The sequence below is a fragment of the Mycobacterium sp. ACS4331 genome (assembly GCF_001667265.1).
GTDB lineage: Bacteria > Actinomycetota > Actinomycetes > Mycobacteriales > Mycobacteriaceae > Mycobacterium.
Genome location: NZ_LZHW01000054.1, coordinates 1 through 55,655 on the forward strand (window position 1 = coordinate 1; position 55,655 = coordinate 55,655).

The 55,655-nt window shown below is 67.9% G+C and carries 60 protein-coding genes (1 of these 60 running past the window's edge); 28 read left to right on the top strand and 32 right to left on the bottom strand.

All coding sequences use genetic code 11. The annotated features are described in order from the left end of the window. Positions 1-166: 166 nt before the first annotated feature. Positions 167-1,645: a glycine hydroxymethyltransferase gene (locus A5727_RS12895; RefSeq protein ID WP_068249629.1), complete on the bottom strand. Its 1,479-nt coding sequence runs from the start codon at positions 1,643-1,645 to the stop codon at positions 167-169. A gap of 60 nt (positions 1,646-1,705) precedes the next feature. Beyond that, positions 1,706-2,920, bottom strand: coding sequence for a DUF885 domain-containing protein (locus tag A5727_RS12900; RefSeq protein WP_068249631.1), 1,215 nt, complete (start codon positions 2,918-2,920; stop codon positions 1,706-1,708). 57 nt (positions 2,921-2,977) lie between these two features. Here A5727_RS12900 and coaA point away from each other — a divergent pair, with 57 nt between their 5' ends. Continuing rightward, entirely contained in the window at positions 2,978-3,916 is a 939-nt protein-coding gene (gene coaA, locus A5727_RS12905; RefSeq protein WP_068249634.1) for a type I pantothenate kinase, read from the top strand. Positions 3,917-4,024: 108 nt separating this feature from the next. On the opposite strand, the gene A5727_RS12910 is transcribed toward coaA, so the two are convergent. The 3 genes from A5727_RS12910 to A5727_RS12920 all read right to left on the bottom strand — a co-directional run bounded on the left by A5727_RS12910 (position 4,025) and on the right by A5727_RS12920 (position 6,686). Continuing rightward, a complete protein-coding gene (locus A5727_RS12910) occupies positions 4,025-4,432 on the bottom strand; it encodes a hypothetical protein (protein ID WP_068249635.1) in 408 nt (135 codons plus the stop codon). 93 nt (positions 4,433-4,525) lie between these two features. Beyond that, entirely contained in the window at positions 4,526-5,884 is a 1,359-nt protein-coding gene (locus A5727_RS12915; RefSeq protein ID WP_068249638.1) for a hypothetical protein, read from the bottom strand. Between the two features lie 4 nt (positions 5,885-5,888). Beyond that, positions 5,889-6,686, bottom strand: a complete 798-nt coding sequence (locus A5727_RS12920; RefSeq protein ID WP_068249639.1) for a (2Z,6E)-farnesyl diphosphate synthase — start codon at positions 6,684-6,686, stop codon at positions 5,889-5,891. Positions 6,687-6,762: 76 nt separating this feature from the next. Between A5727_RS12920 and trhA the strand changes: the two genes are divergently transcribed. Beyond that, on the top strand, positions 6,763-7,500 hold the full coding sequence (trhA, locus tag A5727_RS12925; protein ID WP_068249641.1) for a PAQR family membrane homeostasis protein TrhA: 738 nt from the start codon (positions 6,763-6,765) through the stop codon (positions 7,498-7,500). A gap of 19 nt (positions 7,501-7,519) precedes the next feature. Here the strand turns inward: trhA and A5727_RS12930 are convergent, their stop codons facing one another. From A5727_RS12930 to mca, 4 genes are read right to left on the bottom strand one after another with little or no spacing between them, the layout of a single operon-like run. Then, positions 7,520-7,888, bottom strand: coding sequence for a nuclear transport factor 2 family protein (locus A5727_RS12930; RefSeq protein ID WP_068249739.1), 369 nt, complete (start codon positions 7,886-7,888; stop codon positions 7,520-7,522). 10 nt (positions 7,889-7,898) lie between these two features. Further along, entirely contained in the window at positions 7,899-9,890 is a 1,992-nt protein-coding gene (locus tag A5727_RS12935) for a thioredoxin domain-containing protein (protein ID WP_231992060.1), read from the bottom strand. Beyond that, a complete protein-coding gene (locus A5727_RS12940; RefSeq protein WP_068249644.1) occupies positions 9,871-10,164 on the bottom strand; it encodes a hypothetical protein in 294 nt (97 codons plus the stop codon). The genes A5727_RS12935 and A5727_RS12940 overlap by 20 nt, the downstream gene beginning before the upstream one ends. Next, on the bottom strand, positions 10,161-11,027 hold the full coding sequence (gene mca, locus A5727_RS12945; protein ID WP_068249646.1) for a mycothiol conjugate amidase Mca: 867 nt from the start codon (positions 11,025-11,027) through the stop codon (positions 10,161-10,163). Before mca ends, A5727_RS12940 begins: the two co-directional genes overlap by 4 nt. Positions 11,028-11,164: 137 nt before the next feature. On the opposite strand from mca, the gene A5727_RS12950 reads away from it, so the two are divergent. Then, on the top strand, positions 11,165-11,617 hold the full coding sequence (locus A5727_RS12950) for a DUF4307 domain-containing protein (RefSeq protein WP_068249648.1): 453 nt from the start codon (positions 11,165-11,167) through the stop codon (positions 11,615-11,617). A gap of 232 nt (positions 11,618-11,849) precedes the next feature. Next, positions 11,850-12,344: a transcription elongation factor GreA gene (gene greA / locus A5727_RS12955; protein WP_068249650.1), complete on the top strand. Its 495-nt coding sequence runs from the start codon at positions 11,850-11,852 to the stop codon at positions 12,342-12,344. A gap of 73 nt (positions 12,345-12,417) precedes the next feature. Here greA and A5727_RS12960 read toward each other — a convergent pair whose 3' ends face one another. From A5727_RS12960 to A5727_RS12980, 5 genes are all read right to left on the bottom strand, one after another. Then, positions 12,418-13,593 carry a cystathionine gamma-synthase gene (locus A5727_RS12960; protein ID WP_068249652.1) on the bottom strand — a complete coding sequence of 392 codons (1,176 nt, stop codon included), beginning with the start codon at positions 13,591-13,593 and terminating at the stop codon, positions 12,418-12,420. A gap of 9 nt (positions 13,594-13,602) precedes the next feature. After that, positions 13,603-14,247 carry an RDD family protein gene (locus A5727_RS12965; protein WP_197507654.1) on the bottom strand — a complete coding sequence of 215 codons (645 nt, stop codon included), beginning with the start codon at positions 14,245-14,247 and terminating at the stop codon, positions 13,603-13,605. A 233-nt stretch (positions 14,248-14,480) separates the two neighbouring features. After that, positions 14,481-15,461 carry a YciC family protein gene (locus tag A5727_RS12970; RefSeq protein WP_068249657.1) on the bottom strand — a complete coding sequence of 327 codons (981 nt, stop codon included), beginning with the start codon at positions 15,459-15,461 and terminating at the stop codon, positions 14,481-14,483. 109 nt (positions 15,462-15,570) lie between these two features. Beyond that, positions 15,571-16,965 (bottom strand): cystathionine beta-synthase, encoded by a 1,395-nt coding sequence (locus tag A5727_RS12975; RefSeq protein WP_068249660.1) that lies wholly within the window; start codon positions 16,963-16,965, stop codon positions 15,571-15,573. A gap of 45 nt (positions 16,966-17,010) precedes the next feature. Further along, positions 17,011-18,063: an alpha/beta hydrolase fold domain-containing protein gene (locus A5727_RS12980; protein ID WP_068249662.1), complete on the bottom strand. Its 1,053-nt coding sequence runs from the start codon at positions 18,061-18,063 to the stop codon at positions 17,011-17,013. Positions 18,064-18,286: 223 nt separating this feature from the next. Here A5727_RS12980 and A5727_RS12985 point away from each other — a divergent pair, with 223 nt between their 5' ends. Next, on the top strand, positions 18,287-19,234 hold the full coding sequence (locus A5727_RS12985; protein ID WP_068249664.1) for an SGNH/GDSL hydrolase family protein: 948 nt from the start codon (positions 18,287-18,289) through the stop codon (positions 19,232-19,234). 50 nt (positions 19,235-19,284) lie between these two features. After that, the gene (locus tag A5727_RS12990; RefSeq protein ID WP_068249666.1) at positions 19,285-20,502 is read left to right on the top strand and encodes an acetyl-CoA C-acetyltransferase; all 1,218 of its coding nucleotides are present in this window, start codon (positions 19,285-19,287) and stop codon (positions 20,500-20,502) included. A gap of 186 nt (positions 20,503-20,688) precedes the next feature. Here A5727_RS12990 and A5727_RS12995 read toward each other — a convergent pair whose 3' ends face one another. Beyond that, a complete protein-coding gene (locus A5727_RS12995; RefSeq protein WP_068249668.1) occupies positions 20,689-21,531 on the bottom strand; it encodes a Bax inhibitor-1/YccA family protein in 843 nt (280 codons plus the stop codon). Between the two features lie 184 nt (positions 21,532-21,715). Here A5727_RS12995 and A5727_RS13000 point away from each other — a divergent pair, with 184 nt between their 5' ends. From A5727_RS13000 to A5727_RS13010, 3 genes are read left to right on the top strand one after another with little or no spacing between them, the layout of a single operon-like run. Further along, positions 21,716-22,759 carry an enoyl-CoA hydratase/isomerase family protein gene (locus A5727_RS13000; RefSeq protein ID WP_068249669.1) on the top strand — a complete coding sequence of 348 codons (1,044 nt, stop codon included), beginning with the start codon at positions 21,716-21,718 and terminating at the stop codon, positions 22,757-22,759. 13 nt (positions 22,760-22,772) lie between these two features. Beyond that, on the top strand, positions 22,773-23,549 hold the full coding sequence (locus A5727_RS13005) for an enoyl-CoA hydratase (protein ID WP_068249670.1): 777 nt from the start codon (positions 22,773-22,775) through the stop codon (positions 23,547-23,549). A 9-nt stretch (positions 23,550-23,558) separates the two neighbouring features. Beyond that, entirely contained in the window at positions 23,559-25,304 is a 1,746-nt protein-coding gene (locus A5727_RS13010) for an alpha/beta hydrolase (RefSeq protein ID WP_068249671.1), read from the top strand. Here A5727_RS13010 and A5727_RS13015 read toward each other — a convergent pair. Both A5727_RS13015 and A5727_RS13020 read right to left on the bottom strand, forming a co-directional pair. Beyond that, positions 25,275-25,679: a rhodanese-like domain-containing protein gene (locus tag A5727_RS13015; RefSeq protein ID WP_068249673.1), complete on the bottom strand. Its 405-nt coding sequence runs from the start codon at positions 25,677-25,679 to the stop codon at positions 25,275-25,277. The genes A5727_RS13010 and A5727_RS13015 overlap by 30 nt on opposite strands. Next, on the bottom strand, positions 25,676-26,242 hold the full coding sequence (locus A5727_RS13020) for a cysteine dioxygenase (protein WP_068249677.1): 567 nt from the start codon (positions 26,240-26,242) through the stop codon (positions 25,676-25,678). The genes A5727_RS13015 and A5727_RS13020 overlap by 4 nt, the downstream gene beginning before the upstream one ends. A 207-nt stretch (positions 26,243-26,449) precedes the next feature. On the opposite strand from A5727_RS13020, the gene A5727_RS13025 reads away from it, so the two are divergent. Both A5727_RS13025 and A5727_RS13030 read left to right on the top strand, forming a co-directional pair. Further along, complete coding sequence (locus A5727_RS13025) at positions 26,450-26,893, top strand: lipoprotein LpqV (protein WP_068249678.1); 444 nt, start codon at positions 26,450-26,452, stop codon at positions 26,891-26,893. A gap of 103 nt (positions 26,894-26,996) precedes the next feature. Further along, on the top strand, positions 26,997-27,968 hold the full coding sequence (locus tag A5727_RS13030) for a patatin-like phospholipase family protein (RefSeq protein ID WP_068249680.1): 972 nt from the start codon (positions 26,997-26,999) through the stop codon (positions 27,966-27,968). On the opposite strand, the gene A5727_RS13035 is transcribed toward A5727_RS13030, so the two are convergent. The 3 genes from A5727_RS13035 to A5727_RS13045 form a co-directional block, all read right to left on the bottom strand. Then, the gene (locus A5727_RS13035; RefSeq protein WP_068249682.1) at positions 27,957-28,814 is read right to left on the bottom strand and encodes a patatin-like phospholipase family protein; all 858 of its coding nucleotides are present in this window, start codon (positions 28,812-28,814) and stop codon (positions 27,957-27,959) included. The genes A5727_RS13030 and A5727_RS13035 overlap by 12 nt on opposite strands. Then, complete coding sequence (locus A5727_RS13040; RefSeq protein ID WP_068249684.1) at positions 28,811-29,869, bottom strand: NAD(P)H-dependent amine dehydrogenase family protein; 1,059 nt, start codon at positions 29,867-29,869, stop codon at positions 28,811-28,813. The genes A5727_RS13035 and A5727_RS13040 overlap by 4 nt, the downstream gene beginning before the upstream one ends. Before the next feature lie 71 nt (positions 29,870-29,940). Next, on the bottom strand, positions 29,941-31,569 hold the full coding sequence (locus A5727_RS13045) for a long-chain fatty acid--CoA ligase (protein WP_068249686.1): 1,629 nt from the start codon (positions 31,567-31,569) through the stop codon (positions 29,941-29,943). Between the two features lie 52 nt (positions 31,570-31,621). On the opposite strand from A5727_RS13045, the gene A5727_RS13050 reads away from it, so the two are divergent. After that, positions 31,622-31,957: a YnfA family protein gene (locus A5727_RS13050; protein WP_068249688.1), complete on the top strand. Its 336-nt coding sequence runs from the start codon at positions 31,622-31,624 to the stop codon at positions 31,955-31,957. A gap of 47 nt (positions 31,958-32,004) precedes the next feature. Beyond that, positions 32,005-32,328 carry a hypothetical protein gene (locus A5727_RS13055; RefSeq protein WP_231992061.1) on the top strand — a complete coding sequence of 108 codons (324 nt, stop codon included), beginning with the start codon at positions 32,005-32,007 and terminating at the stop codon, positions 32,326-32,328. A gap of 10 nt (positions 32,329-32,338) precedes the next feature. Here A5727_RS13055 and A5727_RS13060 read toward each other — a convergent pair whose 3' ends face one another. The 3 genes from A5727_RS13060 to A5727_RS13070 all read right to left on the bottom strand — a co-directional run bounded on the left by A5727_RS13060 (position 32,339) and on the right by A5727_RS13070 (position 36,288). After that, positions 32,339-33,484: a YncE family protein gene (locus tag A5727_RS13060; RefSeq protein WP_157521363.1), complete on the bottom strand. Its 1,146-nt coding sequence runs from the start codon at positions 33,482-33,484 to the stop codon at positions 32,339-32,341. Between the two features lie 558 nt (positions 33,485-34,042). Continuing rightward, entirely contained in the window at positions 34,043-34,816 is a 774-nt protein-coding gene (locus A5727_RS13065) for an amino acid ABC transporter ATP-binding protein (protein ID WP_068249692.1), read from the bottom strand. Beyond that, positions 34,813-36,288: an amino acid ABC transporter substrate-binding protein/permease gene (locus tag A5727_RS13070; RefSeq protein WP_082949777.1), complete on the bottom strand. Its 1,476-nt coding sequence runs from the start codon at positions 36,286-36,288 to the stop codon at positions 34,813-34,815. Before A5727_RS13070 ends, A5727_RS13065 begins: the two co-directional genes overlap by 4 nt. Positions 36,289-36,447: 159 nt before the next feature. Here A5727_RS13070 and A5727_RS13075 point away from each other — a divergent pair, with 159 nt between their 5' ends. From A5727_RS13075 to A5727_RS13090, 4 genes are all read left to right on the top strand, one after another. Next, complete coding sequence (locus A5727_RS13075; protein WP_068249694.1) at positions 36,448-36,765, top strand: hypothetical protein; 318 nt, start codon at positions 36,448-36,450, stop codon at positions 36,763-36,765. Positions 36,766-36,790: 25 nt separating this feature from the next. Further along, entirely contained in the window at positions 36,791-37,432 is a 642-nt protein-coding gene (locus tag A5727_RS13080) for a DUF3060 domain-containing protein (protein WP_082949778.1), read from the top strand. 105 nt (positions 37,433-37,537) lie between these two features. Next, the gene (locus A5727_RS13085) at positions 37,538-38,176 is read left to right on the top strand and encodes a response regulator (protein WP_068249695.1); all 639 of its coding nucleotides are present in this window, start codon (positions 37,538-37,540) and stop codon (positions 38,174-38,176) included. Then, complete coding sequence (locus tag A5727_RS13090) at positions 38,173-39,354, top strand: sensor histidine kinase (protein WP_068249696.1); 1,182 nt, start codon at positions 38,173-38,175, stop codon at positions 39,352-39,354. The genes A5727_RS13085 and A5727_RS13090 overlap by 4 nt, the downstream gene beginning before the upstream one ends. A 59-nt stretch (positions 39,355-39,413) precedes the next feature. Here the strand turns inward: A5727_RS13090 and A5727_RS13095 are convergent, their stop codons facing one another. Next, positions 39,414-39,632 carry a hypothetical protein gene (locus A5727_RS13095; protein WP_068249697.1) on the bottom strand — a complete coding sequence of 73 codons (219 nt, stop codon included), beginning with the start codon at positions 39,630-39,632 and terminating at the stop codon, positions 39,414-39,416. Between the two features lie 243 nt (positions 39,633-39,875). Here A5727_RS13095 and A5727_RS13100 point away from each other — a divergent pair, with 243 nt between their 5' ends. The 8 genes from A5727_RS13100 (at position 39,876) to A5727_RS13135 (ending at position 45,871) form a co-directional block, all read left to right on the top strand. Continuing rightward, positions 39,876-40,310 carry an SRPBCC family protein gene (locus tag A5727_RS13100; protein WP_068249699.1) on the top strand — a complete coding sequence of 145 codons (435 nt, stop codon included), beginning with the start codon at positions 39,876-39,878 and terminating at the stop codon, positions 40,308-40,310. A 99-nt stretch (positions 40,311-40,409) separates the two neighbouring features. Next, positions 40,410-40,706, top strand: coding sequence for a DUF4193 domain-containing protein (locus A5727_RS13105; RefSeq protein WP_068249701.1), 297 nt, complete (start codon positions 40,410-40,412; stop codon positions 40,704-40,706). 123 nt (positions 40,707-40,829) lie between these two features. Continuing rightward, positions 40,830-41,801 carry an ABC transporter substrate-binding protein gene (locus A5727_RS13110; RefSeq protein WP_068249751.1) on the top strand — a complete coding sequence of 324 codons (972 nt, stop codon included), beginning with the start codon at positions 40,830-40,832 and terminating at the stop codon, positions 41,799-41,801. Continuing rightward, positions 41,798-42,673, top strand: coding sequence for an ABC transporter permease (locus A5727_RS13115; RefSeq protein ID WP_068249749.1), 876 nt, complete (start codon positions 41,798-41,800; stop codon positions 42,671-42,673). The genes A5727_RS13110 and A5727_RS13115 overlap by 4 nt, the downstream gene beginning before the upstream one ends. After that, positions 42,670-43,407, top strand: coding sequence for an ABC transporter ATP-binding protein (locus A5727_RS13120; protein ID WP_068249702.1), 738 nt, complete (start codon positions 42,670-42,672; stop codon positions 43,405-43,407). The genes A5727_RS13115 and A5727_RS13120 overlap by 4 nt, the downstream gene beginning before the upstream one ends. Further along, positions 43,391-44,989 (top strand): FAD-binding protein, encoded by a 1,599-nt coding sequence (locus tag A5727_RS13125; protein ID WP_068249704.1) that lies wholly within the window; start codon positions 43,391-43,393, stop codon positions 44,987-44,989. Before A5727_RS13120 ends, A5727_RS13125 begins: the two co-directional genes overlap by 17 nt. Further along, entirely contained in the window at positions 44,986-45,411 is a 426-nt protein-coding gene (locus A5727_RS13130) for a 4Fe-4S dicluster domain-containing protein (protein ID WP_068249706.1), read from the top strand. The genes A5727_RS13125 and A5727_RS13130 overlap by 4 nt, the downstream gene beginning before the upstream one ends. A gap of 106 nt (positions 45,412-45,517) precedes the next feature. Further along, entirely contained in the window at positions 45,518-45,871 is a 354-nt protein-coding gene (locus A5727_RS13135; protein ID WP_068249708.1) for a VOC family protein, read from the top strand. 4 nt (positions 45,872-45,875) lie between these two features. On the opposite strand, the gene A5727_RS13140 is transcribed toward A5727_RS13135, so the two are convergent. Continuing rightward, positions 45,876-46,430, bottom strand: a complete 555-nt coding sequence (locus A5727_RS13140; protein WP_068249710.1) for a hypothetical protein — start codon at positions 46,428-46,430, stop codon at positions 45,876-45,878. Between the two features lie 196 nt (positions 46,431-46,626). On the opposite strand from A5727_RS13140, the gene A5727_RS13145 reads away from it, so the two are divergent. Continuing rightward, positions 46,627-47,415 (top strand): DUF427 domain-containing protein, encoded by a 789-nt coding sequence (locus A5727_RS13145; RefSeq protein ID WP_068249712.1) that lies wholly within the window; start codon positions 46,627-46,629, stop codon positions 47,413-47,415. 74 nt (positions 47,416-47,489) lie between these two features. On the opposite strand, the gene A5727_RS13150 is transcribed toward A5727_RS13145, so the two are convergent. Continuing rightward, on the bottom strand, positions 47,490-48,302 hold the full coding sequence (locus A5727_RS13150) for a GntR family transcriptional regulator (RefSeq protein ID WP_068249714.1): 813 nt from the start codon (positions 48,300-48,302) through the stop codon (positions 47,490-47,492). A gap of 126 nt (positions 48,303-48,428) precedes the next feature. Between A5727_RS13150 and A5727_RS13155 the strand changes: the two genes are divergently transcribed. Continuing rightward, positions 48,429-48,800: a sigma factor-like helix-turn-helix DNA-binding protein gene (locus tag A5727_RS13155; RefSeq protein ID WP_157521364.1), complete on the top strand. Its 372-nt coding sequence runs from the start codon at positions 48,429-48,431 to the stop codon at positions 48,798-48,800. Between the two features lie 9 nt (positions 48,801-48,809). Here A5727_RS13155 and A5727_RS13160 read toward each other — a convergent pair whose 3' ends face one another. Next, complete coding sequence (locus A5727_RS13160) at positions 48,810-49,562, bottom strand: hypothetical protein (protein WP_068249718.1); 753 nt, start codon at positions 49,560-49,562, stop codon at positions 48,810-48,812. 170 nt (positions 49,563-49,732) lie between these two features. Beyond that, positions 49,733-50,758, bottom strand: coding sequence for an NADP-dependent oxidoreductase (locus tag A5727_RS13165; RefSeq protein WP_068249720.1), 1,026 nt, complete (start codon positions 50,756-50,758; stop codon positions 49,733-49,735). 81 nt (positions 50,759-50,839) lie between these two features. Here A5727_RS13165 and A5727_RS13170 point away from each other — a divergent pair, with 81 nt between their 5' ends. Next, positions 50,840-51,358, top strand: coding sequence for an AMIN-like domain-containing (lipo)protein (locus tag A5727_RS13170; RefSeq protein WP_082949779.1), 519 nt, complete (start codon positions 50,840-50,842; stop codon positions 51,356-51,358). 93 nt (positions 51,359-51,451) lie between these two features. On the opposite strand, the gene A5727_RS13175 is transcribed toward A5727_RS13170, so the two are convergent. From A5727_RS13175 to A5727_RS13190, 4 genes are all read right to left on the bottom strand, one after another. Further along, positions 51,452-51,991 (bottom strand): hypothetical protein, encoded by a 540-nt coding sequence (locus A5727_RS13175; RefSeq protein ID WP_082949780.1) that lies wholly within the window; start codon positions 51,989-51,991, stop codon positions 51,452-51,454. A 1,760-nt stretch (positions 51,992-53,751) separates the two neighbouring features. After that, the gene (locus A5727_RS28380; RefSeq protein WP_286150099.1) at positions 53,752-53,880 is read right to left on the bottom strand and encodes a hypothetical protein; all 129 of its coding nucleotides are present in this window, start codon (positions 53,878-53,880) and stop codon (positions 53,752-53,754) included. Positions 53,881-53,937: 57 nt separating this feature from the next. Further along, positions 53,938-54,840 carry an endonuclease I family protein gene (locus tag A5727_RS13185; protein WP_068249724.1) on the bottom strand — a complete coding sequence of 301 codons (903 nt, stop codon included), beginning with the start codon at positions 54,838-54,840 and terminating at the stop codon, positions 53,938-53,940. A 294-nt stretch (positions 54,841-55,134) separates the two neighbouring features. Next, a protein-coding gene (locus A5727_RS13190) for a S41 family peptidase (RefSeq protein ID WP_197507655.1) crosses the window boundary here: on the bottom strand, positions 55,135-55,655 show its 3' end. Its footprint extends 1,354 nt past the window's final position; 521 of the gene's 1,875 nt are visible here — the last part of the coding sequence; its start codon lies beyond the right edge, outside the window — the gene reads right to left on this strand; its stop codon occupies positions 55,135-55,137.

Consider the following 55,655-nt stretch of genomic DNA (forward strand, 5'->3'; position numbering starts at 1 on the left):
CGCCATGAAACTAACTGTAACCCGGGTTCACACGTTCCTTGAAATCGGGTCCGGGGTGTCGGGGCATTGGTGACCAAAGTCCCACCCAGGTCGCCCCAAACCCACGTTTGGGCCGCGAAAACGGCCCAATTCTGCGCCCAAACGTTCGTTTGGGCGCAGAAAGAGGTCAGAGCGTCAGGCCCGGGTACAGCGGGTTGGCGGCCAGCAGTTCGGCGCTGGCGGCGTGCACGCGGTCGGCGGTGCCGTCGGCCAGCGTGTACTTGGCCTTGGAGGGGCCGTTCGAGGCCGCGGTGGGCTGCGTGTTGGACAGCACCTCGACCACGAGTTCCGCGACGCGGTCGAAGTCGTCGGCGCCGAAGCCCCGCGTGGTAAGCGCCGGGGTGCCGAACCGGATGCCGGACGTGTACCAGGCGCCGTTGGGGTCGTTCGGGATGGCGTTGCGGTTGGTGACGATGCCTGCGTCCAGCAGCGCGGACTCGGCCTGCCGGCCGGTCAGGCCGAACGACGTCACGTCCAGCAGCACCAGGTGGTTGTCGGTGCCGCCGGTGACCAGCTGGCCCCCGCGCTTGAGGAAGCCTTCGGCCAGCGCCTTGGCGTTGTCGGCGACGGCCTGCGCATAGTCCCGGAACGCGGGCTGGCGCGCCTCCGCCAGCGCGACGGCCTTGGCGGCCATGACGTGCGACAGCGGGCCGCCGAGCACCATCGGGCAGCCCTTGTCGACCGCGGGTGCGTACTCCTCGGTGGCCAACACCAGACCACCGCGCGGACCGCGCAGCGACTTGTGCGTCGTCGTGGTCGTGACGTGGGCGTGCGGCACCGGATCCTCGTCGCCCGTGAAGACCTTGCCGGCCACCAGACCCGCGAAGTGCGCCATGTCGACCATCAGCGTCGCGCCGACCTCGTCGGCGATCTCGCGCATCTTGGCGAAGTTGATCCGGCGCGGGTAGGCCGAGTAGCCGGCGACGAGCACCAGCGGCTTGAACTCCCGGGCGGCCGCTGCCACGACGTCGTAGTCGATCAGGCCGGTCAACGGGTCGGTCCCGTACTGGCGCTGGTGGAACATCTTGCCGGAGATGTTGGGCCGGAAGCCGTGCGTGAGGTGGCCGCCGGTGTCCAGCGACATGCCCAGCAGTCGCTGGTTTCCGAGCTTGGCGCGCAGCTTCTCCCAGTCCGCCTCGGACAGGTCGTTGACGTGCTTGGCGCCCAGTTCGGCCAGGCCCGGCGCCTCGACGCGGGTGGCCAGGATCGCCCAGTAGGCGACCAGGTTGGCGTCGATACCCGAGTGCGGCTGCGCATAGGCGTACGGCGCACCGAACAGTTCCCGCGCGTGCTCGGCGGCCAGCGCCTCGACGGTGTCGACGTTCTGGCAGGCGGCGTAGAACCGGTGTCCCACGGTGCCCTCGGCGTACTTGTCGGAGAACCAGGTGCCCATCGTCAGCAGCACCGCCGGCGAGGCGTAGTTCTCGCTGGCGATCAGCTTGAGCGAATCGCGCTGATCGGCCAGCTCCTTGCGGGTCGCCGCGGCAACCCGCGGTTCCACGGACTCGATGACCTCCAGCGCGGCTCGGTAGGCCGCGCTCGCCGTCTCGGCGTACTCGGCGCCGGGGGCTGCGGAGGAGGCGGTCGCGGTGGAGTCTGCAGTCATGCCTGTCAGCCTAATCCGCGAGCCTGGCAGGCCAAACTCCGCGTTCGTCCTGTCCTGCCGTCAGGCGGCGGCCCGCAGCGACGATGGGATCAGCGGTTCGTCGAGGAGACGGCCGAACCGCTCGGTCAGGCTCTGTCCGGCCGGCCGATTGTCCAGCCACGGCCGCAGCAGGCGGTAGCCCTCGACGTAGGTGCTGGTGTACGCGCGCCACAGCGGCGACGACAGGAATCGCATCATCTGCCGGGCCCTGGTGTCGTCCACCAGCAGCCAGCGCCGCACGAAGGCCACCACGTCGTCGACGTCGCGGTGCTCGTCGTGCAACATCAACGCCGCGTCCTGGCGCACGTCGGCCAGCGTCGCCCGGGCCGCGGAGATCGCCTGAGCACGCTCGCCGTCGAACCGCAGACCGAGGTCGGCGTAGATCTCGGCGGCCCAGCCGCCCCATTCCGGACCGATCGCGGCATACAGCGCGAGGTCGGCCAGTCCCTCGGCCATGAGGCACTGCGGGGTGTTGACCAGAAAGATCGTCTGTTCCTGCTGACCGAGCCCCTCGACCAGGCCGGCCTCCTTGCGGCAGTGCTCGGTGTGATGACCCGGGTAGGACTCGTGGGCCACCAGCGACGGCAGGTTCGACATCTGCTGGCGCAGGTCGGCGTTGACGGCGACGGTCGAGCGGTAGTCGCCCTGGTAGTAGTTGAACCCCGACCAGGGCTTGTCGGTGACGATCTCGTAGACCACGGTCTCGGCCTCGGGCAGCGGGAACTCCGCACGGACCCGATCCCGCAGTGCGCTGGAGAACGCCTCGATGCACTCGCCGAGGCGCTCGGGCGGGATCTCGTCGTTGCGACGGTCGGCCTCCATGCGCTCGGCCAGCGGCCCCGCGCCGCCGAGCACCTCGTCGAGCCGGGCGTGGGCCTCGCGGTAGCGGTCCTCGTCGCCCCTGCTGATCTCCACGTCGAAATAGTCGCGGACCTCGTCGACGAAGCCGACGTCCTCGCCGGCGAACTTGCGTCCCGCACATGCCAATGCGCGCAGATGCGCACCCACATACGCCGCGCGGGTCTCGTCGAATCCGTCCTGACGTGGGACGTCCGGCAGCGCGTCGAGCAGGCGCTGGGCCTGTCTGGTCAGCTCGGCGGGGGCGGGTGCGGCCTCGTCGGCGACGATGCGACGCAGCGCCGCATCACCGGTGAACGAGTCGACGTAGCCCTCTTCGATGCGATCGAACCGCAGTCCCAGCAGGAGGTACTCGCGGATCAGCGTGGCGGGTTCCATGACGTTCAACGCTACCCACACGGCGACCGCGCAGCGCGTGCTGTAAGACTGAACGCCATGTCGCGGCTGAGCGAGCCGAGCCCGTATGTGGAGTTCGACCGAACGCAATGGCGGGCGCTGCGTATGTCCACGCCGCTGAAGCTGACCGAGGAAGAGGTCGTCGGGCTGCGCGGCCTCGGTGAGCAGCTGGATCTGCTCGAGGTCGAAGAGGTCTATCTGCCGCTCGCGCGGTTGATCCACCTGCAGGTCGCCGCGCGCCAGCGCCTGTTCGCGGCCACCGCGGAGTTCCTCGGCGAACCACAGCAGAATCCCGACCGCCCGATGCCGTTCATCATCGGCGTGGCCGGCAGTGTCGCGGTGGGCAAGTCGACCACCGCGCGTGTGCTGCAGGCCCTGCTGGCCCGATGGGAACCGCACCGACGGGTGGACCTGGTCACCACCGACGGATTCCTCTACCCCAACGCCGAGCTGTCCCGGCGGAACATCATGCACCGCAAGGGCTTTCCGGAAAGCTACGACCGCCGCGCCCTGATGCGCTTCGTCACCACGGTGAAGTCGGGTGCCGAAGTGGCCTGCGCGCCGGTGTACTCGCACCTGATCTACGACATCGTGCCGGGCGAGATGCACACGGTGCGCCACCCCGACATCCTCATCCTGGAGGGCCTCAACGTCCTGCAGACCGGCCCGACGCTGATGGTCTCGGATCTGTTCGACTTCTCGGTCTACGTCGACGCCCGCATCGAGGACATCGAGCAGTGGTACATCTCGCGGTTCCTGTCGATGCGGGCCGGCGCGTTCGCCGATCCGCAGTCGCACTTCCACAGCTACGCCACGCTGACCGACGAGCAGGCCGTGTTCGCCGCGCGCGACATCTGGCATTCGATCAACCGCCCCAACCTGATCGAGAACATCCTGCCGACCCGTCCGCGCGCGACTCTGGTGCTGCGCAAGGACTCCAATCACTCGATCAACCGCCTCCGCCTGCGCAAACTCTGAAGCGACCTGCGCCCAGCGCCGGTCAGACTGCAGAAATCGCAGAAACCGGTGCGGGGGTGCAGCGCCGTAACCTCTTGCGGCGGCACACCCCGCACCGGGCGGAGGGAGTCACGCCAGACGGCGCACTCCGATGTACTGCAGCACCGCGAAGAACGCGGTGTAGGCCGCCGACGCCAGCGCCACCGCGACGCCCACCCCGGTCAGCGGTGCCAGTCCCTCGACCACGACCAGGACCGCGCCCACGGTGCAGACGAGGTTCGCGATGATCACCCCGATACCCGCGGTGCGCAGTTCACGCAGGCCGGCGAGGGCGTAGACCACCACTCCGTAGAGCACCAGTGCCGCGCCGACGACGTAGGCGACTGTCGACGTCAGCCCGGTCAGGTTCGCGAGGGGACCGGCGAACGCCGCCACCGCCAGCCCGCAGACGCCGGTCAGGGTGGCGTCCAGTCGCAGGGCCAAGCGCAGCAGGGAGTCGGTCTGGTCCGGGGTGGTCCTGGCAGTGGTGGCAGTCATGGCGATCTCCTGTGATCGTGGGTTGCTTACAGGAGAAATGCTGCTCAGCGGCCACTGCCAGATCGACCCCCGGCACTGCCAACCACTGCCAGATCACTCACTGAAGGCGGGCGCCCGCAGGTCCGCCGCGATCACCCGGGCCGCGGCGTTCTGCCAGTTGTGCAGCGAGCGCTGCGGCACCTCGGTGACCATCCACTGCCACGCCTGCCGCGCGACGGGATCCAGACCCGCCGCCGTCGCGTTCTGGGCGTACGCGCGCACCCCGACGACGTACGGGAAGTACAGCGAGTTGTAGTACCGCCACTCCTCGGTGGTGCCGAAGTCCCGGCCGTCGCGCGGTTTGAGTGCGGCGATCCGGTCGGCGAGCACGGCCTTGAGTTCGTTGGCGCGCTCGAGCGGCTGGTCGGGTGCGCCGCGGGCGGCCAGGCGCTCACCGATCTCCGGCAGCGCGGTCAACGGGCTGGCCACCAGCTTGCTCAGATCTCCGTAGTGGCCGAGGGCCCGGCGCGTCAGGCGCACGAAGGTGTCGTCGTCGAGGCCGGCGAGGGGGCTCTCGGAGCGCAGGGGCAGCGCGGCCTCGGTGCGGCGCAGCGCCGCCCGGTCGGCCCGCAGCGCGGGCGACCTCGAGAACGCCAACCGGTCCAGCATTCCGGCCAGCGGATCGGCCAGCACGTTGATGGCGATCGCGACGGCCAGGCTCGTGAACAGCAGCACGGTCACCACAGTGCGCCCGTCCTCGGGGATCACCGCGAGGCTCAGCAGCGCCTGACTGCCGAAGAGTGCGGCCACCAGGATCGTGCCGACGAACGAGCGCAGCATGTCCGCCCGCAGCGCCTGCCCCTCGTCGAATGCGTCCCACACCGCCACCGCGACGCCGAGCAGCAGCACGTCGAATCCGGTGGACGCCAGCGCGATCCAACTGGGAACGAGTCCCAGCGGAATCACCAGAATCGCGTTGGCCAGCGCGAAGAACAGCGTCGCGATGACGACGACACCCACCACCGAACCCGGGCGCGGCCGGTGCCGAACCGCGATGACCATGGCCGCCAAAGCGGCGGCCGAGATCGCGATGAACATCAGCCAGTGTCCGGCCCGCAGCGGCCCCTCGACCCCGCCAGCCCAGGCCGCACCGGCCAGCGCCGCGAACGCGACCACCGCCAGCGCAGCACCCTGGCCCATTCGGCTGCGCCAGCGCTCACCCGAGCGCGCCAGCTCGAGAAGCACCGCAGACCACGCGATGCCCGGCAGCGCCACGAGGTGGATCTCGATCCGGCCCAGCAGTTCGGCGTGGTGGTCGGCGGTGAGCCGGATCGCGTCGAGGGCCACGACGAGCGCGAAGCTGCACAGTCCCGCGGCCGCGAGCACCAGCACGGGTTTGCGCGGATTGCGCGCCAGGAGGTACAGACCCAGCCACCAACTCAGCGTGAACACCACCGCCGAGAGCGCAGCCATGGGGTCAGATCCCGAACCGTCGATGTCGTGCGCTGTAGTCGCGCAGGGCACGCAGGAAGTCCACCCGCCGGAACTCCGGCCAGTGCGCCTCGGTGAACCACATCTCCGAGTACGCGCTCTGCCACAGCAGGAACCCCGACAGCCGCTGCTCCCCCGACGTCCGGATCACCAGATCGGGATCGGGTTGGCCGGAGGTGTAGAGGTTCTCCGAGATCCCCTCGACCGAGACCGCGTCGATCAGCTGCTCGGCCGTCGCACCGTTGGCCAGTTCCTTCGACAGCAGCGCGCGTACGGCGTCGACGATCTCCTGCCGGCCGCCGTAGCCGACCGCGACGTTGACGTGGAACGCCCCGGCGGAGTCCTCCGACGGCGTGGACTCAACGGCCTGCCGCAGCCTGCGGGCCGTCTCCTCACCGAGCAGTTCGAGGTCTCCGACGGTGCGCACACTCCACTTGTTGGCCGGCGCGCAGATCTCCTCGACCACTTCGGTGATGATCTCGATCAGGGCCGCCAGTTCGTCGGGATCGCGGCGCAGGTTCTCTGTCGACAACAGGTAGACGGTGGTCATCTCGATTCCCGCGGCCTGACACCAGCGCAGCATCTCGGCGATCTTGGCCGCACCCATCCGGTAGCCGACGCTGACGTCGTCGTACCCCGCATCCCGTGCCCAGCGCCGGTTTCCGTCGCACAGCACGGCGATGTGGCGGGGCAGCTGTGAGCGGGATCGCGTCAGGTCGTGGCGCAGCCGCATCTCATAGAGCCGATAGATGGGCTCTTTGAGTCGCGGGGGAATGATGTCCACAACAATGGAGACTACTGTGATGCGGGGTGAACCCCGAACGATCCGAGCAGTACCAGCGGACCACGGAGAACAGCCGATGAGTGCCCCCACAAGTGGCAAGCGCGAGATCACCCAGATCGACCTCGCCGAAGCCGAAGACTTCCCGCAGGCCGTCGTCGATGGTGTGGCCGAATTCCTCGGCAAGCCACGCGCCCGCGGCTGGATTCACGTCTACTCCGCCATTGTGGCGTTCATCGCAGGCGCCGCACTGGTTTCGGTGTCGTGGTCACTCGAATCGACGCGCGCCGGCCTGGCCACCCTGCTCTACACCTTCACGATCGTGGCGATGTTCGCCGTCAGCGGCACCTACCACCGGGTGAACTGGCGTTCGGCGACCGCGCGCAAATGGATGAAGCGTCTCGACCACTCGATGATCTTCATCTTCATCGCCGGCAGCTACACGCCCTTCGCGCTGCTGGCACTGCCGTCACGCAGCGGCATGGTGCTGTTCTGGATCGTGTGGGGCGGCGCCATCGCGGGCGTGCTGCTCAAGATGTTCTGGCCGTCGGCGCCCCGCTGGCTCGGGGTGCCGCTCTACATCCTGCTGGGCTGGGTCGCGGCCTGGTTCATCGGCCCGATCATGAACGGCGCGGGAGTGGCCGCGGTCGTGCTGCTGATCGTCGGCGGCGCGCTCTACAGCATCGGCGGCGTGCTGTACGCGCTCAAATGGCCGAACCCGTGGCCCACCACGTTCGGCCATCACGAGTTCTTCCACGCCTGCACCGCGGTCGCGGCGATCTGCCACTACATCGCGATGTGGTTCGCGGTCTTCTAGACGCGGATGTTGCCGACCGTCACAGCTGCGTGACGTCGGCCGGACTCCAATACGCCTTCATCGACGTGATCAGACCCTCGCTGTTGAACGTCATCACCTCGATGGGCTCGATGCGCATCGTGCCGCCCACCGTGATCGCGAACTGGAACGCGGCCTCGCTGCCACCCGGGCGGAAGCTGTGCAGTTCTGTCTTGAGCTCGACCCCGGCCAGATTCTTGTAGAAACCCGCGATGGCCTGTCGGCCGATGTGCACTTCACCGCAACCCACCGGGTCCTCGACGGTGGCGTCCTCGGCGTACAGCGCCGCGACGTCATCGGGCGTACCGCTGACCACGGTGTCGAGATAGCGGTTCACGAAGGCTTTCAGGGCATCCGGCTCAAAACTCATGTGCGGCACGCTACACGGGCACCTTCAGTGCGACAGCCAGATCCCCGACGTCCGTGACGGGCAGATCGCACACCGTGCCGCGGCACACATAAGCCGCGTCCGCGCCGTCGACGCGATCACGGCTGATCAGCAGCGGCGAGGAGTCGACGGCTCCCCCGACGACGACGGTGCCGCCCGGCGCCAGCCTGCGGGCCTGGGCGAGCAACGCCGAGTCGGGGCCGTCACAGGCCACCGCAATCTGCAGGGGGCCACGCACCGCGGCTTCGGCCACCGCCAGCCAGTGCCCGGCTGACCGGGCCGCGCGCGCCAGCACCGGGGTGTGCGCGAGCAGGGTCTGTGCGGCCGCCTCGGCATATGTCGAGGCCCGGTCGACATCGACGAGATGCGCTGCGGTCAAGAGGGCCTCGGCGATCGTGGACGCTCCCGACGGAGTGGCGCCGTCGATCGGGTCGGCCGGGCGAACCATCAACTGCTCGGCGTCGTCGGCCGTGTCGAACCAGCGACCCGGCCGGGCCGGATCGGTGAAGTGCGCCAGCGCGGTGTCGATCAGCGCGGTGGCCGCCGTGACCCATTCGGCCGCACCGGTCAATTGATGCAGCGTCAGCAGGCCGGTGGCCAGGGTGGCGTAGTCCTCGAGGATGGCGGCACTGTCGCCGACCCGGCCACCGAGGCTGGCCCGGCGCAATCTTCCGTCGACCACATGGAGGTCCAACAGTGCACGCGCACAACGGATTGCGGCATCCAGGAGATCAGGTCGCTCCAATGCCACGCTGGCCTCGCCGAGGGCGGTGATCGCCAGGCCGTTCCACGTCGCGATCACCTTGTCGTCGCGGCCGGGCTGAATCCGCTGCGCCCGCTCGGACAGCAGGGCGGCGCTGACCCGGCGCAACCGCTCTGGGTCATCCGGATCGGACAGCAGTTGCAGCACCGAAGTGCCGTGCTCGAACGTGCCAGCAGCGGTGACTTCGAAAACCTCTGCGGCCCAGAGTCCGTCGTCATCGCCGAGAACGTCGCGCAGCTGCTCCGGCGTCCACACATACGTGGAACCCTCGACGCCGTCGGCGTCGGCGTCCAGCGATGAGATGAACATGTCGCCTGCCGACAGGTCACGCAGCAGGAAGTCGGCGGTCTGCCCCGTCACCCGCACGGCCAACGGGTCGCCGGTACGCCGTGCCCAGTGCGCGTACGCCCGCAGCAGCAGCGCGTTGTCGTACAGCATCTTCTCGAAATGCGGTACCACCCAGTCGTTGTCGACGCTGTAGCGGGCGAAGCCCCCGGCCAACTGGTCGTAGATGCCCCCACGTGCCATCGCCGAACCCGTGCGCGCCACCGCCGCCAGCACCTCGGTGGATCCGGTGCGCTCGTAGTTGCGCAGCAGCCCCTCCAGCAGGGCCGAAGGCGGAAACTTGGGCGCGCCGCCGAAGCCGCCCCGGACGGTGTCCTCCTCGCGCAGCACCACAGCCACGGCGTGGTCGCACAGCTCGGCCGAGACGGGCACCCCGCCGTCGGGCAGGCCGGAGGCCATCCTGCGCAACTCAGCGGTGATGTGGTCCGAGGCCTGTTCGACTTCGTCACGCCTGCCCCGCCAGGTGTCCTCGACGGCCGCGAGGAGCTGCAGGAACTGGGGCTTGGGGTAGTACGTCCCGCAGAAGAAGGGACGCCCATCCGGCGTCAGGAAACACGTCATCGGCCAACCGCCCTGACCGGTCAGCGCGACGGTCGCGTTCATGTAGACCGCATCCAGATCCGGGCGTTCCTCACGGTCCACCTTGATGCACACGAATCCGGCGTTCATCGCCGCCGCAACCTCGTCGTCCTCGAACGACTCATGCGCCATCACGTGACACCAATGGCAGGCCGCGTACCCGATCGACAACAGGATCGGGACATCGCGGCGCGCGGCCTCGGCCAACGCCTCCGGCGTCCACTCCCACCAGTGCACCGGATTGTCCGCGTGCTGGCGCAGGTAGGGGCTCGTGGCCTCACCCAGACGGTTGACCACCGGTCTCCCGTGAAGTCGAGGTGGGGTTCGGATCGTCGGGTCCGACGGTGGTGCCCTCATCGACCGCCTGGTCGGGTTCGGGATGCTCCGGGTCGAACGATTCCGGCAGGTTCTTCAGGTGCCGGTTCATCGACCACACCAGCCCGAAGGTGCCGACCAGCAGGAGCACCACGATCAGCAGGCCGACGGGGCTGGCCTTGCCGAAGTCCGGGCCGGTGTTGCGCGGCCCCTCCTCGGCGAGCACGGTCAATCCGACAAGCAGCAGTTCGTTCATCGTTCGATTCCCGCGAAGAGGTCTGTTTCGGGCAACGACACCGGCACCCGGGAGCGTGCCAGTTCGAACTCCTCGGTGGGCCACAACCGCTGCTGCCACTCGATCGGCGCGGTGAAGAAGTCGCCGGTGGGATCGATCTGCGTGGCATGGGCCCGCAGCGCGTCGTCACGTCGCTCGAAATACGCCGAGCACTCCACCCGGGTCGTCACGCGGTCCGCGAAGATGTCATGGTCGGGATCCCAATTCTGCAGCCATTTCTCGAATGGTCCGGTGCGACCGTGCTTGGCGAACTCGTCCTGCAGCATCTGCATCCGCTGCCGCAGGAATCCGTGGTTGTAGTACAGCTTCGACACGGCCCACGGACGCCCCGCGTCCGGGAAGCGCCGGTGGTCGGCGGCCGCCTCGTAGGCCGCGACCGACACCTCATGGCATCGAATGTGATCGGGATGGGGGTAGCCGCCGTTCTCGTCGTAGGTCGTCATCACGTGCGGACGGAACTCCCTGATGAGCCGCACCAGACGCTCGACCGGTTCGTCGAGCGGGACCAGCGCGAAGCATCCCTCGGGCAGCGGCGGCGGCGGGTCACCCTCGGGAAGGCCCGAGTCCACGAACCCCAGCCAGGTGTGCTCCACACCCAGGATCTCGGCCGCCCTGGCCATCTCGTCGCGACGGATCTCGGCGATGCGACCGTGCACGTCAGGCAGGTCCATGGCGGGATTGAGAATGCTCCCGCGCTCCCCGCCCGTCAGCGACACGACCATCACGCGGTGCCCCTCGTCGACATAACGGGCAGTCGTCGCCGCACCCTTGCTGGACTCGTCGTCCGGGTGGGCGTGCACCGCCATCAGCCGCAGTTGGGTCACCGTGCGCCTTCGCTCGCTCGTAGTCGTCGTCGCCCCGTGCGGGGCAGGCCTTATTCTCAAGTACCCGCCGCAATCTTTTCATCCCGACGAATGTGGCCCCACACCCGATCCCCCACCAGAGACGCGCACCACACACTATGACCGACACCTCCAACACCGACGCCACGCCGGCGCGACCCGAGTCCCGCTACGGGAAACCGCAGCGCGGGCCCAGCCGCATGGTCATCGCCGCGCTGACGGTGCTGGTCATCGCGATCGGGATCGTGGTCGCGACCGTCGCCTATCAGCGCTGGGGCAGCGGGGACGTCAAGGGGGAGCTCGCCAGTTATCGCCTGATCGACGATCAGACCGTGGAGGTGACGGTCAGCGTGACGCGTGCCGACCCGTCGCAACCCGTCGTGTGCATCGTGCGCGGGCGGTCCAAGGACGGCAGCGAAACGGGCAGGCGCGAGCTTCTCGTTCCCCCGTCCACCGAGTCGACGGTGCAGGTGACGGGCCTGGTCAAGACCTCGAAGCCACCCGTGGTCGGTGACGTCTACGGGTGCGGCGCCGATGTGCCCGGCTACCTCGTGGAGGAACCCCGCGGGTGACCGTCAGGCCAACCCAGGGGTGCACAATCATGACGGCCGGTTAACGATCCAGTGGTATGATTCACACATACACGGTTCCTGCTGGGGCCGTGTATTGCTTCTTAGCGCGAAACGCCGCGGCACCGAGATGCAATACGACGCGGACTCCGCGTGCCCCGGCAGCAGCCCCACAGGCCCAGACTGCCGAGCGCAGATCACAGCGCAAGCCGAACAACGAGGGAGCGCGAACGACATGACTGACACCCAGGTGACCTGGCTGACCCAGGAGTCCTATGACCGGCTCAAGGCCGAACTGGACCAACTGATTGCCAACCGTCCCGTCATCGCCGCGGAGATCAACGACCGCCGCGAGGAGGGCGACCTGCGGGAGAACGGTGGCTACCACGCCGCGCGCGAGGAGCAGGGGCAGCAGGAGGCCCGTATCCGTCAACTGCAGGAGCTGCTGAACAACGCCAAGGTGGGCGAGGCCCCCAAGCAGTCCGGTGTGGCACTGCCCGGTTCGGTGGTGACGGTCTACTACGACGGTGACAAGTCGGACACCGAGACGTTCCTCATCGGCACCCGCGAGCAGGGCGTCAACGGCGGCAACCTCGAGGTCTACTCCCCCAACTCTCCGCTGGGCGGCGCACTGCTCGACGCGAAGGTGGGCGACACCCGCAGCTACACGGTCCCCAACGGCAGCACCGTTGAGGTGACCCTGGTCTCGGCCGAGCCCTACCAGGGCTGACGTCGTCTCCTGGCTCTTCACAACTGCGCGGATCTGTCTGGAACTCAGACGGATCCGCGCAGTTGTCTTCTGGTCAGGACTCCAGCGCCTGCTGCAGATCGCCGATGAGGTCGGTGACGTCCTCGATGCCCACCGACAGCCGCACCAGATCCGCAGGCACCTCCAACTGCGAACCCGCGGTCGACGCGTGCGTCATGGCGCCGGGATGCTCGATCAACGACTCCACGCCGCCCAAAGATTCAGCGAGAATGAAAATGTCGGTCTTCGAGCACAATTGGCGCGCAGCCTCGATTCCGCCCCGCATGCGGACCGAGATCATGCCGCCGAATCCGCTCATCTGACGGGCGGCGACGTCATGGCCCGGGTGGTGCGGCAGGCCCGGGTACAGAACCTGACTCACGGCCGGATGGCCGTCGAGGAACTCGGCCACGGCGGCCGCGTTCTCCGAATGCCGCTGCATCCGGACCACCAGGGTTTTGAGCCCGCGCATGGTCAGATACGCGTCGAACGGACCCGGCACGGCGCCGGCGCCGTTCTGCAGGAACGCGAACGCGGTGTCGAGTTCCTCGTCATCGGTCACCAGCGCGCCGCCCACCACATCGGAGTGCCCGCCGATGTACTTCGTGGTCGAGTGCAGGACGATGTCGGCGCCCAGCGACAACGGCTGCTGCAGTGCGGGTGAGGCAAAGGTGTTGTCCACCAACACCTTGACCCCGCGCTCGGTGCCGATCGCCGAAATCGCCTCGATGTCCGCGATGGACAGCAGCGGGTTGGTCGGCGTCTCGACCCAGATCAACCTGGTGTTGTCCGTCAGCGCGGCCCGCACCGCGTCGACGTCCGACAGCGCCACCGGGGTGTGGGTCACGCCCCACTGACTGAACACCTTGTCGATGAGGCGGAAGGTCCCGCCGTAGGCATCGTCGGGGATCACGATGTGGTCGCCGGGGCGCAGCAGCGCGCGCAGTGCGCAGTCGGTTGCGGCCATGCCCGATCCGAACGCGCGCCCGAATGTTCCGCCCTCGACGGCGGCCAGCGACGCCTCCAGGGCAGCGCGGGTGGGGTTTCCGGTCCGGGCGTACTCGAAGCCGCCGCGCAGGCCGCCCACGCCGTCCTGGGCGAACGTCGAGCTGGCGTAGATCGGGGCGTTGACCGCGCCGGTTGCGGGATCGGGTCGGTAACCGGCATGGATCGCGCGGGTGGCCAGACCCTGCCAGGAGTGCGCATCGGCACGGCTTCGTTGCTCGCTCATTCGCAAAGCCTATCGGGCCGGCAGACCCGCCCTCTGCACCACGAAGTCCTTGGCCAGCTGGTCATGCCAGCCCTTGAGCCGGCCGGTGCCGTCGAACAGCGGAGACAGATAGATGACCAGCGCCGCGATCGGCAGCACCCAGTTCGCGAGGGCTGGGAACAGCACGCGCAGCAGCGATCTGCCGAGTCCGATCGGTTGCGCGCTGACCTCGTCCACGACGACGATGCTCATCGCCATCTTCCCGGGCGTCGCGCCCCGGTATGCGATGAACAGCCACTCGTAGAGGACGCCGAGCACGAATGCGAAGGCGATCGACAGCAGCAGCATCGCGATCCCGCCCGCCGTCGGTTCACGGGATGTGGCTCCCCACGCATCGACGGTGTCGTGCGAGCTGGCGATCAGCGCCGCCACGCCGGCTCCGACGATCACGGCGATGGCCAGCACGGTGATGACGCCGTCGATGAGTCTGGCCGCGAACCGCTGCCCGAACGATGCGACCGGCACGGTGCCCACCCCCGGAAAGAACACCACTCCGCGCGGCGGAGGCGGGTATCCGTAAGGCTGCTGACCGTACGACGGGTAGCCATAGGCCGCTGCCGCTCCGTATCCGGGCGGTGGCGGGGAGTTGTAGGGCCACGGCGGGGGCTGCGTCACGACAACGTCCTCTCTCGCGAAAGACCGGCACGCACACCGTACCCGCGGTCGCTCGCCGACCTCGGATCGACGTGAATTCGGTTCGGAGTGAAGCGATTCTTGAGCGCCATTCCCAATGACGTCGAGTCGTCAAACGAATGGTGCGAGCTTCAAAGTCAGCCTGCCCACCGAATGGCTCAACAAAACGATTGGGGCGGCACCGAAGTGCCGCCCCAATCATCACCACTTCCGTCTCAGGGGGTGGCTGGCGCGACGTCCGCGCCACTGAGCTTGCGGAACGCGTAGATCTCGAACAGCAGCGCCAGCGGAGCCGCCACCAGAAGACCGACACCGCACAGCAGGAGACCGACCAGAACGATCACGAAGCTCACCAACCACACCAGGAATGCCTGCCCGAAGTTGTTCTTCACCAGGTTGAAGCTCGCCTTGATGGCGTCGACCGGCGTCAGATTGCGGTCCAGCAGGGCGACGGTCGAGAAGAACAGGAACAGGCTGGCGATCAGGCCCGGCAGGAAGCACAGCGCGAAGCCGATGCCCGTGATGAGTCCGACGATCAGGCCCAGCACGATGTAGGCGCCGATTCGGCGCGGCTTGAAGAACGACCCGAAGGTCACCGGCACACCGTTGGCGATGTCCAGGGCCCCGCCGATGTAGGCCGAGCCGATCGCGGCGGCCACCACGGTGACCACCAGATAACCGAGGATCAGCACGAACACGCCGGCCGGGCTGTACTCGACGCCGGTCGCGAACATGAAGCCGGAGTCGAATTCGTCATAGGAGGTCACCCGGTCCGGCGACACCGCCGTGGCGACGGCCTGGAAGATGCTTGAGATCAGGCTCACCGCGACCGTGAGCACCAGTGTTGCGACGATCAGCGGGCCGGCGTTCTTGCTGAACTTGTTCCACGCCCAACTGAACGCATCACCGACGCTGAACGCAGTCCCCGGTCCGCCGTAGCCGACCGGTGGCGGCGGGGCGTATCCGCCCTGCGCGGGCGGAGGCGGCGGGTAGCCGCCCTGCGGAGGCGGCGGGTAGCCACCCTGCGGAGGCGACGGGTAACCACCCTGCGGAGGCGACGGGTAGCCACCCTGCGGAGGCGGTGGGTAGCCACCCTGCGGGGGCGGCGGGAACGCTGCGGGCCCACCCGGCGGAGGCGGCGGGTAGTCCCCGGGCGGCGGAGTACTGCCGGACGGCGGTGGCGGGTTCTCGGTCATGTTCGCCTTCTACGGTGGAATGCTGCTGATTGCGCGGCGAACACTACCGGAGATGCATAACAAAACGGTGAAATACGCCCACCGAGATCTGTCCGCGGATTTCGCCGGATCAGCGGTGCGTATTACCTTCCGACAGGAATCCCAACAGGTCGCTGCGGGTGATGACACCGACCGGTTTTCCGTCCTCGACCACCATCACGGCATCGCATTCACGCAGTGCCTTGGCTGCCGAACTCGCCGGCTCCCCAGCACCGATCAACGGCATCGCCGGGCTCATGTGCTGAGACACCGCATCCGCGAGGTGGGCGCGCCCCTCGAAGACGGCCGAGAGCAGTTCGCGCTCGGATACGCTGCCGGCCACCTCACCTGCCATGACCGGTGGCTCGGCACCGACCACGGGCATCTGCGAGACGCCGTACTCCTGCAGGATTCCGATCGCATCACGGATCGTCTCGGACGGATGGGTGTGCACCAGGTCAGGCAGTGACCCGGACTTGCCGCGCAGCACGTCTCCGACCGTCGGCTCGCTGGTCGACCCGTCGAGCCGGCTCCGCAGGAATCCGTAGGACGACATCCACGAGTCGTTGAAGATCTTCGACAGGTAGCCGCGCCCACCGTCCGGCAGCAGCACCACCACCAACGCATCCGGCCCGGCCTTGACCGCCACCTCGATGGCCGCCACGACCGCCATCCCGCACGATCCCCCGACCAGCAGACCCTCTTCACGGGCCAGCCGGCGAGTCATCTCGAACGAATCGGCGTCGGACACCGCGATGATCTCGTCGGGGATGCTCGGGTCGTAGGCGCTGGGCCAGAAGTCCTCGCCGACGCCCTCGACCAGGTAGGGCCGCCCGGTCCCGCCGGAGTACACCGAGCCCTCGGGGTCGGCGCCGATCACCTTGACCGCGCCGTTGGAGACCTCCTTGAGGTAACGCCCCGCACCGGTGATGGTGCCGCCCGTGCCGACGCCGGCGACGAAGTGCGTCACCTTGCCGTCGGTGTCCGCCCAGATCTCGGGCCCCGTTGTCTCATAATGACTTTCGGGCCCGTTCGGGTTGGAGTACTGATCGGGTTTCCAGGCGCCCTCGATCTCGGTGACGAGTCGGTTGGAGACGCTGTAGTAGCTGTCGGGATGGTCCGGCGGCACCGCCGTCGGGCACACGACCACCTCGGCGCCATAGGCGCGAAGCACGTTGCGCTTGTCCTCGCTGACCTTGTCGGGGCAGACGAAGATGCAGTGGTAGCCACGCTGCTGCGCGACGAGCGCCAGGCCCACCCCGGTGTTGCCCGACGTCGGCTCGACGATCGTGCCGCCGGGTTTGAGTTCTCCGCTGGCTTCGGCGGCGTCGATCATCTTGACCGCGATCCGGTCCTTCGAGCTGCCGCCGGGATTGAGGTATTCGATCTTGGCCACCACGGTGCCGACCCCTTCGGGCACGACCGAGTTCAGTCGAACCAGAGGAGTGTTGCCGATGAGGTCACTGATGTGCCGGGCGATCCGCATACCTCTATCTTGGCCCAGTCGGTGCGGAAGGTCAGCAGCGGTGGGTCAGCCCGTGGCCTCGCGGATGTAATCGCCGATCTGACGCAGCGAACGCTTGGCCTCGGGGATCAACGGTGCCGCCATCTGGAAGTCGTGAATCTGCCCTCGCCAGACCCGCACCTCCGTCGGCACCCCGGCCGCCGCGAGCCGACGAGCAGCCAGCCTCGCGTCATGCAGCAGGACCTCAGATCCGGACACGTGGATCAGCGTGCGGGGAAGCCCGGGTTCGATGTGGTCGAGTGGCTCGTAGACCTGCTCGGGTTCGCCGTCCACGATCCGCTTGGCCGCGGCGCGGGCCACCAGGTCGACCAGTGCGTCGAACGCGCGCGGCGGGAACATGGCGTCGGTCTTGATGTTGGGGTGGGCCTGCTTGGGCTCCTTGGCCAACTGCAGCAGTGGCGAGATCGCCACCAGCGCGGCGGGCGTCTCACCCTCGGCCTGCAGCCGCTGCGCGAGCGTCATCGCCAGGTAGCCGCCGGCCGAATCACCGGCGAGCACAATCTGGCTCGGGTCGTAGCCGCGCAGCCTCAGCCACCGGTAGGCGTCATGACAGTCGTCGACGGCCTGGCCCACCGTGTGTTTGGGGATCATTCGGTAGTTCACCACCAGCACGGGTGTGTCCGCGTACTGCGAGAGCGTGTTGGCAATCCGTCCGTGCGAGTTCACCCCGCACGTCAGGAAGGCACCGCCGTGCAGATAGAGCACGACCCTTCGATTCCCATCGGCCGGCAGCACACCCGGCGCCCGGACCAACAGCGCGGAGGCGTTCGGCAACGTGATGGTGGCTCGAACCGTGCCCGGTGTCGGTGCCAGGGTGCGGGCCAGCTGATCGACGACACCGAACGGCCACGGCAGGTGTGGGACGTAGCTGCCGATGGCCAGAGCAGGCCGAATCGTGGCGCGACAGGTGAGCGCGGCCAGCCTGGCCATCGCACTGATCGACGTCTCGACAATTTCGAGGGGCGCGCCGTCGCTGACCGGAAATTTTCTTGGTCTACGCGGCCCACCTGCACCAATATGCGTGCGAGGAGCGCCTGAGACCTTGCTTGGTGCCGTCATGTCAACACTCCCCTACGTCGGTGTAGCGGCTGTCTGACCGAGCACCACTGAACGTTGTGTTCCCGTTCAGCCAACTCGGATAACTTAGCTTGGCACTTCTTAAGGTATTAACAATCTTTTTGGTCAGATTGATACCTCATCCGAGACACCTCTGTGATCCGCAGCGAACGGCGCACGCCGTCAGCAACCAGATATCCGCCGCCGCGTGCTTAGACTGGGATCCGTGGGCTCACGCGCTTCGCGTCTGACACTCGCCGCGGTCCTGGCCTCCACCGGTGTGGGGGTCGGTGTGGTCAGCGCGCGCAATCTCCTGACCGGTCAGGCCGCCGCGGCCCGCGAGGTGATCCCCAAGGCGTGGGACGTGCCACCGCGCGCGGACGGGGTGTACGCCCCCGGCGGCGGCTCGGTCGAGCGATGGCAGCGCGACGTTCCAGTCGACGTGCATCTGATGATCTTCGGTGATTCAACGGCCACCGGTTACGGCTGCCGCCAGGCCGACGAGGTGCCGGGTGTCCTCCTGGCCCGGGGTCTGGCCGATTCGACCGGGAAGCGGATTCGGTTGAGCACCAAGGCGATAGTGGGTGCGACGTCGAAGGGCCTGTCCGGTCAGGTTGACGCGATGTTCGTCGCCGGGCCACCCCCGGACGCCGCGGTGATCATGATCGGCGCCAACGATCTGACCGCCCTCAACGGCACTGCGGCCTCGGCGCGTCGACTCGGTGACGCCGTCAAACGCCTGCGTGCCAGCGGGGCCGTCGTCGTGGTGGGGACCTGCCCGGACTTCGGCGTCATCACCGCGATCCCGCAGCCGCTGCGGTTCGTGGCCCGCAGTCTCGGCCTGCGCCTGGCCCGGGCCCAGGCTTCCGCCGTTCGGGCGGCCGGCGGCGTGCCGGTGCCGTTCGCCGACCTCCTGGCGCCCGAGTTCCAGAAGGCGCCCGATCTGCTGTTCTCCGACGACCGGTACCACCCATCCGCGGCCGGTTACAAGATCGCGGCCCAGCAGCTGCTTCCGGCACTGCGGTACGCGTTGGGTGAGGCGGCCGGTGAGCTGCCGTGGGAGTCGCGGGGCGCCGAGAACCGGTCGCTGGGCGCCCGGTTGAGGATGCTCGCCCGGATTTGGCCGCACCGGACCACCGGGGTGCCCGCTCCGCTGGTTGTGTCGTCGGGCTAGCGTGAACCCAACCAAGCACTTGTTCAGTTGTTCCCCTCAAGGAGTCCGTCATGCCTGAAGCCGTCATCGTCGCCACTGCCCGTTCCCCCATCGGTCGCGCCGTCAAGGGCTCGTTGGCGACCATGCGTCCCGACGATCTGGCCGTCCAGATGGTCCGGGCCGCGCTGGACAAGGTGCCCGCCCTCGACCCGCGTGAGATCGACGATCTGATGATGGGCTGCGCCCAGCCCGCGGGCGAGGCGGGCTACAACATCGCCCGTTCGGTCGCGGTGCAGTTGGGTTACGACTTCCTGCCCGGCACCACCGTCAACCGCTACTGCTCGTCGTCGCTGCAGACGACCCGGATGGCGTTCCACGCCATCAAGGCCGGCGAAGGCGACGTGTTCATCTCGGCCGGCGTCGAGACGGTGTCGCGCTTCGGCGTCGGTTCCGCCGACGGCGCGCCCAACAGCAAGAACCCCATCTTCGCCGAGGCGCAGGCCCGCACCGCACGTCAGGCCGAAGGCGCCGAGGAGTGGACCGACCCGCGCGAGGCCGGTGAACTGCCCGACGTCTACATCGCGATGGGCCAGACCGCCGAGAACGTCGCCCTGTACTCCGGCATCACCCGCGAGGAGCAGGACCGTTGGGGTGTGCGCAGCCAGAACCGCGCCGAAGAGGCGATCAAGAGCGGGTTCTTCGAGCGTGAGATCTCGCCCGTGACCCTGCCCGACGGCACCGTGGTCACCACCGACGACGGTCCGCGTGCGGGCACGACGTACGAAGGCCTCTCGGGTCTCAAGCCGGTGTTCCGCCCCAACGGCACCGTGACCGCGGGCAACGCCTGCCCGCTCAACGACGGCGCCGCGGCCGTGGTGATCATGAGCGACACCAAGGCCAAGGAACTCGGCCTGACCCCGCTGGCCCGCATCGTCTCCACGGGCGTGTCGGGGCTGTCGCCGGAGATCATGGGCCTCGGCCCGATCGAGGCCATCAAGAAGGCCCTGGGCAACGCCAAGATGGCGCTCTCGGACGTCGACCTCTACGAGATCAACGAGGCGTTCGCGGTGCAGGTCCTGGGTTCGGCCCGCGCGCTGGGCATGGACGAGGACCGCCTCAACGTCTCCGGCGGTGCGATCGCGCTGGGCCATCCGTTCGGCATGACCGGCGCGCGCATCACGGCCACGCTGCTGAACAACCTGACCACGCATGACAAGTCGCTGGGCATCGAGTCGATGTGCGTCGGCGGCGGGCAGGGTATGGCGATGGTGCTGGAGCGCCTCTCCTGAGTCGCTGATTCCCGCCGAGACTGCGGTGAGTGCGATCATCCGGCTTCGCTTTCGCACTCACCGCAGCCTCGCTGTCGCTGGGGGTGCGAAATCTGGGGACCTTCGCATGGTCGGCAGTCTCGGCGAAAAGGGCGAAAAGCAGAAGGCCCGGTGCGTGCTCGCACCGGGCCTTCTGACGAAAGATCGCTAGTCGCTCTGGAAGTAGCTGAGCAGTCGCAGGATCTCGATGTAGAGCCAGACCAGGGTGACGGTCAGGCCCAGGGCGATACCCCAGGCGGCCTTCTCCGGCGCGCCCGCGCGGATCATCTGGTCGGCCGCGTCGAAGTCCAGCAGGAAGCTGAATGCCGCGAGGCCGATGCAGACCAGCGAGAAGACGATCGCCAGCATGCCGCCGTCACGCAGGCCCAGGCCCGCGCCACCGTTGACGTTGAACAGCGACAACACGAGGTTGCCGAGCATGAGCACCAGCACACCGATCATGCCCGCGACGAGCATGCGGGTGAACTTCGGCGTCACCCGGATCGCCCCGGTCTTGTAGACCACGAGCATGCCGAAGAACACGCCGATGGTGCCGAGGATGGCCTGGCCGATCAGCGCGCCCGCTCCGGCGCCCTGAATGTTGAAGGTCAGCAGGAACGAGATCGACCCGAGGAACAGGCCCTCGAGCGCCGCGTAGCTCAGCACGATCGCGGGGTTGTCCTGCTTGCGCCCGAAGGTCGCGATCATGACGAGTGCGAACCCGCCGAGACCGCCGATCGCGGCGAACGGCAGCGCGAGGCCGTTGTTGCCGGCGACCAGGAAATAGGAGACGACCGCCACCGCGGACAGCACGGCGAGCGTGATGCCTGTCTTGGTGACGACGTCATCGATCGTCAGCGGCCGGGAGACCCCGCGCTGCTCCTCGATGTAGGGCTCGTAGCCCTGGTGTACCTGCGCCGCTGCGGCGCCGGCGGCACCGGAGCCGAATGTCGCGTATCCGCCCTGCTGCTTCGGCAGCGAGCGGAATACCGGATTGCTGGTTTCCCGCACCGTCGGTTCCTTCCTGTGAGGTACCTGAAAGTCTTGCATGAACAGAGGGTCAACGAACAGCCCGCCTGCCCAGGTTCCCGATTCGGGGAGAATTTTCCGCGGCGCCTGAGGGGCACTGTCCCGGGCGGCCCCCTAGATACTAGGATGTCCAACTAATATCGGGCACCCTTCTGAGCTGACAGGAATGACACGCGTGACCGCTGACTCCGACGAGATCCTGACCCGCGTCGACAACGGCGTCGGCGTCCTGACGCTGAACCGGCCCAAGGCCATCAACTCGCTCAACCAGACGATGATCGATGTGCTCGCCGAACGCCTGCGCGAGTGGGCCGACGACGACGCCATCCGCACCGTGGTCGTCGACGGTGCGGGCGAACGCGGCCTGTGCGCGGGCGGCGACGTGGTGGCGCTCTATCACAGCGCACGCGCCGACGGCAGCGCCGCGCGGAAGTTCTGGTTCGACGAGTACCGGGTCAACGCCCTGATCGGCAGCTACCCCAAGCCGTACGTCGCGCTGATGGACGGCATCGTGATGGGCGGCGGCGTCGGCATCGGTTCACACGGCAGCGTCCGCGTCGTCACCGACACCACCAAGATGGCGATGCCCGAGGTCGGCATCGGCTTCATCCCCGACGTCGGCGGCACGGATCTGCTGGCGCGCGCGGGCGCACTGGGCCTGCATGCCGCGCTGACCGGTTCGCCGTTCTCCGGGGCCGACGCGATCGCGCTGGGCTTCGCCGATCATTTCGTGCCGCACGACCGGCTGGCCGACTTCACGGCCGAGATCATCGCGACCGACGTCGACACCGCGCTCGGCAAGTACGCGCAGGAACCACCCGCGAGCACCCTGGCGGCGCAACGGCATTGGATCGAGGAGTGCTATCAGGCCGCCACAGTCGCCGACATCGTCGCCGCCCTCCGCGGGCACGACGACGCGGCGGCCAGGGACGCCGCCGAGGTGATCGCCGGCCGGTCCCCCATCGCGCTGGCGGTGACGTTGGAATCAGTCCGTCGCGCAGCGCAGTTGAGCACGCTGGAAGACATCCTGGTCCAGGAGTATCGAGTGAGTTGTGCGAGCCTGCGCAGCCATGACTTCGTCGAGGGCATCCGCGCCCAACTCGTCGACAAGGACCGCAACCCCACGTGGGACCCGTCGTCGCTGGAGCAGGTCAGACCAGCAGACGTCGACGCCTACTTCACCCCCGCCGATCCCGACCTCACCTTCTAGAAGGAGACGCCCCATGGCCACCTGGGAGACCATCATCGTCGAACGCGAAGAGCGCGTCGGCCTCATCACGTTGAACCGCCCCAAGGCGCTCAACGCGCTCAACAGCCAGGTGATGAACGAAGTCACCGCCGCGGCAGCGGAATTCGACAACGACCCGGGCATCGGCGCCATCGTCCTCACCGGCAGCGAGAAGGCCTTCGCCGCGGGCGCCGACATCAAAGAGATGGCCGACCTGTCCTTCGCCGACGTGTTCAGCAGCGACTTCTTCGCCAAGTGGGGCGAATTCGCGGCCGTGCGCACCCCGACGGTCGCCGCGGTCGCGGGTTACGCCCTGGGCGGCGGATGCGAACTGGCGATGATGTGTGACGTGCTGATCGCCGCCGACACCGCGAAATTCGGACAGCCCGAGATCAAACTCGGTGTGCTGCCGGGGATGGGCGGCAGCCAGCGACTGACCCGCGCGATCGGCAAGGCCAAGGCCATGGACCTGATCCTCACCGGCCGCAACATGGATGCCGAGGAGGCCGAGCGGGCCGGTCTGGTCAGCCGCGTCGTCCCCGCCGCTGACCTGCTCACCGAGGCCAAGGCCGTGGCGGCCACCATCTCGCAGATGTCGCTGTCGGCCGCGCGGATGGCCAAGGAGGCCGTCGACCGTGCCTTCGAAACGACTCTGACCGAAGGCCTGCTCTACGAACGCCGCCTCTTCCATTCGGCGTTCGCCACCGACGACCAGACCGAGGGGATGCAGGCCTTCACCGAGAAGCGCCCACCGAATTTCACGCACCGCTAAGGTGCTGGGGTGACTGACACCACCCCGACCGACGAGAAGCCCGAAGAACCGGCGCCCCAGGATGAACCGGCGCCGGCTCCGGTCGACACCCAGACCGAGGCGCGAGTCGATGCGCCGGCCGACGGACCCTGGTGGGCCAGGCACTACACGTTCTTCGGCACGGCCGTCGGGCTGATCTTCGTCTTCCTGTCGCTGACCCCGTCGCTGCTCCCCCGCGGTCCGCTGTTCCAGGGTCTGGTCAGTGGCGCCGCGGGCGCCGTCGGTTATCTGATCGGCGTCTTCGCGGTCTGGCTGGTGCGTTACCTGCGCGGAAAGGACTCCAGCCCAAGGGCTCCCGGCTGGGCATGGCTGACTCTGCTGGTCGTCGGCATCGTCGGCATGGTCGGAATGCAGTTCTACTTCCACAGGTGGCAGGACGCGGTCCGCGACCTCATGGGGGTACCGCGACTGCAGTGGTTCAACTACCCGCAGGCCGCGATCATCGCGGTCGTCGTGCTGTTCATCTTCGTCAAGATCGGCCAACTGGTCCGCAGGCTGGTGCTGTTCCTGGTCGGCCAACTCGAACGCGTTGCGCCTCCCAGGGTGTCGGGGGTCGTCGCGGTCGGCCTCGTGCTCGCACTGTTCGTCGCCCTGCTCAACGGTGTCGTGGTGCGGGTCGGCATGGACTGGCTGAACAAGACCTTCGCGGCGGTGAACGACGAGGACTCTCCCGACATCACCGCGCCCACCACGACGCTGCGTTCCGGTGGGCCGGAGTCGTTGGTGGACTGGGCCTCCCTGGGGCACCAGGGCCGCATCTTCGTCGCCGGCGGGCCCAGCGTCGAACAACTCACCGAGTTCAACGGGGCTCCGGCAACCGAACCGATCCGCGCGTACGCGGGCATGGGGTCGGCCGACAACATCCGGGAGACGGCCGAGATGGCCGCGCGGGAACTGCTGCGCACCGACGGGCTGTCCCGCAAGGTCGTCGCGGTCGCCACGACCACCGGCACCGGCTGGATCAACGAGGCCGAGGCATCGGCGCTGGAGTACATGTACAACGGCGACACCGCGATCGTGTCGATGCAGTACTCGTTCCTGCCGAGTTGGCTGTCGTTCCTGGTCGACAAGGAGAACGCCCGGCAGGCCGGGCAGGCCCTCTTCGAGGCAGTCGACGCCATGATCCGCACGCTGCCCGAGGGCAAGCGGCCCAAGCTCGTGGTCTTCGGCGAGAGCCTGGGCTCGTTCGGCGGCGAGGCGCCGTTCCTGAGCCTGAACAATCTGGTCGCGCGCACCGATGGCGCCCTGTTCTCCGGCCCGACGTTCAACAACACCATCTGGACCGACCTCACCGCCAACCGCGACGAGGGCTCGCCGATGTGGCTGCCCATCTACGACAACGGGGAGAACGTGCGGTTCGTGGCACGTCCCGAGGACCTCACCCGTCCCGCCAAGCCGTGGAGCCAGCCCCGCGTCGTCTACCTCCAGCACGCCTCCGATCCGATCGCGTGGTGGACACCGGATCTGCTGTTCCGGGAACCGGATTGGCTGCGGGAACCGCGCGGTTACGACGTCAGCCCGCAGATGGACTGGATACCCGTGGTGACGTTCCTGCAGGTGTCGGCGGACATGGCGGTCGCGGTCGATGTGCCCGACGGCCACGGGCACCGGTACGTCCGCGATGTGGTCAACGGCTGGGCGCAGGTGCTGGAACCGCCGGGGTGGACCGCGGAGAAGACCGAGCGGCTACGCCCGCTGATGCACGCCGACGGCTGACAGCCGGTCGAGCACGCCGGCGGCCGCGAGCGCGTGGTAGCCGCCGGCGACATCGGTGGCCCGGTGCAGGCCCAGGTCCTGCAGCGCGGCGGCTGCGAGGCTCGAGGTGTAGCCCTCCGAGCACACCACGACCCACTCGACGTCGTCGTCCACGGCTTCGGTGATGCGGGCATCGCTGGTGGGGTCACAGCGCCACTCCAGCACGTTGCGCTCGATCACCAGCGCGGCGGGCACCGAACCCTCGGCGGCCCGCTGGGCGGCCGGTCGGATGTCCACCAGGACTGCTCCGCGCTCCACGGCGCCCGGAACGTCGGATGCCGACAGACGATTCAGGCGCGCCCGCGCGGCCTCCAGGATCGAGTCGATTCGGCTCATGTGTTCCCCTCGGGCTGATCGGTCAGCTCGGTGCGCACGCGCTTGAGGCGACCCTTGCCGGTGACCTCGTAGTAGGACATCGCGGTCAGCGGCGGCGAGTACGCGTGCACACTCAGCGTCGACTGGCGTGGCGCGGACTGCACGACGGTGGGCGCCCACACCACGTCGTGGACCCAGCCCAGCGGGAACGCGGCCTGGTCACCGGCGTCGAGCCGGCGCCGACGCAACTCCTCACCGTCCCAACGGAATTCGTTGAGCGCACCGGAGAGCACGGTCAGCGCGCCCAGCGAGCCTGCATGGTCGTGGAGTTCGGTCGGATGCCCCGGTGCCCAACTGATCAGCCAGACGTCGAGGTCGTCGTCGCCGTGCAGGCGGACGTACCAGCGGTCATCGACGGGAACGCCGCCGGGCGGCAGCAGATGGTCGTAGACGCCGTCGAGGAAGTCGGCGGCGGCGCGGTCAGTCGCGTGCAGGAGGTCCGGCAGGCGCAGGCGGGTGGGATTGGAGACGGCGGGGGCGACGCTGGAGGAGACGACAGCGTGCGACGCCGCAGGGGCGGTCATGACAAGTACTCCTGAAAGAGACGGGAAAAGGGAAGCCGGCGGTCAACGGACCGGACAACACTCCCGGGTCTCTTCGTACTGCGTCATGCGGCCAGTCTGGCACAGCGACCCGAGGGCCGGAAAGCTCAGCGAATTAACCTCACGGTGAATCTGATAACCCGCAGGTCGCGTACCCGGGTTCAGCGGCCGTTGCCTACATTGAGTGGCATGCGCAGAAACTCCACGTTGCTCGTCTTCGGCGTCGCGGCCACATCGGCGCTTCTGGGTGCGGGCTGTGCGACGGAGCGGGACGACACCGCGGGAACCACGACCACGACCACTGCCACCACCGCCGAGTGGACGCCGCTGCCGCCGGAACCGACGCCGCCGGACGCCGTGGGGGTGTCCCCCGGCGGCGTCACCACGCGCGTCGACGTGCCCTCGGACGCCGAGGAGTCTCAGTACGGACAGGCGTGCCTGGCCGCCAAGACGTGGATGGACGCCCAGGGCGGTGATCCGAAGACCCTCGTCGAGCCGTACCTGAAGGTTCTGCAGCAGCCCGGCTTCCAGGACCCGGGCAACTTCAACACACCGTGGGCCGAGTTGACCCCGGCCCAGCAGGCCGGAGTGATCCTGGCGGTCACCGGGGCCGCCGACGGACAGTGCGGCTGAGCACCCCGTCGAACCGCCCCTGACCTGCGCGGCCGGGTCGGGTCAGTGGGTTTGGAGTCACGGTTGCCGGTCACCGGTCGCCGGAACCCGTAACAATGGACTGATGCGGGTGGCGTTGGCCCTGGGCAGTGGCGGGGCGCGCGGCTATGCCCACATCGGGGTCATCGAGGAGCTTCGGGAACGCGGGCACGAGATCGTCGGCATCGCCGGGTCGTCGATGGGTGCCCTGGTCGGCGGTCTGCAGGCGGCGGGCAGACTCGACGAATACACCACCTGGGCCAGTTCTCTGACCCAGCGCGCCGTGCTGCGGCTGCTGGATCCGTCGATCACGGCAGCGGGCGTCCTGCGCGCCGAGAAGATTCTCGAGGCCGTGCGCGAGATCCTCGGCGACGCGCGCGTGGAGGATCTGCCGATCCCGTTCACGTCGGTGGCCACCGACCTGATCACCGGCAAGTCGGTGTGGATTCAGCGCGGTCCCGTGGACGACGCCATCCGGGCCTCGATCGCCATCCCCGGCGTCATCGCCCCTCACGTGCTGGACGGACGGCTGCTGGCCGATGGCGGAATCCTCGATCCCATTCCGATGGCGCCCATCGCGTCGGTCAACGCCGATGTCACGATCGCGATCAGCCTGGGCGGTGATGACCCAGAGGTCCGACGCGGTGAGCGGGAACCCCGCCCCAGCGCCGAGTGGCTCAGCCGCATGTGGCGCAGCACGTCATCACTGCTGGACACCAAGGCCGCGCGGTCGGTGCTGGACACTCAGACCGGACGAAATGTCTTGGGCCGGTTCACCTCCAGTGAGGAGGACGGCGAGGAGTCGATCAACGAGCAGGTCGCACCGCTGGTGCCCAAACTCGGCGGGTTCGAGGTGATGAACCGGACGATCGACATCGCGCAGGCCTCGCTGGCGCGGCACACGCTGGCCGCCTATCCCCCCGATCTGCTGATCGAGGTGCCCCGCACGGTGTGCCGGAGCCTCGACTTCCACCGCGCCACCGAGGTCATCGAGATCGGCCGTGAACTTGCCGAGACGGCGCTCGACACCCTGGAGGCGCGCGGCTCAGAGCCCTAGGAACGCGGCGACGCGGGCGGCTTCCCGACGCCCCTGGGCGCGACCGGCCTGCGCCGACGGGGTGCGGCATGCGGGGTCCAAGGGGTTGCGCCCGAAGGCCGCGAGTGACTCGGCGTCGGCGAACACCGCAAGCGTCGCACCCGGGAACGCCTCGACCTCCTCGGCGGTGCTCTGCTCCCACACCGTCGGTGTGTCGATGCCGGACGGCACCAACACCACCGCGGCCCCGCAGTCCCCAGCGACGGCCATGTTCACCGAACTGGCCACCCCGCCGTCCATGTACCGGCGATCACCGATCGTCACGGGTGGCCAGGCACCGGGGACCGCGCAGCTGGCGGCCACGGCGTCCACCAGCCCGACACCCGATTCCCGGGTGAACACCACCAGCTCACCGCTGTCGATGTCCACTGCGGTGATGCGCAGGTCGTGGTCGGGCCATTGATGCGAAGGCAGGCGATGGGCGATCACCGCTCGGCGTACGGGTTCGGCCACGGTCGCCGCGGCTGCCGCGACGGCCCCGATCCGCTGCAGCTTCTGTGCTCGCGTCGCGCCCGGCGTCGTCATCGCCGACAGGAACAGCTCCGCGATGTCGTCCACCGCGACACCCGAGTCGATCTCATGCGACTCACCGCCGACCTGTCGGTCGAACAGCTCCCGCAGGCTCAACCCGCTGCCCAGCTGGGCCGACACCGTCGACCCGGCCGAGGTGCCGACCAGGACGTCGGCGGCCAAAAGTGCCGCCGCGGCGGCGGGATGCTCGTCGGCGACACCGGCGAGAATTCCAGTCTCCCAGGCGATTCCCGCGATGCCACCACCGGCGAGCACCAGGGCACGGCGCCGCGTCAACCGCGTGCCCGCGCAAGCCGTGGCGCCGAGCGGCCCGAGTACAGCGGCAGGTCGAGGTACGTCGCCACCCCGGGCGGCGCCGCGCACACCGCGGGCACCGCGTTCACGCAGTGCGCCGCGGTGGCCACGACGCCCGACTCGACGTCATCGCCGATCTCACCCTGGAAGCCCTTGACGGTCACCGTGAAGTCCGGGTTGCCGCGCACCTCCATCTCGTACCGCTGTCCGGCCGGGCCGAACTCCCAAGGCGGATCGAGGTTCTCCTCACCCATGAGCCAGTTGACCGTCACCCGGACGACGGGTTCGTCACCGACAAGCGCCTCCCAGTGGAACTTTCGTCCAGCGACCTGGCCGGGCTCGATGACCCCGATCGGCGACTCGATCGGTGCGGTCGCGACGGCGATCTCCTGCGTCGCGCGGATCCTGGGGTCGGCGTCGAACCCGATCTGGTCGACGACCATCTTGACCGCTTGGATGAAGCCGCCGTCGAGCATCTTCTGCATCGGCCCGCTGAGCGCCCGGTCGGGGGTGTCGCCGAAACCCATCACGTGCCGGACGACGTCGGGCGCATCGTAGGTGCGCAGGTCGGAGAACTCCTCTGCGCGAACGAATGTGACACCGGTGGTCATCGCCGAGAGCAGGAGCGGGAACTTCTCGCTGATGCCGCCGGGTGCGATGCCGGTGCCGTGCAGGGTCGCGTTGCCCGCGACCGCGGCCTCGCGCATCGGCGCGGCCTGTTTGGCGCTGGGGTAGAGCCATCCGACCGGCGTGACCACGTTCTTGCCCGAGCGCAGCAGGGCCGCCACGTCGTCGGGGTTGGGCATCAGCGGCGCGTAGATGACGGCGTCGGCGTCCAAGGCCAGGATGTCGTCGATGCTGTCGGTGGCGGCCACGCCCAGAGGTCCGACGCCGGCGATCTCGCCGACGTCACGCCCGTTCTTGTCCGCCGAGTGCACCCAGCAGCCGACGAGCTCGAGGTCGGGGTGGTCGAGGATGCCCTTGACGGCGGCCACACCGACGCCACCGGTGGCCCACTGCACGACCTTCAACGCCATCGGGCCTCCTTGCCGCGACTAGAACACGTTCCAGTCATTCATAGCGCGAAGCACCCGTGATGTACATGCCCTCAGCCCAGCGTCTGCACGTGGTACTCGCCGTCGGCGTACCGGGCGCGGATGGTCTTCTTGTCGTACTTGCCGACGCTGGTCCGCGGGATCTCGGCGACGAAGGTCCAGCGTTCGGGCAGCCACCACTTGGCGACCTTGTCGCTCAAGAACTCCCGCAGCTGGGCGGCGCTGGCCTCACCGCCCTCCTTGAGCACGACGGCGGCCAGCGGACGCTCCTGCCAGCGGTCGTCGGGCACCCCGACCACCGCGGCCTCCAACACCGAGGGGTGCGCGATGAGGTTGTTCTCCAGGTCCACCGAGGAGATCCACTCGCCACCGGACTTGATGACATCCTTGGCGCGATCGGTGAGCGTGACGTAACCCTGCGCATCGATGCGCCCGACGTCACCGGTGCGCAGCCATCCGTTCTGGAACTTGGACGGATCGGTGTTGCGGTAGTACGACCCGGTGATCCATGGGCCACGCACCTCGAGTTCCCCGACGGCTTCGCCGTCGTGCGGCAGCGGCACGCCCTCATCGTCGACGATGCGAGCCTCGACGCCGCACAACGGCCGCCCCTGGGTGCCACGCAGTTCCCAGTGCTTGTCCTCGTCGACGCCGGGCGGCGGCCAGGCCAGGGTGGCGATCGGCGAGGTCTCGGTCATGCCCCACGCCTGACGGATCCTCACGTTGTACTGTGCCTCAAAGCTTTTCATCAACGAGACCGGCACCGCCGAACCGCCGCAGGCGACCAGCCGCAGGGACGAGATGTCCCCGGGGTTGCCGTCCAGATGGTGCATCACGTCGTTCCAGATGGTCGGCACCGCACCGGCCACCGTGGGCCGCTGTGTCTCGATCAGGTTCACCAGCGACGGAGCGTCCATGAAGCGATCGGGCATCACCAGATCAGCGCCGGCCATCAGCGCCGCATACGGCAGTCCCCAGGCGTTGGCATGGAACATCGGCACGATCGGCAGGGCCTTGTCGGAGAAGCTCAGACCCATACCGTTACCCGTACATGCCGACATGGAGTGCAGGTAGCTGGACCGGTGGCTGTAGACCACACCCTTCGGATGGCCCGTGGTGCCGCTCGTGTAACACATTGCGGCAGCTGACCTCTCGTCGAGATCCGGCCAGTCGAACTCGTCGGACGCCTCGGCGAGCACATCGCCGTAGCGAAGTACGGTCTTACCCGAGGCCGTCAGCGGGGTCAGGTCACCGTCGCCGACCGCGATCACGGTGTGCACGGTCTCCATCGACCGCAACACCGGCCCCAGCAGCTTGGCCAGCGACACGTCGGCGATCACCACCTGGTCCTCAGCCTCATACGCGATGAACTCGATCTGCTCGGGGAAGAGGCGGATGTTCAGGGTGTGCAGCACGGCGCCCATCGAGGGCACGGCGAGATACGCCACCAGGTGCTCCTGGTTGTTCCACATGAACGTCGCGACGCGCTGGTCGCCGGTGATGCCGAGCTTGCGCAGTCCGTTGGCCAGGCGCGCGGCGTCGCGCGCCACCTCCCGGTACGTCGCATGCCGGTACCCGCCGTCGCCGGTGGCCGTGGTGACGATCCGGTCGCCATGCACCGTCTCGGCGTATCGCAGGATCGCCGCGACCGTCAACGGGAACTCCTGCATGGTGCTGTCCATCGCCGCCTCCGAACTCTCAGCACGTGCACGCTCGTGTCCTACGCTATCGCCGGTGACCATAACGAAGTCCGTTCTGCTCTTCGTCATCGCCGCCCTGTTCGAGATCGGCGGCGCCTGGCTGGTCTGGCAGGGCGTACGTGAGCAGCGCGGATGGCTGTGGGTGGGTCTGGGCGTGGTGGCGTTGGGCGCCTACGGGTTCGTCGCCACCCTGCAGCCCGACGCCAACTTCGGCCGAATTCTGGCCGCCTACGGCGGGGTGTTCGTCGCGGGCTCGCTGGCCTGGGCGATGGTGCTGGACGGCTTCCGCCCGGACCGGTGGGACGTCATCGGCGCGTTGATCTGCCTGCTGGGCGTCTCGGTGATCATGTACGCGCCGCGCGGGGCCTGACGGGAACGAATCGGCCGCTCCGCGCGATATACAGAGCAGACTCTGCAGTGCTCATCGGACCCCTGGGGGAGATCATGCGATTCGCAGCCATCACCGTTGCGGTCGCCGCGCTGGGCGTGCTGACGTCCGCAGGCACGGCCTCGGCCGACGAGTCGGCCCGCGACGTGATCGACGACCTGCGCTCGCAGGGCTACAACGTCATCGTTGACCGCGTCGGTTCGGGCAACCTCGACAACTGTGTGGTCACCGGGGTGCGCAACCCGCAGTCGATCTCGCGGATGCCCTTGGGTGACGAACGCGACGACATGGACCTGACGGGGACCGTCACGCTGCGGCAGACGATCACCGTCTCACTGAACTGCGGCGGCTGACCCGCTCGGCTCAGACGGCGGGCTCGAGCTCCCGCATCGGCACGTCGATGACGGCGGCGTCGAAGATCTGCGCGATCGCCTCGTTGGTGGTGACGTTGACCTCGTAGGTGGTCACCCGACCGGTGTTGTCGGAGACGAAGAGGTGCACCCCGTCGCTGCTCTCCAGCGCGGCCGAGAGTTCGACGCCGGCGTCGATGCGGTCGATGATGTGCCGCGTCGCGGTGCAGATGACGGTGACGTGGTCACCGCTGACGACGTAGGCCCGCTCACCGTCGGCGCTCAACGACACCTGCGCTGCCACGCCGTCGAGTTCGATGGTCCCAGTGATCTGCAGGGTCGCGGCATCGAGGAAGTCGATGACTCCGCCGAACTCGTCGTCATCGCTGACGGCGACGATGACGGCACCGTCGCGGCTGACCGCGATGTCGCGCACCATCGACGGGATCGGCGCGGCACCGGCGACTCGGCCGTCCTTGACCGCCATCACGACGCCACTGGTGTGGTCGACGGCGGCGACGTAGACCAATCCGTCGGTGGGGTTCACCGCAAGCGCGGTGGGCACGGTGTGCGGGCCTGCGACGAGTTCCACGTCGCTGACCTCATGCGTCTCGGCGTCGATCACCCCGAGGAGCACCGCCGAATCAGCGGCCTGCAGGGCGTAGACCCGGCGCCCGTCGGGGCTGACGGCGACATCACGCAGAGCACCCGCGACCGGGATACGCGCCACGACCTCGCCGCGCTCAAGCACCGTGACGGTGTCGTAGGCCGGTTCGACCGAGGTGACGTAGGCACGCCGGCCGGCCACCGCGATCGCGAATGGTTCGTAGACGTCGGGGACGGTGGCCGCGCGTCGCGGGCCGCGCCGCGCCACCAGCGACAGGGTGTCGTCGGCGTAGTTGGCGGTCAGCAGGTTGCCTCCGAGTTCGGCCATCGCGGTGATCGGCCCGGAGGCGATCACCGCGGCACCGACTGGGGCGAAGGCCCGCATGTCGTCAGACGCGGCGACCACGGGGGCTGACGCGGACATGGCCTCGACGGCGCGCGACGTGGCGGAAGCGGGCCTGCGGTCGAAACGCGGGGACAGCACAGGCAGGGAGCGTGCCGCCTCAGCGTCAACTCCAGCCACTCGGTCCACAGGTGCCACTTTGTTTGCCATGGTCGTCGATCCTCTCTCGGGCGAACCCGATCACGGCGCGTCCGGCCGCGTATTCGAGCGCCATGCTCGGCGCCGATCCTGATCGAGTGTAGTCACCGGTACAGACACGAAATCCATTCATCGCAGCGCCTGCGACCCGTGACACGGAAATGTCTAAGGCATTACACAGGACTCGCCGTTACCAAATCGTGTTGTTTGCTGACGGCAATCCAGCGAAACCGCAGAGTGCTGCAGCGATGCCACGACCAGCTAATTGGCTTGATCAAATTCTTCGAGGTTTCTTAATAAGTATTTCTTACCGCAAACGGCATCAAATGAGGGCTAAATCACAGCCGCTTTGAAGGCGTGTTCGGCTCTCGGCCGCCGCGGATGAGGATTCCGCGGCCGTCGCCGACAGCCCCGGCGACGCGCGGGCGGACATAACCGCAGTGATGTTCTCGGGGGGTTCGCTGTAGTGAGCAGCGCCACGCAGGTGGCAATGCGGTCTGGCGCGTGTCGCTGCCCCGGTGCGAGTCGGTCACGCCGGTCGGGGGGTGCCCCTGCTGCCGCTCACGCGGCTCAGAGCACCTTCGACAGGAACTCCTGAAGCCGTGGGTGCTTCGGGTTGTCGAACAACTCCGCGGGCGGTGCGTCCTCGACGATGTTGCCGTCGGCCATGAAGATCACCCGCGAGGCCACCTCACGCGCGAACCCCATCTCATGGGTCACCACGACCATGGTCATGCCCTCGGCGGCCAACGCGCGCAGCACCTCCAGCACATCGCCGACCATCTCGGGATCGAGTGCGCTGGTGGCCTCGTCGAACAACATGATCGACGGGTTCATCGCCAGCGCCCTGGCGATCGCCACCCGCTGCTTCTGCCCGCCCGACAGCGTCGCGGGCCGCACATCCGCCTTCTCCGCCAGCCCCACCTGACCCAGCAGGTCCATCGCACGCCTGCGTGCGGCGGCCTTGTCCATCTTCTTGGTCAACAACGGCGCCAGCGTGACATTGTCGATCACCGTCATATGCGGGAACAGGTTGAAGTGCTGGAACACCATGCCGATGTGCTGACGCACCTTGTCGAGGTCGACCTTCTTGTCGGTGAGGTCGAACCCGTCCACGGTGACCTTGCCGGCGGTGATGTCCTCGAGCTTGTTGAGACACCGCAGGAAGGTCGACTTGCCCGACCCCGACGGGCCGATGACACAGACCACCTCCCCCTGGCTGATCGTCGTGTCGATGCCGTCGAGAACCACGAGATCACCGAAGGACTTCTTGAGCCCCTCGATTCGGATCTTCACCGCGCCCTCGGGTTCGGCCACCGCCTCTTCGGGTACCAACTGGTTCATTTCACGAGCCTCTTCTCGAGTCGGTCCGAGAGTTTGGTCAACGCCATGATGACGATGAAGTAGATGATGCCGATGATCAGCCACATGGTGAACGACTGGTAGTTGCGGGCGATGATCAGCCGCCCCGTCTGGGTCAGCTCGGCGATGCCGATCACCGACAGGATCGACGTGTCCTTGAGCGTGATCACGAACTGGTTGACATACGACGGAATCATCGTCCGAACCGCCTGCGGCAGAATCACTCTGCGCATCGTCGGCAGATAGCCGATGCCCAGGCTGCGCGCGGCCTCCATCTGCCCCTTGTCGACCGACTGGATCCCGCCACGCACGATCTCGGTCATGTAAGCACCGGCGTTGAGCGACAGCGTGATGATGCCCGCCGTCAGTGCCGTCATCTGGAACCCGAGCGCCGACGGGATGCCGAAGTAGATGAAGAACGCCTGCACCAGAAGCGGTGTGCCACGGAAGATGTCGACGTAGGTGGTGCCGATGGCACGCAGCCAGATCGAGCGTGACACCCGGAACAACCCGAAGATGATTCCGAGCACCAGCGCGATCGCGATCGACACGACGGTGAGGATGATCGTCATCTTCAGACCCGCCATCAGCACCGGGAAGGTGCTCTTGAGCAGACCGATGAACGAGTTGTCGGCGTCGGAAGCGCCCTCCCCCAGATACGTTTCCAGGATCTCGTCGTAGCGACCGGACTCCTTGAGGTTCTTCAGACCGGTGTTGAACTTCGACAGCAGTTCGGCGTTCTGACCCCTGTTGACCGCGAACCCGTAGCTGGACCCCTTCTCCTTCGGCGTGACGGTCTTGAATCCGTTGCCCTGCTGGATGCCGTAGTTCAGCACTGGGTAGTCCTCGAAGATCGCCACCGAGTTGCCGGTCTTGACCTCCTCGAACATCGAGGCCGAGTCCGCGAACGACACCACCTCGAACCCGTACTTCTCCCTGATGGATTCGGCGAACTCCGCACCCTCGGTGCCGTTCTTGACCGCGACCCTCTTCCCCTTGAGATCGGCGTACGACTTGATCTCGTCGTCGTCGGCGAGGACCGCCATCTGCACGCCCGACTCGAAGTAGGGATCGGAGAAGTCGAAGACCTTCTTCCGGGCGTCGGTGATCGACATGCCGGCGATGACCCCGTCGGCCTGATCGGCCTGCACGGCCTGCAGTGCGGCGTCGAAGCCCAGCGGTTTGATGTCGACGACGAAGTCCTGGTCCTTGGCGATCTCACGGATCAGATCCATGTCGATGCCGACGAAGTTGCCCTGCGCGTCCTGGAACTCGAACGGTGCGAACGTCGTGTCGGTGGCGATCACATAGGTCTCGCCCGCGGCGCCCGCGGCGGGTGCCCACGCCCCGGCACCGATGCCGCCGACCAGCAGAACCGCGAGAAGGCCGGCGAGATGCCGGAACCGTAATCGCCTGGACCTGGTGTTGCCGCAGGGTCTGGAACCGACTCGCATCCTGAACCTCCCGAGGTTGCTGGGATTCCTCACGCTAGCGGGACGGCCTGCATCGCGCCGGATTTCCGGTCGCACCGACAATCGGTCGAACTGCGTGGGCCCGCAGCTCGTGTCATCTGCAGGGCCGGCACGGCTGACCCGAGCGCAGAAGGGACCGCCATGTACACCGCGTTGACAGTTTCCGTTGCGGCGGCGGCCGCATCGGCGGGCATGCTTCTCCTGCCCGCGGGGGTGAGCGCTGCCGATGATTCGGCCGCGGTGGTGATCGGGCAACTCGAGGCCGAGGGTTTCAACGTCAGCGTCGACCGCATCGGCAGCGCGCCTCTGGCGGACTGCGTCGTCACCAATGTGCGCAACACCGGATCACAGCAGCAGTTCGTGGACATCGACGACGACGACATCCACAACGGCATGAACGTGTTCGTTCCGGTGATCGTGCGCCGTTCTGTCGTGGTTTCGCTTGACTGCACCGGATAAGCCCTGGATATGCGACGATCTGCGGGTGACGCCGCAGGACGACCCGGAGGCCCGGATCCGGGACTTGGAGCGCCCGTTCGCCGACACCGCGACTGAACTCGGGGTTGGCGGCCCACCACCCACGCAACCGTGGTCTTACGACAGCTTTCCCCCACCGCCGAACCCGGGGCGCAGCGGACTCAAGGTGTTCGGCATCGTCGCCGCCGTTCTCACGGCCGGAATCGCCGCGGGCGCGGTCGTCTACGTGCTGTCCAGCGGTGCCGCGGAGAACACCACCTCGGGCCGGCCGACGTTCTCCGGTGGCGGCGGCGGGTTTCCGAGTCCCACCGCGCGCCGGCCGACCGTGCCCCCGGTGCCCACGGGAGCGCCGGATGCACCGGTGGTCGTTGAGACACTGCCGCCCGGCGGCGTGGTGACGGTCGCCGGCGTCGACGGCCACAAGACGTTGGCCTGCAACGACAACACCGTCAGCGTCAGCGGCGTCAACAACACCGTGACCATCACCGGGCACTGCGCCGCGCTGACGGTCTCCGGTGTGGAGAACGTGATCGTCGTCGACTCCGTGGACCGGATCGGCGTCTCCGGACTCAAGAACAGGATCACTTTCCGTTCCGGCGCACCGGAGATCGAGCAGTCTGGTTTCGACAACGTCGTCGGGCAGGGCTGAACGTGCGCACTTGCACTGGATCGGGCCGGAATTCGGCCTCACCCGGGACGCTCGGCGTCGGAGCTTCGGCCCCACAGCATCCGATCCCTGTGGGACAGTTACTCCGTGGTTGACAAGGTGCGTGTCGTCGTCGGGGACGACCATCCGCTGTTCCGCGACGGAGTGGTGCGTGCGTTGGTGTCCAGCGGTGAGATCGACGTGGTGGCCGAGGCCGACGACGGCACCTCGGCGCTGGCCGCCATCAAGGAACATCGACCCGCCGTGGCGCTGCTCGATTACCGCATGCCCGGCCTGGACGGTGCGCAGGTCGCGGCCGCTGTCGTGCGCGACGAACTGCCGACCCGCGTCCTGCTGGTTTCGGCGCACGACGACTCCGCGATCGTCTACCACGCGATCCAGGAGGGCGCGGCGGGGTTCCTTCCGAAGGAGTCGACGAGGGCCGAGATCATCTCGGCGGTGCTCAACTGTGCGCGTGGCCGCGACGTGCTCTCCCCGGGTCTGGCCGCGGGCCTGGCGGGTGAGATCCGGCGGCGCGCCGAACCTTCCGGACCCGCGCTGAGCCCGCGCGAGCGGGAGGTGCTTGATCTGATCGCCGGGGGTAAGAGCATTCCCGTGATCGCCTCCGAACTGTTCCTGGCGCCGTCGACGGTCAAGACACATGTCCAGCGGTTGTACGAGAAGCTCGGTGTCGGTGATCGCGCGGCCGCTGTGGCCGAGGCGATGCGGCGCAGGCTGCTGGAATGAGCACGCGCGGCAACCTTCTCGATTATGTGACGGCGGAGCCGGTGCGGGTGGCGGCTCTGCTGCGCCTGCCGCTGATCGGGCTCATCGTCTTCATCGTCGACGTCGGTGACGTCGCGCATTGGCTGCCCGAGGTCTACAACACAGCGATCATCAGTTACCTTGTCGCAGCGCTGATCTGGCTCGCGGTCGTCTTCCGTGGACCGACGCCCAGCTGGGCCGGCTGGGTGACCACGCTGGTCGACGTGCTCGCCGTGGTGGCGGTCTGCCTGACCTCGGGCGGCGCGACCGCCTGGCTTCTTCCGGTGTTCTTCGTGCTGCCCATCTCGGTGGCGTTCCAGGACCGCCCGTGGTTGACCGCACTGTTGGGTGCGGTCACGGCCTTCGCCTATCTCGGCGTGTGGATCGTCTACTCCAAACGCGATGACACGGTCGGGCTGCCGAACATCGTCTACATGCACTTCGCGTTCCTGATGTGGTTCGCGCTTGCGACCACGGGCCTGAGCCTGGTGATAGCGCGGCGCGATGACCGGGTCCGCGGGCTTCTGAAGGCACAGCGCCAGCTGGTGTCGGAATCGCTGCGGGCCGACGAGCGCAACAGCCGTGAGCTCGCCGAGACCCTGCATGACGGCCCCCTGCAGGAACTGCTGGCCGCCCGGATGGCGCTCGACGAACTCTCCGAACGCGTCGATGATCCCGCGGTGACCGCCATCCGCGACACCCTGACGGGCACGGCGACCCAGCTGCGGTCCACCCTGCGGACGCTGCACCCCGCGGTGCTGTCCGAACTCGGGCTGACACCGGCCCTGGCCGAGCTGCTGCGCCAGTACCGGGACCGCGCCTCGTTCACGGTGGAGGCCGAACTCGACGACGTCGGCAAACCACCGGTCCAGGACCTGCTGTACCGCGCGGCCCGCGAACTGCTGGGCAACGTGTCCAAACATGCCCGCGCGTCCAGCGTCTGCGTCACGCTCAAGCTCCGCGACGAGGACATCGAGTTGATCGTGACCGACGACGGTGCGGGATTCGACCCCAACACTCTCGACACCCGCATCGCCGATGGACACATCGGTCTGGCATCGCTGAAGGCACGGGTCGAGGCGATGGGCGGAACGTTCGACATCATCTCGTCACGGGGCCACGGCACCCGGGCCCGGCTGGTCGCCCCGGCGGCGGGCTGACACCGACGAGGCCGCGCCATGAGCGGTGATCAGCTCATGGCGCGGCAGTGGGTCGCGGGTCAGCCGACGAAGATGAACCCGCGGCCGTAGATCGGCTGCCAGGGTGTGGCCCGCGTGGACGGGCTGTTGAAGTTCGGCCCGCGATGATCCGGCGAGGTGATCGCCGGGTTGTTGTCCCAGGTCTCGGCGTTGGCGCTGGACGCGGCTCCGAGCGCGATCAGGGCCGGGGCGGCCAGCAGCGCGGCGGAGGCGGCGATTCGACGGGTGATGACGTTCACGATGAGTTCTCCTGTGTGGCTTGGCTTTTCAATTCTGCGGCCGGTGTGTTCCGGCGATGGGATAAGAATGCCCTGCGCTGATGGCGACGTCTGTCAGGCGGCCGGTTGATCGACCGGATGAATCGGTTGTCCCCCGATCGGTGGACTCCCGCACCATGGGATCACCACACTCACGGCGGCCTTCCACCCGCGCTTTCGGGCCCTGAGTGCGGTTTCAGCGCCGAAGTTGGGTATCCGGGCCACATGCCCACCGTTTCGCGCACCTTCTCGGTGACCCCCCCGCCGTCAGCCGTCATCGACTACCTCAAGGACTTCTCGCACGCTGAGGAGTGGGATCCCGGCACCGTGACCTGCACGAGGTCCGACGACGGCCCGATCACCCGCGGCGCCACCTGGCACAACGTGTCCAACATCTTCGGTGTGCGGGCCGAGCTGACGTATGTGCTGCACAAGCTCACCCCGGACACGCTGGCGTTCGTGGGCACCAACAAGTCCTCGACCTCGACAGACACCATCACGGTCGCCCCCGACGGCGCCGGCTCCAAGCTCGCCTATCAGTCCGATGTGCAGATGAAGGGGTGGGCCAAGCTGCTCAATCCGGTCATGCGCATCGCGTTCGAGAAGCTGGCCAACGACACCGAGAAGCAGATCACGACGGTGCTGAACAGACTCAACTGAGGCCTGTCCGAAGTTCGACGTTTGACCGCCGCCAGGACCGGGAACAACCTTCGTTCCCGTGACGTTGGGGAGACGTTGGGATTGGCAGGGAGGATCACGATGGCCACTGATTACGACGCCCCCCGCGTCAAGGAGACCGACGAGTCGAACGACGAGTCATTGGAGGCGCTGACCGCTCAGCGCCGCACCGCGGTCGACACCGCGGTGATCGACGAGGACGAAGTGGTCGACTCCTTCGACCTGCCCGACGCAGACCTCACCGGCGAGGAGCTGACGGTCCGGGTGGTCCCGAAACAGGCCGACGAGTTCACCTGCTCAAGCTGCTTCCTGGTTCAGCACCGCAACCGGATCGCACTGCAGAAGGGCACCGAGCAGATCTGCATCGACTGCGTCTGACGGAGTCGTCTGACCGATCGGCGTTCTGGTCACCCTGATCCAAACGGTCGCCGGGGCCTGCGGATTCGTCATCTACTGGAAGCAATTCGTGCTTTCCCGCAGATGACCCCGGAGGCCCCATCCATGTTTCGTCCCGTTGTGCGCACCGCACTGACGCTTGCCGTCCTCGCTTCAGCCGTCGCCTGCAGCACCGACGGAGAATCCGGCGACAACGGTGGACAGGGTTACACGCTGCGGATCGGTGCGACCTCCCCGACCGGAACGCCCGCGGGCTCGCTCGGCTGGGGCGACAAGGAGGGCATCCTCACCGAGGAGCTCAAGTCCGCCGGAGTCGACAAGATCGAGTACTCGTTCTTCCAGTCCGGCAGTGATGTCGCCTCGGCGCTGATCGCCGGCGCGGTCGACGTCGCCGCCATCGGCGACAACCCCGCCCTGCGGGCGCGCAGCCGTGACCCGAAGGTCGTCCTGCTGGCCCTGGATTCGATCAACGGCGATGCCTGGCTGGTGGGCGCCAAGGGTGGCCCGACCGACATCGCCGGCCTGGTGGGCAAGAACGTGACGGCCCCGCAGGGCACCATCCGGGACCGGGCCGCCAAGCAGCTGATCGAGGCGGCCGGCCTGTCCGACAAGATCCAGGTGCGCGACGTGCCGACCCCGGAGTCCATCGCCGGACTCAGCTCCGGGCAGATCGACGCCACCGTGGTGACCGGCGCCAGCGCGATCGAACTGCAGGACAAGGGCTTCCCGATCATCGACAGCCTGTCCAAGCACGGCTTCGGCAGCACCGGCACCAACATCGCGCTGACGTCGTTCACCGACCAGCACCCCGGCTTCAAGGAGGCGTGGCAGAAGGCCATCTCCGCCGTCAACCGCGACATCATCGAGAACTTCGACGACTACGCGGCCTGGATCGCCAAGACCGACGACACCAGCCTCGAGAGTGTGAAGAAGTCGACCAGCATCGACGAGTTCAACACCGAACCGTTCCCCAAGCAGGGCGTCGAGCAGCTTGAGGCCGCCTACAACTTCCTCAATGCCGACGGATCGCTGGAGAACGAGTACTCGGTACAGGAGTGGGCGGGAGCGCAGTCATGACCGCCGTCGACGCTGCGGTCCGTCTCCACCCGCCGGTTCCGGCACCCGAACTGATCGACGTCGTCGCGGGGCATCGCCGCCGGCGGAGCCTGTGGGCGCGAATTCCGCGCCCCGTGCGCCGGATGGTCAGCCCCGTGCTGATCCTGGCGGTGTGGGCCATCGGTTCGGGCAGCGGACTGCTCAACCCCGATCTGTTCCCCTCCCCCGCGCACGTCGCGGGCACCGCGTGGCGCCTGCTGAACGACGGCCAACTCGCCGTCCACGTCGGGGCGTCGGCAACCCGGGTCATCACCGGTTCGGTGCTCGGCATTCTGATCGGTGTCCTGCTCGCTGTGCTCGCGGGCCTGACTCGCACCGGCGAGGACCTGCTCGACTGGACCATGCAGATCCTCAAGGCCGTACCGAATTTCGCGCTCACGCCGCTGCTGATCATCTGGATGGGCATCGGTGAGGGCCCCAAGATCGTGCTCATCACGACCGGAGTCGCGATCGCGATCTACATCAACACCTACTCGGGCATCCGCGGCGTGGACCAGCAGCTCGTCGAGATGGCGCAGACAGTTCAGGCTCGCCGTTCGACCCTGATCACCCAGGTGATCCTGCCCGGCGCGATGCCGAACTTCCTGATCGGACTTCGGCTGGGCCTGTCCAGCGCGTGGTTGAGCCTGATCTTCGCGGAGATGATCAACACCACCGAGGGCATCGGCTACCTGATGTCACGCGCCCAGACCAACCTGCAGTTCGACGTGTCGCTGCTGGTGATCGTGATCTACGCGGTCGCCGGTCTGCTGTCGTACGCGCTGGTGCTGGTTCTGGAGCGGCTGCTGTTGTCGTGGCGCAACGGCTTCGACGGGTTTGAGGGCCGGGCGTGAGCGCGCCGGTCGTCAACGTCCGAGGGCTTCGGCGCGCGTTCGGTGCCCAGCAGGTGCTCGACGGCGTGGAGCTCGACATCGCCGACGGCGAGTTCGTCGCGATGCTGGGCCGCTCCGGATCGGGCAAGAGCACGCTGCTGCGGATTCTGGCCGGCCTCGACGATCAGGCCGAGGGATCGGTGGTGGTGCCGCGGTCGCGGGCCGTGGTGTTCCAGAGCCCACGACTGCTGCCGTGGCGGCGCGCGCTGGCCAACGTCACCTTCGCGCTGCCCGGCGGCGGCCCGGATTCGCCCACTCGCACCGCGCGCGGGCAGGCCGCACTCGACGAGGTCGGCCTGGCCGACAAGGCCCGAGCCTGGCCCCTGTCACTGTCCGGTGGTGAGGCGCAGCGGGTTTCGTTGGCCCGCGCACTGGTGCGCGAACCCGACCTGCTGCTGCTCGACGAACCGTTCGGCGCCCTGGACGCGCTGACCAGGCTCAAGATGTACCGGCTTCTGCACGACCTGTGGGCCCGCAGGCACATGGCGGTGCTGCACGTCACCCACGACGTCGACGAGGCGATCCTGCTGGCGGACCGTGTCGTGGTGCTCTCCGGGGGTCGGGTGTCCCTGGATCGTCGGGTGGACCTGCCGTTCCCGCGGACCCGCGGTGACGAGGGCTTCGGCGAGCTGCGCCGGGTGCTGCTGGCCGAACTGGGCGTCAAGGAGGAGGTCGGGCATGACCTCAGCCGGTGACCTCGACGTACACAGCACAGACGTCCTGGTGATCGGCGGTGGCCCGGCAGCCACCTGGGCGGCGATCGCCGCCACCGAGAGCGGCAGCCGCGTCACCCTGGTGGACAAGGGTTACTGCGGCACCAGTGGCGCCACTGCCGCCGGCGGCAACAACCTGTGGCTGATCCCGCCCGGCCCGAGGCGGGAGGAGTCCATCCGGGAACGTGAGGCGGCCGCGGGCGGTCTCACCGACGCCGAGTGGATGCTGCGGGTGCTGTCCTCGTCGTGGGAGGGCATCGAACGTCTGGCGCAGTGGGGTTTCCCGTTCCCGGTCGGGGACGACGGCAATCAGCTTCGCAGCAGTCTGCAGGGTCCGGAGTACATGCGCCGGATGCGGCGCAGGGCCCACCGAAGCGGGGTCCGGATCCTCGACCACCACCCGGCACTCGCGCTCACCTCCGACGAGGACGGCGTGGTCAACGGCGCCACCGGCGTCGCCAGGCAGGACGGCGGGCGGCCATGGCGGATCACCGCGGGGGCGGTGGTCCTGGCCAGCGGCGGCGCCGCGTTCCTGTCGGGGAGCTTCGGCACGAATGTGAACACCGGTGACGGCCTGTTGATGGCAGCAGAGCTGGGCGCCGACCTGTCCGGCATGGAGTTCTGCACCGCCTACGCACTGGCACCGGAATGGGGTGTCCACACCAAGGGACGCATGCTGCAGTGGGCCAGTTTCTACGACGAGCAGGCCCGTCCGCTTCCCACCGAGCTCGGCCTGGGGGGACGCGGGGATGCGCAGCGGGCGCTCATGCGCGGGCAACGCGTGTTCGCCAGGCTGGACCGCGCCCCCGAACACATTCGCCAGACGATGCGGGAGGCCCAGCCGAACTACTTCCTGCCCTTGGACAAGGCCGGCATCGACCCGTTCGTGACGGCCTACCCGGTTCGCATGGTCTATGAGGGGTCGGTCCGCGGGACGGGCGGTCTTCGCCTGCGCGGGCCGGACTGTGCGACAACGGTTCCCGGCCTGTTCGCGGCGGGTGACGCCGCGACCCGGGAACTGATCACGGGTTCCATCAGCGGCGGGGGCAGCCACAACGGTTCGTGGGCCATCGCGTCGGGCACCTTCGCGGGCCGCGGTGCGTCCGAGTTCAGTCGGAGACGCACCGCCGGTGTGGCCGTCGAGGTCGACCGGGTGGGGCTGCGCCCCGGGCGGCACGACGCGCCCACCGTCGACGAGGTGGCCGCCGCCGCCCAGGCCCACGTGCTGCCGCCGTTCCGCAGCCACACCAAGTCCCAGGACAGGCTGACCGAGTCCGCGGATGCGCTCGAGCGGTTGTGGCGCGACATCGCGGACGGGCTGGCCCCCCTGCCGCCGCGCGAGTCCTACAAGTCGAGGCAGGCCACCGCGATGGTCGCGACGGCCCGGTGGATCACCGCGGCGTCATTGGCACGCCCGGAGAGCCGGGGCCTGCACCGCCGTGAGGATCACCCCGACACGGATCGCCGATTCGACCACCGAATACTGGTCGGCGGGCTCGACGAGGTCTGGTCGCGGGCCGATCCCGTTGCACCGCAGGCCCTGTCGTCGGAGGCGGTCGCATGATCGAGATCGTCAGTGCCACGGCCTGCATCGCCTGCGACGTCTGCGTCAAGGTGTGTCCCACCGATGTCTTCGACCGCGGCGCGGACGGCATCCCGGTGATCGCCCGTCAGTCGGACTGTCAGACCTGCTTCATGTGTGAGGCGTACTGTCCCGTCGACGCGCTGTACGTCTCGCCGGTCTCGGCCCCGGTGGGGGCGGACAGCCCGCACGCCGACGAGGACACCGTGGCGCGCGCCGGCCTGCTGGGCGGATACCGCGAAATGGTCGGCTGGGGTCGCGGCCGAACCCTCGGTTCACTGCTGGATCGCAACCCACTTCTGAAAGCGGTTCCGCCGCTGCCGCAGTCACGGCTGCCCGTTCCCGCCCAGGTGGTGGACTCGCCGTGGAATCACAGTCCGACTACGCCACCGGCATCCCTGTGACCCCACGCCGGGTGACCGGCAGAGCCTGCACCACACACCTGGACTCCGCAGGCGTGGGAGTAGAGTCCAACACCTGCATGAAAGCTGTTCGCCCACAGGAGGACCCATGAGTGACATGGACGTTCGGATGATCATCCTGTCCACCGATGACCTGGATGAGTCGATTCGGTTCTACAGCGAGACGCTGGGGATGAAGCTGAAGTTCCGGGACGGCGCCCACTTCGCGGCACTGGACGCCGGTTCGGTGACGCTCGCGCTCGCGACTGCGGTGGACCACCCGATCCCGGGCCAGGTCGTCGTCGGGATCAAGACCGATGACGTCGACGCCGCCGCGAAGGCCATCGAGGCCAGCGGTGGCGGAATCGTCAAGGGCCCGTACGACGACGCGCACGAACGCCGCGCGGTGGTCTATGACAACAAGGGCAACGGCCTGGTCTTCTACAAGCCGCTGGCCCGCTGATTCGTCAGTCGTCGACGTCGACCTGGGCCGCGAGCGCCGCGGCCCGGTCGGCGTTGGCCAGCAGGCGTGCCTGCCGCGTGGGCCACCAGAACACTTCGAGAATCAGAAGCACCAGGTAGATCACCGAGGCGACGGTGTTGCCGAGCGATCCGTTGACCGCGTCCCACAGCGCCGTGCCGACGGCCACCAGCAGCAGCAGCGCGATCAGCCAGCGCCACCGAATGCCCCGCTCGGCGGCCGCGTGCATCCCACGGGCGTAATCGCCGACCGCGGGGGCCAGCGCGGCCGCGCTCACCGCGGTGCCGCGGCGGGCGGCCTGGACCACCTCGACACGCTGAGTCCCGCTCAGTTGCAGGGACCCTGGCCAGTACCGCGCCATCCGTCGCGGCATCCAGATGCCCGCGCCCACGCCGAGAACGACGACGACGATCACGGCAGCCCACAGCATGCCGGAGTCCAGCCACGCCAGAAACCCGAAGAACAGGCCCGCGCTGACACCGACCATCACCCCTCGGCTGACGGTCCCCCCTCGCCACACCGCGGCCGGCAGGCTGACCACCCGGTGATTATCCCGCCCACGGGCCTCCCGCGCGGGTGAATTCTCACTGGTCGACGACCGGGAACAGCAAGTCACCGTCCTCGGGCGCGCCGTCGGTGCTCCCCTGTCGGCATCATGTGAAGCGATTGCCATCGCGGCGAGGCTTGAACAGTGGGATCGTCGATTCATCCCGCACTCCGAGCCAGGGAGACCGCAGATGAGCACTTCGCCCGACTATCCTGCGGCCCCGGCGGCCCGCGGACGGATCGAACCGTCGCCGCGACGGGTCCGCGGCTACTACGGTTCCGACCTGGTGTTCGACACCGTCGCGGCTCGCTACGTCTGGGAGGTGCCGTACTACCCGCAGTACTACATCCCGCTGGCCGATGTCAGAACCGGTGCCCTGCGCGACGACGACCACCCGCAGCGGGTGCAGTTCGGTCCGTCCCGGCTGTTCTCGGTGGTCGGCGCGGCCGGGACGGCCGAGGCCGCGGCACGGGTGTTCGACGCCGGCGAGGGACCGTTCTCCGAACTGGTGCGCTTCGAGTGGGACGTGCTGACCTGGTTCGAGGAGGATGAGCCGATCTATGGCCACCCCCGCAATCCCTACGCCCGGATCGACGCGCTGCGCTCTCATCGCCACATCACGGTCACACTCGGCGGCGTGCCACTGGCCGACACCCACGCTCCGGTCCTTCTGTTCGAAACCGGCCTGCCCACAAGGTATTACATCGATCGCACCGATGTGAGGTTCTCTCATCTGGAGCCCTCGAACACCCAGTCACTGTGCCCGTACAAGGGCGTCACGTCCGGATACTGGTCCGCGCGCGTGGCGGACACACTGCACGAGGACATCGCCTGGACGTACAACACGCCCCTGCCTGCCGTCGCACCGATCGCCAACCTGATCGCGTTCTACAACGAGAAGGTGGACATCACCGTGGACGGGGTGGCCTTGGACCGGCCGCGGACCCAGTTCAGTCCGCCCACCGGTTCCGGGGATTGAGCCCGCACCCAGCGCTGAAGCAGATGACGGCGGACTCCCGCCGAACCTGGGCGCTGCCCGGTCGGATTGCGAGGTCAGTCCTCTGGACGAACGTCGTGCAGCATCGCCATGGTGTCGGCACGCAGCAGCTCTTCGGCGGTGTGGTTGAGCACGATGCGACTCCTGCTCGGCGACAGCAGGATTGACAGATAGTGATGGGGCTGTTGGTCTCCGGTGAAGGCGAGCCGATTGACCCGTAGGACGGGTGCGCCGATGGCCAGGTCCAACAGCCGGGCGTTGCGAGGTCCGGCGATCTCGGCGGTGATCTCGTGCTGCACCCGCTGCACCACGAGTCCCACCTCGGCCAGCAGTTCATACATCGCCGTGTGGGCCAGCCTGTCGGCGGTGATCGTCTCGGCGAGCTCGGCCGGCAGCCAGGCCTCGGTGACGATCAACGCCTCCCCCGTTCGGCGTTCCCGTCGCACCCGCAGCGTGTGCAGCATCCGCCCGGTGACCCCCAGCCTGCCGGCGACGATGTGCGGGACGTCGCTCAGGGAGCAGTCGATGACCTCAGCATCGGTTTCGAAGTGCACCTGGCGCAGCTCATCCATGTAGGACCGGGTGGACGCCTGACCGGCGCGCGGGCCGAACTCGCGCACGAACGACCCGACGCCCTGCCTGCGGGTGATGTAACCCTGGTCGGCCAGGTCAGACAGCGCCCGCCGGACGGTGATGCGGGAGACGCCGAACTGTTCACACAACTCCTGCTCAGTCGGCAGCGGGTCGCCCGCCGTCAGCGCACCGCGCTCGATCTCGTCGTGCAGGACGAGGAACAGCTGCCGGTGCAGCGGCACCCCCGCCGCGGTGGTCACCGTCTCGGGGACGGCGGGACGGCCCCGGCGGATCATCGGTGCGCCGCCCGTTCGAGAGTGATCACTGCGCCGCCCCTTGTGATTGAGCCTTCCCAAATCGCGAGTTGTCCTATTAATATAACAACAGAACGTCCAGTTGGGGACTGATCGAGGGGGCGTGTCTTGAGCCTTTCAGAGCACCACGGAGCGGCCGATCCGAACGGTCGGCACGAGATTCCCGCAGGTCAGCGCGCCCCGGACCAGACCCTGATGGCCGCCGCCGTGGAACACCTCTCCCCTGAGCATCGCGCCCTGCTGCGCCGGTCGTTCTATGAACACTCGACGACGGAGCAGATCGCCACGGAGTGCCGCATCGCCGAGGAGGCGGTGCGAGCCCGCCTCCACTTCGCGCTGCGGGAACTTCGGGCGATCGTGCAGGAGATGGTGACCGAGGCGACGCCGCCCGCACCCCAGGTACAGCCGTCCTCGATGTTGCGCACAGTCTGTCCGCGGCGTTGGGTGGCCAACCTGACCGGCGGCCCCCGCCCCGCCTGACCGCCGCAGTTACGCCGTGGCCTTCGCGGAGTGTCGGTTCACCCAACTCCGAGCATCCTTGGCCGCACGCGACAGCGCGCAACCCTCTCCGATGTAGGAGACGAACGCGCCGAACCCGGGCAGCACCCCGAGAAGGCGGGCCGGCCCCTGCGGCTGGGGTCGTTTGGCGACCTCATCGCCGATCGCATCGAAGAGACCGACAAGCCGCCACAACGCCTTGGCGATGCCGACAGGGGTACGCGAGACCGGTTCCGCCGGTTCGGCGGCTGGATCATCGGTGCCCGTGCCGACGCCACTGAGGTCACGATCGCAGAGCACCTCCGCCAGCAGTCGGGCCTGGCAGGCCGGGTCGGTCACACCGAGTTCGCGGGCCACCGCACACAACACGATGGCCTGACTGGCAAATCCCAGAAGGTCCTGGATCGGCAGTGTCCGGCCCACCGCGCCGAGGACGCCGGGAAAGGCCACCGCGACCGTGCTCAATGCTCCGACCCGGCGCACCCACCACCGGATGCGGTCATCGACGTCGAGGCGGTCCCACGCCGAGGTGCCTGGGACATCAGCCGCGTTCAGCGCCCACGCCAGCCCATCAGCCACCCTGTCCAGCGGTCCGTCGTCGAAATCTGGGGTCCGGCGCTTCACCCGCAGCGGGTCTGAACCCAGCGCGTCGAGCAGTGGATTGATGATCCGGACGGCACGGCGCAGGGCGTCCTCGACGTCGGCGTCGCTGATCGTCACCTCGGGAGTGGGCAGGAGATTCACCCACCTATAATGTCCACATCCAGACGCTGAGCAAACATCGGCACGCTGTGGTGTGCACCTCAGCGGGGATCTCGGGCTGCTTGGAGCCCGCCGATATGGCCACCGCGGTGACGGCGGTGACCTTGGCCGTCGGTCCGCGGCCGCGGGTTCACCTCGGCAGCGCCGGTGGCTCAGCGCGGCGTGGGTTCGGCGATCTTGACGAGCATCTTGCCGATGTTGGCGCCGTTGAACAGACCGTTCAAGGCGTCGACGCACGATTCGATGCCGTCGTACACCGTGACGCGGTGGCGGAGCAGATCCTGCGCCTCCCACCCGCGCAGCGCGGCGAACGCCTCGTCGAAACGGCCCCACTCGTCGAGCGCGTTGAATCCCTGCATGGTGGCGGTCTTGGCGAGCAGGTTGACGTAGTTCTCCGGGCCGGGATGCTCACCCGTCAGGTAGCTGGAGATCACACCGCACAGCACGACTCGCGCCTTGGGCGCCAACCGCCCCAGCACCGCGTTCAGGATCGGGCCACCGACGTTGTCGAAGTACACGTTCACCCCGCGCGGGCAGTGCTGCTTGAGCGCCGCGGGCACATCCTCGGTTCGGTAGTCGATGCAGGCGTCGAAGCCGAAGTCGTCGACCACCGCGCGGCACTTCTGGGCGCCACCGGCGATCCCGATCACCCGCGCGCCCGCGATCTTGGCGATCTGACCGGCGACCGAACCTGTGGCGCCGGCGGCGGCTGACACCACGACCGTGTCGCCGGGCTGCGGTCGGCCGATGTCGGCCATGCCGAAGTAGGCGGTCGCACCGGTGGGACCGTAGATGGCCATCACGGCCGTCTGGTCCACGTCGTCCATCCCCGTCACCGGGGTGCAGAACACGTCGTCGCGGACGATCACGTACTCCTGGAACCCCGTCAACGTCGTGACCACATCGCCGACGGCGTACGCCGGGCAGTTCGAGGCGACGACCTCGCCGATGCCGGCCGCGCGGATCACCTCACCCAACTGCACCGGCGGCAGGTAGCCCGGCTGGTCGTTGAGCCAGGTGCGCGCCGCCGCGTCGATGCCCACGTAGGTGGTGCGGACCAGGGCCTCCCCCTGCGCGGGTTCCGGCGCGGCGGTGGTGACGAGTTCGGTGTCCTCGGGCCGCACGAGTCCGCTGGGGCGCCGACACAGCCTGACCTGGCGGTTCTTCAACTCCGACACGGCCTCGAAACTACCCAAGGCTCTGCGCCTTTCGCGGCGAATGGAGGAGATTGCCGGCGACACCGGAATTACGCTGGGGCGGTGTCCCGCATCCACCTCGCCGCATACCTGGCCGCACTGGCGTTGGTGAGCGGCTGCGGCGGCGACTCGGCGCTGCCCGATGCCGCGACCACCGAGGTGCACCAGGATCGGCCCGGCGATTCGGCGCACCTGGCGGCGGTGCGCCTGGCCCGCCACGACGGGTATGACCGGTTGGTGCTGGAGTTCACCGACCGAGTGCCGGGTTACACGGTCGGTTACCGGCCGCTGCCCGCCTACGCCGACGCCTCGGGTGAGGAGATTCCGCTGCCCGGGGCCAACGCACAGCTGCAGGTGACGCTCACCCCGGCGACCGCGGCCGGCTGGACCGACGGTCCCGTCACCTATTCCGGGCCGCCCACCGTCACGGCCGACACCACGGTGGTCACCGCGGCCAAGTCCGCGGGCGACTTCGAGGCCGTGCTGACCTGGGTGGTCGGCATGCGTGCGCAGGTCCCGTTCCGGGTCGACGTGCTCGGCGGACCGCCGCGTCTGGTCGTCGACGTGCAGCACCTCGCGTGAACGACCCTGCCCGATCGGGTGGCCACGACCTGCCCCGAACGCCACCCACCGCCTGCACCGTTGCGATGCAGGCGGTGAGTGTGCATCAGGGGGTTACCCGAGTGCCCCGAGGATCTGCTGCAGGATCGCCAGGATCGCTCCGAGGTCCAGCGGCGTGTCGTCCAACAGACCCGTCAGACCGCACAAGAGATTCCCCAGCAGATTGCCGGGGCCCGACTGCGCGGTGATGTTCAAGTGCACGGTGTCGAGATGGACAACCAACCCCAGCAGGTCCAGGTCAAGCGGACCCAGGACCAGATCCAGGATCTGGCAGCTCGCCGTGGTCTGCGCCAGATTCACCGGAAGCGCCACGCCCGACTGGGACACATCCTGAGCGGCTCCCTGCCCGGTGTTGGACAGCTTGCCGGTCAGATCACCGACCGCCACGAGCTGCTCGCCACGCTGCTCGAAGCTGTTGACCGTGAACTTGCCGTTGAAAACGGCGCCGTTGTCGGCCTTTCCATGGACCGTGGTCGTCGTCTTGTTGCCCTGCACATCAGGTGGTGCACCCGAGGCCGTGCCCACTCCCGACACCAGTACAGCCGCGGCGAGGCTGACGATGACACTCACGCACATCGTCAACAGCCGGGCCACGCTTGAACTTCTTGTTCTCAACATCAGCCATTCCCTTCATGCTGGGAAAGCAGCGATCCGGTTACCCCGACCCCCCATACGTCGCACCGGCGGCGGAATCGGTCCGCCCTGTGTGACTGGCACACCTGCTCCCCGTGATCAGGCTTCTCAGTTCCGCGCGCGATCAAACAGAAATTTGCTGAAATTACGATTTGGTCATAAACTACTTGGTAGTTCTAATTAGCTGATGCGTAAATTATTTGCGGGAAGCCGCTGATTGGCGATCTGCTTATATATCGCTCGTCGCATCCCCACGGTTACTGGACCCGTGAAGAGGCTGGCGTCAGGCAGGCCATGCAGTGGAGGATCGGCGGCTCACGGTTGAAGCGTTGCGGGGAGTCCGCCCGGCGGTGGGCGCCGGGCAGACTGCACCAATCGCTTCAGTCCCGCGCATCCGACGGATCGGCCCGCCTGGTCGGCCTGCCGGACTGGCCGTCAACCGATCGACGATCCGCTTGACGACCGCCTTCGCACGCGCACCGGGTGCATCCCGCACGTCACCGGCAGCGGTCCTGGACGCCGCCGTGATTTCCGCTTCGCCTCAGGCCTGGTATCCGCGTCGGCCCGACCGCCAGTCCTTCCAGGCGAGCCCGGGATCCTCCCTCGCAGGTTTCGGAACCACGGGATCGATTGGGCCAGGCTCGATCTCAGCGACATCGAGGGACGGGGCAGGCAGTGCGCCGTCGGCCTGGCCGACTGCGGGATCGCCGATCCCGGGCGGCGCGGTGCCAGAACGGACGAGTTTCGGTGATGTCCTCGATGGCATCCACTGCAGGCCATCGGGGACCGGGCGGTTGCCGTCGGGCTCGATGACCGCCGCAGACAAGCGGATGCTCGGACCCACCCATGATGAGCGCGTTGGTGGCCAGAAGTTCGATCAGGGACGGCAGCGGCGCCGCCCATCCGACGAGCAGGGCGGCGACCGCTCCCCCCCGCCATCCCCAGCGAACACGACCGTGTACGCATAGCCGACACCCCCCGATGGCAGCTATCACTTCACTGGTTGCCTGGCTGGGGCGTCACTCCCCCTCTGCGACGCCTCATGTCCGAGACAGAACGATCCTCCCACCGTCTGTACAGTGCGTACCGCATTTTTGTCGCATTCACGGAGATTAGTTACCTACGCAAATACTGCTTGCCATCGGATTCTCAGCAATGCCCTGATTACGGCACGCAGGGCCACTTGGTTAAGCCTCAGATCTCGCGCCAGGTCGGTGAGATGTGAGCGTCACGCACGGTGAGATGTGCAGTGTGACGCCACGCAACTGAGCCGGGGTGTCCGTCGTCGCCGCCGTGCCCTCGGCCAGTTCGCGCCGCATCCCTCGGATGCGCTCGTCATGCTCGTCCCGTCAGACTTCCCATCTGTTCGTTGCGGCGTCCACATCCGCACTTTCCGCCTTGATCGGATCACCTGCATTTCACCCGCACCGGCCGCCGAGAAACCCTGCAGAATGGCCCCCGACACTGCCGGCCACGACGGCGAAACGCCCAGAGCAGTGCCTCGCGCCGGTGACGACAGAAACTGCCATCAGTGCTGCGGGACAAGGCTTCTGGAGTCAGAAGAAACTTCTGGTGTGGGCCGCGATGCAGGCGTAGCATCGATTTCACGACGGGTTCGGGAGTGACTGATCCGAAGAGTCGGCGAAGAGATGAAAGCCGGCCGCGTTGGAGATAATGAGACGCGCTCAACGTTCTCCCGGGCCCGCCCTGTGCGTTCAGGATCAGGTCAGAATCCGGTCCTCGACGTCGGCGCGGTCCGGCACCTCCTGCAGCAGGGCTGAGGCGCCACCGCACGTCTTCCACGCCGCCGCCCACGTCATCGCCAGCGTGTGCGCCCCGAGCACCAGCACGTCGACCGTGTCATGTGCCCCTCGCCAGTGGTCGACACTGCCGTTTCAGCTCCCAAGTCATCCGCCGCCGGCGCCGAAGGCGGCCACGAACGGGATCCTTCGCGCCCACTCCGGGTGGTCGATCAGCGGGTTGCGGTTGCCCTGGATCTCTGCCACGGCCGCGTTGCGGTGAAGCTCCCACTCACCCGCGGGCTCGGCCTCGTGCCAGTCCAGCAGGAGGGGCAGCCGATCGGGCTGCAGTTCGCGGGCCTGATCACCGATCACGCCGGGGTAGCGCACCAGGAAGTACAGGGTGGCCCGCGCGACCGCACCCTTGCCCGCGCTGGGCTCGAACCGGCCCGGTTCCGATCTGCCACAGTCCAGCATGTGAGCCCGGTCGGCTTCCGGGAAGTCGAAATAGGGCGTATTCCCCCGAAAGCTGTTGCAGCGCACTTCACAGGCGAACAGGTGGTGCAGGTCGCCCCGCATGGGTTCCGCCTTGGCGAACGACGACTGCGGCACCACATGCTCGCAGTTGAACGGCAGTGCATCCGCCACCTGAGCCGCCGCATCCTGCGCGTCGATGTCACCATCCTGAATGCGCAGCTGCTGAAGTGCAGCGGTTCGGGCCGCCGCGATCTGGGCGTCTGCGCGGATGAAGTCCTCGGGGTCAAAGGCCTTGCCGGAGTACACCGACCGAAGCCTGCGGTCGGGATGAAGATCCACCCACGGATAGACCATTCGCGCCGGCGCGTAACGCGGCCGGTTCGTGTGCGTCCGAAGCACCAGTGCGTGCAGGGCGTCGAGAAGCGCGGCGCCGGAACGATCCGGGTCGATGTCGCTGTAGTAACGCTGCGCCTGTTCCGCGTCGGCGGCGGCGTCGTAGTACGTTCGGGCCTCGTTGGCCTGAAGGCTGGCGATTCCCTCATCGAGGATCGCCTGATCCAGTTCCGGTTGCTGCGCGTCGATGAAAGTGACCATCGCCGTTCCTCCCCGTGATCGGTCCGCGGTCAATCTGAGCCTAGGTTCGGCCGGCGCTGGGGCATCGCGTAGTGCGGTACCCGACCATGAGGGTGGGGGTTCGGCGGCCGGAGGACTCCAGACCGCCGGTCCCGGAGTGCATTCCGCCGCCTGCGTTGCGTAATCGCGTGCCGGACAGGCCTTCCAAAGGCGGAGAGCCAGCGCCCCGACACGTGTCGGACAGAGATGCGGCCCGCGGGAGTGAAGCGACATTGACTCACCCCCGCGGGCCACACGCACCAGCCCGGCCCTCAGTCAGACGGTCACGCGACGGGACGCGACCAGTCCCCCTTCGGCGTACCCGTCGACCCGCAGGACCTGTCCGGCCGTCGCGCCTTCGACCTCGATGCTGATCTGATCTGCGCCGACATCCTCCGAGGTCAGCGGACGGTCATCCAGTGTGAGGTCGACCCGATCGGCGCCCTCGGCATCGACCGTCACCGTCAGCGTGCCCCCGGCGATCGAGGTGGCAATCGCCAATCGCCGCACCGGCATCGAGGCCAGCAGCTCCCCGGCCGCATTCAGCAGATCGACGTTGTTCGCCAACAGGTCGTCACGGGTCAGTCTGTGGACGACGTCGGGACGCACGCCCAGATCCTCGACCGGGGTCCCGGACAGTTCGCCGACCCGCAGCGTTCTCCGGATCGACACCCGCATATTGGCGCCGTTGGGCAGCGGCCGGTATGGCGACGAACTGTCCGCCGGCGTGGGCTCCTGCAGCAGCTGAGTCAGCAGCGCGTGCGTCCAGACGTTGGCACCGCCTGCACCGGTGTTCT

What these genes read in the sequence shown, in the direction of transcription:
- A5727_RS12895 (WP_068249629.1), bottom strand. Translation starts at nt 1,645, where the DNA reads ATGACTGCAGACTCCACCGCGACCGCCTCCTCCGCAGCCCCCGGCGCC.
- A5727_RS12900 (WP_068249631.1), bottom strand. Translation starts at nt 2,920, where the DNA reads ATGGAACCCGCCACGCTGATCCGCGAGTACCTCCTGCTGGGACTGCGG.
- coaA (WP_068249634.1), top strand. Translation starts at nt 2,978, where the DNA reads ATGTCGCGGCTGAGCGAGCCGAGCCCGTATGTGGAGTTCGACCGAACG.
- A5727_RS12910 (WP_068249635.1), bottom strand. Translation starts at nt 4,432, where the DNA reads ATGACTGCCACCACTGCCAGGACCACCCCGGACCAGACCGACTCCCTG.
- A5727_RS12915 (WP_068249638.1), bottom strand. Translation starts at nt 5,884, where the DNA reads ATGGCTGCGCTCTCGGCGGTGGTGTTCACGCTGAGTTGGTGGCTGGGT.
- trhA (WP_068249641.1), top strand. Translation starts at nt 6,763, where the DNA reads ATGAGTGCCCCCACAAGTGGCAAGCGCGAGATCACCCAGATCGACCTC.
- A5727_RS12930 (WP_068249739.1), bottom strand. Translation starts at nt 7,888, where the DNA reads ATGAGTTTTGAGCCGGATGCCCTGAAAGCCTTCGTGAACCGCTATCTC.
- A5727_RS12940 (WP_068249644.1), bottom strand. Translation starts at nt 10,164, where the DNA reads ATGAACGAACTGCTGCTTGTCGGATTGACCGTGCTCGCCGAGGAGGGG.
- A5727_RS12950 (WP_068249648.1), top strand. Translation starts at nt 11,165, where the DNA reads ATGACCGACACCTCCAACACCGACGCCACGCCGGCGCGACCCGAGTCC.
- greA (WP_068249650.1), top strand. Translation starts at nt 11,850, where the DNA reads ATGACTGACACCCAGGTGACCTGGCTGACCCAGGAGTCCTATGACCGG.
- A5727_RS12960 (WP_068249652.1), bottom strand. Translation starts at nt 13,593, where the DNA reads ATGAGCGAGCAACGAAGCCGTGCCGATGCGCACTCCTGGCAGGGTCTG.
- A5727_RS12970 (WP_068249657.1), bottom strand. Translation starts at nt 15,461, where the DNA reads ATGACCGAGAACCCGCCACCGCCGTCCGGCAGTACTCCGCCGCCCGGG.
- A5727_RS12975 (WP_068249660.1), bottom strand. Translation starts at nt 16,965, where the DNA reads ATGCGGATCGCCCGGCACATCAGTGACCTCATCGGCAACACTCCTCTG.
- A5727_RS12980 (WP_068249662.1), bottom strand. Translation starts at nt 18,063, where the DNA reads ATGACGGCACCAAGCAAGGTCTCAGGCGCTCCTCGCACGCATATTGGT.
- A5727_RS12990 (WP_068249666.1), top strand. Translation starts at nt 19,285, where the DNA reads ATGCCTGAAGCCGTCATCGTCGCCACTGCCCGTTCCCCCATCGGTCGC.
- A5727_RS13000 (WP_068249669.1), top strand. Translation starts at nt 21,716, where the DNA reads ATGACACGCGTGACCGCTGACTCCGACGAGATCCTGACCCGCGTCGAC.
- A5727_RS13005 (WP_068249670.1), top strand. Translation starts at nt 22,773, where the DNA reads ATGGCCACCTGGGAGACCATCATCGTCGAACGCGAAGAGCGCGTCGGC.
- A5727_RS13015 (WP_068249673.1), bottom strand. Translation starts at nt 25,679, where the DNA reads ATGAGCCGAATCGACTCGATCCTGGAGGCCGCGCGGGCGCGCCTGAAT.
- A5727_RS13020 (WP_068249677.1), bottom strand. Translation starts at nt 26,242, where the DNA reads ATGACCGCCCCTGCGGCGTCGCACGCTGTCGTCTCCTCCAGCGTCGCC.
- A5727_RS13025 (WP_068249678.1), top strand. Translation starts at nt 26,450, where the DNA reads ATGCGCAGAAACTCCACGTTGCTCGTCTTCGGCGTCGCGGCCACATCG.
- A5727_RS13030 (WP_068249680.1), top strand. Translation starts at nt 26,997, where the DNA reads ATGCGGGTGGCGTTGGCCCTGGGCAGTGGCGGGGCGCGCGGCTATGCC.
- A5727_RS13040 (WP_068249684.1), bottom strand. Translation starts at nt 29,869, where the DNA reads ATGGCGTTGAAGGTCGTGCAGTGGGCCACCGGTGGCGTCGGTGTGGCC.
- A5727_RS13045 (WP_068249686.1), bottom strand. Translation starts at nt 31,569, where the DNA reads ATGGACAGCACCATGCAGGAGTTCCCGTTGACGGTCGCGGCGATCCTG.
- A5727_RS13060 (WP_157521363.1), bottom strand. Translation starts at nt 33,484, where the DNA reads ATGGCAAACAAAGTGGCACCTGTGGACCGAGTGGCTGGAGTTGACGCT.
- A5727_RS13065 (WP_068249692.1), bottom strand. Translation starts at nt 34,816, where the DNA reads ATGAACCAGTTGGTACCCGAAGAGGCGGTGGCCGAACCCGAGGGCGCG.
- A5727_RS13070 (WP_082949777.1), bottom strand. Translation starts at nt 36,288, where the DNA reads ATGCGAGTCGGTTCCAGACCCTGCGGCAACACCAGGTCCAGGCGATTA.
- A5727_RS13075 (WP_068249694.1), top strand. Translation starts at nt 36,448, where the DNA reads ATGTACACCGCGTTGACAGTTTCCGTTGCGGCGGCGGCCGCATCGGCG.
- A5727_RS13090 (WP_068249696.1), top strand. Translation starts at nt 38,173, where the DNA reads ATGAGCACGCGCGGCAACCTTCTCGATTATGTGACGGCGGAGCCGGTG.
- A5727_RS13100 (WP_068249699.1), top strand. Translation starts at nt 39,876, where the DNA reads ATGCCCACCGTTTCGCGCACCTTCTCGGTGACCCCCCCGCCGTCAGCC.
- A5727_RS13105 (WP_068249701.1), top strand. Translation starts at nt 40,410, where the DNA reads ATGGCCACTGATTACGACGCCCCCCGCGTCAAGGAGACCGACGAGTCG.
- A5727_RS13110 (WP_068249751.1), top strand. Translation starts at nt 40,830, where the DNA reads ATGTTTCGTCCCGTTGTGCGCACCGCACTGACGCTTGCCGTCCTCGCT.
- A5727_RS13115 (WP_068249749.1), top strand. Translation starts at nt 41,798, where the DNA reads ATGACCGCCGTCGACGCTGCGGTCCGTCTCCACCCGCCGGTTCCGGCA.
- A5727_RS13125 (WP_068249704.1), top strand. Translation starts at nt 43,391, where the DNA reads ATGACCTCAGCCGGTGACCTCGACGTACACAGCACAGACGTCCTGGTG.
- A5727_RS13130 (WP_068249706.1), top strand. Translation starts at nt 44,986, where the DNA reads ATGATCGAGATCGTCAGTGCCACGGCCTGCATCGCCTGCGACGTCTGC.
- A5727_RS13135 (WP_068249708.1), top strand. Translation starts at nt 45,518, where the DNA reads ATGAGTGACATGGACGTTCGGATGATCATCCTGTCCACCGATGACCTG.
- A5727_RS13145 (WP_068249712.1), top strand. Translation starts at nt 46,627, where the DNA reads ATGAGCACTTCGCCCGACTATCCTGCGGCCCCGGCGGCCCGCGGACGG.
- A5727_RS13150 (WP_068249714.1), bottom strand. Translation starts at nt 48,302, where the DNA reads ATGATCCGCCGGGGCCGTCCCGCCGTCCCCGAGACGGTGACCACCGCG.
- A5727_RS13185 (WP_068249724.1), bottom strand. Translation starts at nt 54,840, where the DNA reads ATGGTCACTTTCATCGACGCGCAGCAACCGGAACTGGATCAGGCGATC.